General features: G+C 68.7%; 34 protein-coding genes. 19 read left to right on the forward strand and 15 right to left on the reverse strand.

Annotated features, from left to right (window positions below):
- Positions 1-85: 85 nt before the first annotated feature.
- The 4 genes from AC1RSK_RS22470 to AC1RSK_RS22485 all read right to left on the reverse strand — a co-directional run bounded on the left by AC1RSK_RS22470 (position 86) and on the right by AC1RSK_RS22485 (position 3,904).
- Positions 86-460: an endonuclease domain-containing protein gene (locus AC1RSK_RS22470; RefSeq protein ID WP_492909916.1), complete on the reverse strand. Its 375-nt coding sequence runs from the start codon at positions 458-460 to the stop codon at positions 86-88.
- A gap of 86 nt (positions 461-546) precedes the next feature.
- On the reverse strand, positions 547-1,518 hold the full coding sequence (locus AC1RSK_RS22475) for a transglutaminase family protein (protein ID WP_492909917.1): 972 nt from the start codon (positions 1,516-1,518) through the stop codon (positions 547-549).
- Positions 1,518-2,459 (reverse strand): alpha-E domain-containing protein, encoded by a 942-nt coding sequence (locus AC1RSK_RS22480; RefSeq protein WP_492909918.1) that lies wholly within the window; start codon positions 2,457-2,459, stop codon positions 1,518-1,520. The genes AC1RSK_RS22475 and AC1RSK_RS22480 overlap by 1 nt, the downstream gene beginning before the upstream one ends.
- Positions 2,456-3,904 (reverse strand): circularly permuted type 2 ATP-grasp protein, encoded by a 1,449-nt coding sequence (locus AC1RSK_RS22485; protein ID WP_492909919.1) that lies wholly within the window; start codon positions 3,902-3,904, stop codon positions 2,456-2,458. The genes AC1RSK_RS22480 and AC1RSK_RS22485 overlap by 4 nt, the downstream gene beginning before the upstream one ends.
- A gap of 333 nt (positions 3,905-4,237) precedes the next feature.
- Between AC1RSK_RS22485 and AC1RSK_RS22490 the strand changes: the two genes are divergently transcribed.
- From AC1RSK_RS22490 to AC1RSK_RS22530, 9 genes are all read left to right on the forward strand, one after another.
- Complete coding sequence (locus AC1RSK_RS22490; RefSeq protein ID WP_492909920.1) at positions 4,238-6,757, forward strand: hypothetical protein; 2,520 nt, start codon at positions 4,238-4,240, stop codon at positions 6,755-6,757.
- A 137-nt stretch (positions 6,758-6,894) separates the two neighbouring features.
- A complete protein-coding gene (locus tag AC1RSK_RS22495; RefSeq protein ID WP_492909921.1) occupies positions 6,895-9,423 on the forward strand; it encodes a beta strand repeat-containing protein in 2,529 nt (842 codons plus the stop codon).
- 136 nt (positions 9,424-9,559) lie between these two features.
- The gene (locus AC1RSK_RS22500; protein ID WP_492909922.1) at positions 9,560-12,067 is read left to right on the forward strand and encodes a beta strand repeat-containing protein; all 2,508 of its coding nucleotides are present in this window, start codon (positions 9,560-9,562) and stop codon (positions 12,065-12,067) included.
- A 139-nt stretch (positions 12,068-12,206) separates the two neighbouring features.
- Positions 12,207-14,711 (forward strand): beta strand repeat-containing protein, encoded by a 2,505-nt coding sequence (locus AC1RSK_RS22505; RefSeq protein ID WP_492909923.1) that lies wholly within the window; start codon positions 12,207-12,209, stop codon positions 14,709-14,711.
- 136 nt (positions 14,712-14,847) lie between these two features.
- Positions 14,848-18,159, forward strand: a complete 3,312-nt coding sequence (locus tag AC1RSK_RS22510) for a beta strand repeat-containing protein (protein WP_492909924.1) — start codon at positions 14,848-14,850, stop codon at positions 18,157-18,159.
- Between the two features lie 140 nt (positions 18,160-18,299).
- The gene (locus tag AC1RSK_RS22515; RefSeq protein ID WP_492909925.1) at positions 18,300-20,858 is read left to right on the forward strand and encodes a hypothetical protein; all 2,559 of its coding nucleotides are present in this window, start codon (positions 18,300-18,302) and stop codon (positions 20,856-20,858) included.
- Between the two features lie 89 nt (positions 20,859-20,947).
- Positions 20,948-23,293: a calcium-binding protein gene (locus AC1RSK_RS22520; protein WP_492909926.1), complete on the forward strand. Its 2,346-nt coding sequence runs from the start codon at positions 20,948-20,950 to the stop codon at positions 23,291-23,293.
- Between the two features lie 88 nt (positions 23,294-23,381).
- On the forward strand, positions 23,382-25,754 hold the full coding sequence (locus AC1RSK_RS22525; RefSeq protein ID WP_492909927.1) for a calcium-binding protein: 2,373 nt from the start codon (positions 23,382-23,384) through the stop codon (positions 25,752-25,754).
- A 78-nt stretch (positions 25,755-25,832) separates the two neighbouring features.
- Entirely contained in the window at positions 25,833-27,377 is a 1,545-nt protein-coding gene (locus tag AC1RSK_RS22530) for an alpha-N-arabinofuranosidase (RefSeq protein ID WP_492909928.1), read from the forward strand.
- A 166-nt stretch (positions 27,378-27,543) separates the two neighbouring features.
- On the opposite strand, the gene AC1RSK_RS22535 is transcribed toward AC1RSK_RS22530, so the two are convergent.
- Positions 27,544-28,623, reverse strand: a complete 1,080-nt coding sequence (locus tag AC1RSK_RS22535) for a mechanosensitive ion channel family protein (RefSeq protein ID WP_492909929.1) — start codon at positions 28,621-28,623, stop codon at positions 27,544-27,546.
- A 148-nt stretch (positions 28,624-28,771) separates the two neighbouring features.
- Between AC1RSK_RS22535 and AC1RSK_RS22540 the strand changes: the two genes are divergently transcribed.
- From AC1RSK_RS22540 to AC1RSK_RS22555, 4 genes are all read left to right on the forward strand, one after another.
- Positions 28,772-31,384, forward strand: coding sequence for a hypothetical protein (locus tag AC1RSK_RS22540; protein WP_492909930.1), 2,613 nt, complete (start codon positions 28,772-28,774; stop codon positions 31,382-31,384).
- 23 nt (positions 31,385-31,407) lie between these two features.
- Entirely contained in the window at positions 31,408-32,397 is a 990-nt protein-coding gene (locus tag AC1RSK_RS22545; RefSeq protein ID WP_492909931.1) for an isopenicillin N synthase family dioxygenase, read from the forward strand.
- A gap of 91 nt (positions 32,398-32,488) precedes the next feature.
- Complete coding sequence (locus AC1RSK_RS22550) at positions 32,489-34,300, forward strand: autotransporter assembly complex protein TamA (protein ID WP_492909932.1); 1,812 nt, start codon at positions 32,489-32,491, stop codon at positions 34,298-34,300.
- A complete protein-coding gene (locus AC1RSK_RS22555; protein WP_492909933.1) occupies positions 34,297-38,532 on the forward strand; it encodes a translocation/assembly module TamB domain-containing protein in 4,236 nt (1,411 codons plus the stop codon). The genes AC1RSK_RS22550 and AC1RSK_RS22555 overlap by 4 nt, the downstream gene beginning before the upstream one ends.
- On the opposite strand, the gene AC1RSK_RS22560 is transcribed toward AC1RSK_RS22555, so the two are convergent.
- The 6 genes from AC1RSK_RS22560 to AC1RSK_RS22585 all read right to left on the reverse strand — a co-directional run bounded on the left by AC1RSK_RS22560 (position 38,529) and on the right by AC1RSK_RS22585 (position 43,591).
- Positions 38,529-38,879, reverse strand: coding sequence for a DUF1428 domain-containing protein (locus tag AC1RSK_RS22560; protein ID WP_492909934.1), 351 nt, complete (start codon positions 38,877-38,879; stop codon positions 38,529-38,531). The genes AC1RSK_RS22555 and AC1RSK_RS22560 overlap by 4 nt on opposite strands.
- Before the next feature lie 2 nt (positions 38,880-38,881).
- Positions 38,882-39,298: an MmcQ/YjbR family DNA-binding protein gene (locus AC1RSK_RS22565; RefSeq protein WP_492909935.1), complete on the reverse strand. Its 417-nt coding sequence runs from the start codon at positions 39,296-39,298 to the stop codon at positions 38,882-38,884.
- A 1-nt stretch (position 39,299) separates the two neighbouring features.
- Complete coding sequence (locus tag AC1RSK_RS22570) at positions 39,300-39,551, reverse strand: hypothetical protein (protein WP_492909936.1); 252 nt, start codon at positions 39,549-39,551, stop codon at positions 39,300-39,302.
- Positions 39,552-39,662 (reverse strand): hypothetical protein, encoded by a 111-nt coding sequence (locus AC1RSK_RS22575; RefSeq protein ID WP_492909937.1) that lies wholly within the window; start codon positions 39,660-39,662, stop codon positions 39,552-39,554.
- A gap of 81 nt (positions 39,663-39,743) precedes the next feature.
- Positions 39,744-41,699: a S9 family peptidase gene (locus tag AC1RSK_RS22580; protein WP_492909938.1), complete on the reverse strand. Its 1,956-nt coding sequence runs from the start codon at positions 41,697-41,699 to the stop codon at positions 39,744-39,746.
- A 131-nt stretch (positions 41,700-41,830) separates the two neighbouring features.
- Complete coding sequence (locus AC1RSK_RS22585; RefSeq protein WP_492909939.1) at positions 41,831-43,591, reverse strand: ATP-binding protein; 1,761 nt, start codon at positions 43,589-43,591, stop codon at positions 41,831-41,833.
- A gap of 540 nt (positions 43,592-44,131) precedes the next feature.
- Here AC1RSK_RS22585 and AC1RSK_RS22590 point away from each other — a divergent pair.
- Complete coding sequence (locus AC1RSK_RS22590) at positions 44,132-44,404, forward strand: hypothetical protein (protein WP_492909940.1); 273 nt, start codon at positions 44,132-44,134, stop codon at positions 44,402-44,404.
- Positions 44,405-44,437: 33 nt separating this feature from the next.
- Here AC1RSK_RS22590 and AC1RSK_RS22595 read toward each other — a convergent pair whose 3' ends face one another.
- Both AC1RSK_RS22595 and AC1RSK_RS22600 read right to left on the reverse strand, forming a co-directional pair.
- Complete coding sequence (locus tag AC1RSK_RS22595; RefSeq protein ID WP_492909941.1) at positions 44,438-46,741, reverse strand: hypothetical protein; 2,304 nt, start codon at positions 46,739-46,741, stop codon at positions 44,438-44,440.
- Positions 46,723-48,192 carry an ATP-binding protein gene (locus tag AC1RSK_RS22600; RefSeq protein ID WP_492909942.1) on the reverse strand — a complete coding sequence of 490 codons (1,470 nt, stop codon included), beginning with the start codon at positions 48,190-48,192 and terminating at the stop codon, positions 46,723-46,725. Before AC1RSK_RS22600 ends, AC1RSK_RS22595 begins: the two co-directional genes overlap by 19 nt.
- Before the next feature lie 253 nt (positions 48,193-48,445).
- Between AC1RSK_RS22600 and AC1RSK_RS22605 the strand changes: the two genes are divergently transcribed.
- From AC1RSK_RS22605 to AC1RSK_RS22620, 4 genes are all read left to right on the forward strand, one after another.
- Positions 48,446-49,720: a hydrolase gene (locus AC1RSK_RS22605; protein ID WP_492909943.1), complete on the forward strand. Its 1,275-nt coding sequence runs from the start codon at positions 48,446-48,448 to the stop codon at positions 49,718-49,720.
- Between the two features lie 199 nt (positions 49,721-49,919).
- A complete protein-coding gene (locus tag AC1RSK_RS22610; protein ID WP_492909944.1) occupies positions 49,920-50,930 on the forward strand; it encodes an arginine N-succinyltransferase in 1,011 nt (336 codons plus the stop codon).
- The gene (gene astD, locus AC1RSK_RS22615; RefSeq protein WP_492909945.1) at positions 50,927-52,378 is read left to right on the forward strand and encodes a succinylglutamate-semialdehyde dehydrogenase; all 1,452 of its coding nucleotides are present in this window, start codon (positions 50,927-50,929) and stop codon (positions 52,376-52,378) included. Before AC1RSK_RS22610 ends, astD begins: the two co-directional genes overlap by 4 nt.
- Before the next feature lie 151 nt (positions 52,379-52,529).
- A complete protein-coding gene (locus tag AC1RSK_RS22620) occupies positions 52,530-53,858 on the forward strand; it encodes an N-succinylarginine dihydrolase (RefSeq protein ID WP_492909946.1) in 1,329 nt (442 codons plus the stop codon).
- Here AC1RSK_RS22620 and AC1RSK_RS22625 read toward each other — a convergent pair.
- The gene (locus AC1RSK_RS22625) at positions 53,855-54,700 is read right to left on the reverse strand and encodes a LytTR family DNA-binding domain-containing protein (RefSeq protein ID WP_492909947.1); all 846 of its coding nucleotides are present in this window, start codon (positions 54,698-54,700) and stop codon (positions 53,855-53,857) included. The genes AC1RSK_RS22620 and AC1RSK_RS22625 overlap by 4 nt on opposite strands.
- Before the next feature lie 113 nt (positions 54,701-54,813).
- On the opposite strand from AC1RSK_RS22625, the gene AC1RSK_RS22630 reads away from it, so the two are divergent.
- Positions 54,814-56,004, forward strand: coding sequence for an acyltransferase family protein (locus tag AC1RSK_RS22630; RefSeq protein ID WP_492909948.1), 1,191 nt, complete (start codon positions 54,814-54,816; stop codon positions 56,002-56,004).
- Here AC1RSK_RS22630 and phhA read toward each other — a convergent pair.
- Complete coding sequence (phhA, locus tag AC1RSK_RS22635) at positions 55,965-56,843, reverse strand: phenylalanine 4-monooxygenase (RefSeq protein WP_492909949.1); 879 nt, start codon at positions 56,841-56,843, stop codon at positions 55,965-55,967. The genes AC1RSK_RS22630 and phhA overlap by 40 nt on opposite strands.
- Positions 56,844-57,112 lie beyond the last annotated feature (269 nt).

Below are 57,112 nucleotides of genomic sequence, written 5' to 3' on the forward strand. Positions count from 1 at the left end.
GTCGCGGGCGGTCGCTGCTACGACCGCCCGCAATCGGCACAATGACAGATCGCAAACACACAAGGGCAGCGCCGGCTGTAGACGATTAGCGGCCCGCCGCTATCCGGATGGTCTCCAGGACCTTTTCGGTATCGTTGCCGATCTCCGAGTTCCTGAACCGGAGGACGCGATATCCGGCGATCCGCAGGCGGGCATCACGCTCCCGGTCATAGGCGCTGTCTTCGTGTGTCGGGCCGTCTGCCTCGACGATCAGCCGCGCGTCGACGCACAGGAAGTCGGCGATGTAACCGGCGATCGGAACCTGTCGCCGAAACTTCAGGCCCGCGAGCTTGCGACCTCGCAGGTGCTTCCACAGCCATGCCTCGTTGGAGGTCGGCTCTTGCCGCATCACCTTGGCGTGGATCTGGTTCCGCATCGTGAACATATGTAGAACACTGTATTGCGGAACGCTGATCGTCAAGAGCTGGCGCTGCCCTCATCCGACCCCCTTCGGGGGCCACCTTCTCCCGACAAGCGGGAGAAGGGACGCAGCTTTTGCTGCGGCTCTCACTGCTGCTGCTGTTGCTGCTGTTCCTCGCGGAAGGCGTCGACGCTGCGGCGTCTCCCGCCGCGGAAGGTCGGCCTGGGGAGGTGGAAGAATTCTGGTTCGCTGACGGCCGACCTGGCCTTGGTGACGGCCACGTCGACGGCCAGCTCGCTTTCGCTATTGCCCTTGTAGACGCCGCGGGAGGGGGGGAGGTCGCCGTAGTCCCGGCCGATGGCGACGCCGACATGGCGTTCGCCGGTCAGGATGTTGTTGGTCGGGTCGAAGCCGACCCAGCGGTGGCTGGGCAGGAAGACCTCGACCCAGGCGTGGGTGGCGTCGGGGTCGGAGCGGTCGCCCTTCTTGCGGTCGGTGAACAGATAGCCGGAGACGTAGCGGGCCGGCAGGCCCCAGTCGCGGGCAATGGTGATCATGATGTGGGCGAAGTCCTGGCAGACCCCGGCCCCGCGCTTCAAGGCCTCGTCGATGACGCTGTCGGCGCGGGTGACGCCGGGCTCATAGGCGAAGCAGGCGTAGATGGTCTGGTTCAGGTAGCGCAGGCGGCTCAACGGGTCGCGGATCTGGCTGGCCTCCAGGGCCTTGGCCTGCATGAATTCGCGCAGGGCCGGAGTCACCTGGGTAAAACCATGCGGGTGCAGGAAGTCGAAACATTCCGCCTGGGTAAAACTGCTGCGCAGCCGGTCCCATTCGCCGAGGTCGAGGTGCTCGGGCAGTTCCGGCGGCTCCTGGGTCTCGACGCAGGCGCGGGCGACGATGGTCAGCTCGTCGTGCGGCTGGGGCACGTCGAAATGGTGCACGGCGTTGCCGAAGGGGTCGATGTAGCTGAACAGCTGGGCGCGGGGTTCGAGCTCGAGGTCGAAGCTGATCAGTCGCTGGCGGATCGACTTCTGGGGCTGCATGCGCAGCTCCATGATGCTCTCGCGGATCGGCTTCTCGTAGTGGTAGCGGGTGACGTGGCGGATATCGAGCAGCATCAGGCCGGCAACCTCATCTCGAGGGGATAGGCGACGAAGGTCTGGTAGAGGGCCTCGTGGATGCGGCTGCAGTCGGCCACCACGGATGCCAGCAGGGCGGCGGCGCCGTTGGCCTCCAGTTCCTCCAGGTCGGTGAACTCCAGGCGCGAGCTGAGCCGCCCGGCCAGCCGCTCGGGCCGGCCGCGGCCGCCGAAGGCGACGTGGCTGGCGATGTCGGCCATGCTTTCCTCGATACGGGCGGTGGCGAAGCGGATCGAGCGGGGGAAGTCCTCGTCGAACAACAGGAAGTCGAGGATGTGCTTGGGCTCGATCTCGGCGGTGTAGGTGCGCAGGTAGGGCTCCAGGGCGCAGCCCATGCGCAGGACGTTCATCAGCGTGACGTGGTCCCCGGTCGGCACCGCCCCATCCCCAAACGCCGCGCGCAGCAGGCGGGCGATCAGCTGCGCCCGCTCGATGTGGACGCCCAGCATCAGGAAGCGCCAGCCCTCGCCATGGCTCATGGTGGCGTCGGCGGCCCCCTTGAACAGGTGCAGGTCGGCGATGACCTCGTGCAGGAAGGCCGAGTGGGCGCGGTCGAAGGTGCGTTCGGCGCTGCCCTCGGTGACCCGCAGGTAGAGGATGTTGAGCCGCTCCCACATCTCGGTGGTGATCTGGTCGCGCACCTGGCGGGCGTTTTCGCGGGCCCGGGCCAGGGACATGCGCACCGAGTTGGCGTCGTCATGGCCGAGGGTCAGGTTGCGGGCGGTCTCGAACAGGTTGCTGTCGGCGGCGGTGACGTCGTCGCCCAGCGCCGCCAGGGCGATGCGGGCGGTCTCGTTGGCGGCCATCGAGCGGTCGAGGGTGGCGTTGAGGGTGACGTCGGCCAGGCGGCTGACGTGCTCGGCCCGCTCCACATAGCGGCCCACCCAGTAGAGGCTGTCGGCGACGCGGGCGAGCATCATGGGTGGCTGTCTCCATTCGCCAGGACCCAGGTGTCCTTCGACCCCCCACCCTGGCTGGAGTTGACCACCAGGCTGCCCTTGCGCAGGGCGACGCGGGTCAGGGCGCCCGGCGTCACCACGATCTTCTCGCCCGACAGGATGAAGGGCCGCAGGTCGACGTGGCGGCTCTCGACCCGGCCGTCGATCAGGCAGGGGGCGGTCGACAGCTGGATGGTCGGCTGGGCGATGTAGTTGCAGGGGTCGGCCTTGATGGCGACGGCGAAGTCCTCGCGCTCCTGTTTGGAGGCGTGGGGGCCGACCAGCATGCCGTAGCCGCCGGAAGCGCCTACGGCCTTGACGACGAACTTGTCGAGGTTGGCCAGCACATGGCTCAGCTGGGCCGGCTCTCGGCAGAGGTAGGTCTCGATGTTGGGCAGGATGGCGTCTTCGCCCAGGTAGTACTGGATGATCTGCGGCACGTAGGCATAGACGGCCTTGTCGTCGGCGACGCCGGTGCCGGGGGCGTTGCAGATCACCACATTGCCGGCCCGATAGGCGTTGAACAGGCCGCCGACCCCGAGGCTGGAATCGCGGCGGAAGGTCAGGGGATCGATGTAGTCGTCATCGACCCGGCGGTAGATGACGTCGACCCGCTGCAGGCCGGTGGTCATCCGCATGTAGACCATGTTCTCGTGGATCACGAGGTCGCGGCCCTCGACCAGCGGCACGCCCATCAGCCGGGCCAGGTAGGCGTGTTCGTAGTAGGCGGAATTATAGACCCCGGGGGTCAGGACGACGACCTGGGGGTCGGCCCGCCAGTCCTGGGCCATCGACTTGAGGGTGGTCAGCAACAGGTCGGGATAGCGCTCGACCGGCCGCACGCTGGCGGCGCGGAAGGCGCCGGGGAAGGTGCGGCGGGCCGCATCCCGGTTGGCCAGCATGTAGGAGACGCCGCTGGGGACGCGCAGGTTGTCCTCCAGCACATAGAAGGCGCCGTCCTGGCCGCGGATCAGGTCGCTGCCGCAGACGTTGGCGTAGGCTTTGTGCGGCACATAGAGGTGCTGCATCTCGCGGCGGTAGCTGGGGGCGCCGAGCACCAGGTCGCGCGGCACGATGCCGTCCATCAGGATCTGCTGCTCGCCGTAGATATCGGCCAGGAACATGTTGAGGGCGCGCAGGCGCTGGGTCAGGCCGGCCTCGATGACGTCCCACTCGGCCGAGGGGATGATGCGCGGGATCAGGTCGGTGGGGATGATCCGCTCGGTGGCGGCCTCGGCGCCATAGACGGTGAAGGTGATGCCCTGCAGCAGGAACGACCGCTCCAGGGTCGACTGGCGGGCGGAAAGGTCCTCGGTCGACAGGCTGCTCAGCCGCTCGTGCATCACCGCGTAGTGGTCACGCACGCCGCTGTCGGCGTCGTACATCTCATCGAAGGCGGCGCCCGGGGTGTAGAAGGGCTGGGCCATGGGGAGGCTCTGGGTCTGCCCCTGATCTTTGGTGCGGCTATCGGCCAATTGAACTTCAGTCCCCCAGGTCACGCGGGCCGCTGACGGCCTCTCATCCAACGCATCACTAACCGGTCCGGCGCCATCGCGCGCGCGAACGGAGCGAGTCAGCGGCCGCAAAACGCCGCTGCCTGACATTTGTGCAGGCTTTGCGCGCGGTGGGAAGCGGAACGCGAGCGGTCCCCCGACGGCCCAGTTTGGGTTATCGCGGCAATAAGGAAGTCTGGTGTCTCGGCGATAACGAATTCTGGATACCGCGGTCCCGGGGGCAGCGAGCCCTCTTTGGAGAGCGCCATGACTGACTTCGCCGCAACGATCGAACTCTCGGCCCTGGACGGGACGGACGGCTTCCGGATGGAGGGCGTGGTCGCCGGAGACGTGGCCGGCTTCTCGGTCGCCTCGGCCGGGGACGTCAACGGCGATGGTATCGATGACCTGATCGTCGGCGCCCGGGGCGCCAGCCCGAACGGCGGCCAGTCCGGCTCGACCTATGTGGTGTTTGGCGCCAACGCCGGGTTCGCCGCCACGTTCAACCTGTCGGTCCTGGACGGAACCAACGGCTTCCGGATCGACGGCGAGGTCGCCGGAGACAACGCCGGCCATTCCGTCGCCTCGGCGGGGGACGTCAACGGCGACGGGATCGATGACCTGATCATCGGGGCCCGGGCCGCCGATCCCAACGGCACCTTGTCCGGCGCCGCCTATGTGGTGTTCGGCACGGCCGCCGGCTTCGCCGCCACCGTCGCGCTCTCCGCGCTTGACGGGACCGATGGCTTTCAGATCAGCGGTGAGACGCTGGGAGACGGGGCAGGCTGGTCGGTCGCCTCGGCGGGGGACATCAACGATGACGGGATCGACGACCTGCTGGTTGGGGCCCGGGGTGTCGATACGAACGGCAGCAACGCCGGCGCCAGCTATGTGGTGTTCGGAAAGGACACCGCGGTCGCCGGCGACTTCCTGGCCGAGCTCGACGTCACCGCCCTCGACGGGACCAACGGTTTCAAGATCAACGGCGTCGCCGCGCTCGACACCAGCGGCTTTTCGGTGGCCTCGGTGGGGGACGTCAACGGCGACGGCGTCGACGACCTGATCATCGGGGCTCATTTCGCCGATCCGAACGCCGCCGACACCGGCGCGAGCTATGTGGTGTTCGGGACGGCCGCGGGCTTTGCCGCCACCTTCGAACTCTCGGCCCTGGACGGCACCAACGGCTTCCGGATCGATGGCGAGGCGGCCAGCGACCAGAGCGGCTATTCGGTCGCCTCGGCCGGGGACGTCAACGGCGACGGCATCGGCGACCTGATCATCGGCGCCATCGGGGCTGATCCGATCGGCGCCTACGCGGGCGCCAGCTATGTGGTGTTCGGCACGGACGCCGGCTTCGGGGCCAGCCTGCAGCTCTCCGCCCTGAACGGAACCAATGGCTTCCGGATCAATGGCCTGGTGGCGGCCAGCGCCACCCACAACGGCTCTTCGGTCGCCTCGGCGGGGGACGTCAACGGCGATGGCTACGACGACCTGATCATCGGGGCCTACAACACCGACGCGAACGGCGTCGACTCCGGCGCGGCCTATGTGGTGTTCGGCGCCGCGGCGGGCTTCGCGGCCACCTTCGAACTCTCCAGCCTGGATGGAACCAACGGATTCCACATCAACGGCGCCCTGGCCGGGGACGTGACGGGCTGGTCGGTCGCCTCGGCCGGGGACATCAACGGCGATGGGATCGACGACCTGATCGTCGGAGCCAAGTTCGCCGACCCGAACGGCGCCAGCTCCGGCGCCAGCTATGTGGTGTACGGGATCCAGGCGGACCTGACCCGGACCGGCACGCCCCTGGCCGATATCCTGGACGGCGCCAGCGCCAACGACATCCTGTCGGGTCTCGCCGACAAGGACATCCTGCGCGGCTTCGCCGGGGTGGACCTGCTGGACGGCGGGGCCGGCAACGACCTGCTCTACGGCGGGGCCGGGATCGACGACCTGATCGGTGGCTCGGGCAACGACTGGCTGCAGGGCGATGACGGCAACGACGACCTGGCCGGCGGGACCGACAGCGACAAGCTGTTCGGCGGCCTGGGGGCGGATGCCCTGGATGGCGGCGACGACAACGACCGGCTGGACGGCGGCGACGGCATCGACACGCTGACCGGCGGCGGCGGCAATGACTACATGGATGGCGGGGCCGGGGCCGACGTGATGAGCGGCGGCCTGCTGAACGACGTCTACATCGTCGACGACGCCGGCGACCAGACGATCGAGGCGCTGAACGAGGGCTACGACATTGTCCGCACCGCCCTGGACGGCTGGGTGCTGGGCGCCAATATCGAGGCGCTGGAGCTGCAGGGCGGCGGCGACATCGACGGAACCGGCAACAGCCTGGCCAACATCATGGTCGGGAACGCCGGCGCCAACACCCTGTCAGGCGCGGTCGGCAACGACACGCTCCACGGCGGCGACGGCGACGACATCATCATCGGCGGCCTGGGCGGCGACCTGCTGCACGGTGGCGCGGGGGCGGATGCGTTTGTCGTCGCCCACGCCTTCGGGGCCGGGCTGGAGACCGATCAGATCTTTGACTTCAGCGCCGCCGAGAACGACTGGATCGACCTCTCGGCCATCGACGCCATCGCCGGCGGAGCGGACGACGCCTTCACCCTGGTCGGCGCCTTCGGCAAGCATGCGGGCGAGATGACCCTGAGCTTCGCCGGCGGGATCACCACCCTGAAGCTCGACGTCGGCGGCGACGGCAAGGCCGACTACCAGCTGAAGATCAACGGCGACGTCACCGGCGATACCGCCGGCTGGCTGTTCTAGCGGCCGTCGGCCCCGCCCGGCTCGCCCGGGCGGGGAAAGTCGTTCCAATTTATTCCACTGCCGGCCCCCGCCGATACGTGGTCTGACGGAGCTCAAATCGGGGAGCCAACGGGGCCAGATCCGACAGGAGCTCCCCCATGCCCTTTGCCGCCACGATCGAACTCAGCGCCCTGGATGGGACCACCGGCTTCAAGATCAGCGGCGCGGTGGCGGGCGATAGCAGCGGCTGGGCGGTCGCTTCGGCCGGGGACGTCAACGGCGACGGCATCGACGACCTGATCATCGGGGCCAGGTACGCCGACCCGAACGGGGGCAACTCCGGCGCCAGCTATGTGGTGTTCGGCAGCGCCGCAGGCTTCGCGGCCAACCTCGACTTGAGCGCCCTCAACGGGACCAACGGCTTCCGGATCAGCGGCGTGGCGGCGGGCGACCAGAGCGGCGTCTCGGTGGCCTCGGCCGGGGACGTCAACGGCGACGGCATCGACGACCTGATCGTCGGGGCCCGGTACGCCGATCCGAACGCGGTGAACGACGCCGGCGCCAGCTACGTGGTGTTCGGCAGCGCCGCGGGCTTCGCGGCCAACCTCGATCCGGCCACCCTGAATGGTGTTGGCGGCTTCAAGATCAGCGGCGTGGCCGTGGAAGGTCAGAGCGGCTTCTCGGTGGCCTCGGCGGGGGACGTCAACGGCGACGGGGTGGGCGACCTGATCATCGGGGCCAGGTACGCCGACCCGAACGCCGTGCCCAATTCCGGCGCCAGCTATGTGGTGTTCGGCAACGCGGCGGGCTTTGCGGCCAACCTCGACTTGAGCGCCCTCAACGGGACCAACGGCTTCCGGATCAGCGGCGTGGGGCCGGGCGAGCGCAGCGGCGAATCGGTGGCCTCGGCCGGCGACGTCAACGGCGATGGCTTCGGCGATCTGATCATCGGGGCCGCCAACGCCGACCCGAACGGGGTGAACAATGCCGGCGCCAGCTATGTGGTGTTCGGCGCCGCCGCCGGCTTCGCGGCCAATCTCGACCTGAGCGCCCTGAATGGATCGAACGGCTTCCGGATCGAGGGCGCGGTGGCGAACGACTACAGCGGCATCTCCGTGGCCGCGGCGGGAGACGTCAACGGCGACGGCCTGGGCGACGTGATCGTCGGCGCCTGGTTCGCCGATCCGAACGCGCGGAACGGCGCCGGCGCCAGCTATGTGGTGTTCGGCGCCGCCTCGGGCTTCGCGGCCAGTCTCAACCTGGGCGCTCTGGACGGAACCAATGGCTTCCGGATCAGCGGCGCGGTCGCGGGCGACCTGAGCGGCGTTTCCGTGGCCTCGGCCGGGGACGTCAACGGCGATGGCGTCGACGACCTGATCGTCGGGGCCAGGGGCGCCGACCCGAACGCGCAGTCCAGCGCCGGGGCCAGCTATGTGGTGTTCGGCCGGGACACGGGCACCGAGGGCGGCTTCGCGGCCAACCTCGACCTGAATACCCTGGACGGGACCAACGGCTTCCGGATCAACGGCGTGACGGACGGTGACCAGAGCGGCGTCTCGGTGGCCTCGGCCGGGGACGTCAACGGCGACGGCGTCGACGACCTGATCATCGGGGCCGTGAACGCCGACCCCGGGGGGTTACCCAACGCCGGCGCCAGCTATGTGCTCTTCGGCATCGCCGACCCGGTCAGCTTCACCGGCACGGCGGCGAACGACACCCGGCGCGGCAGCGTGGTGGCCGACAGCCTGCAGGGCCAGGACGGCAACGACGTGCTGCGCGGCCTGGCCGGCGACGACATCCTGGACGGCGGCGCGATGGGCGATGTCCTGTACGGCGGCGATGGGGCGGACGACCTGATCGGCGGCGACGGCGGCGATGTGCTGAACGGCGACGACGGGGATGACCAGATCGACGGCGGCACGGGTCATGACAAGCTGAACGGCGGCCTTGGCGCGGATGTCCTGATCGGCGGCCTGGGCAACGACCGCTTTGACGGCGGCGTCGGCATCGACAGCCTGACCGGCGGGGCCGGCAATGACTACCTCGACGGCGGCGTGGGCGCCGACATGATGACCGGCGGGACCGAGAACGACATCTACATCGTCGACGCCGCCGGCGACCAGACGGTCGAGGCCCTGAACGAAGGCTACGACATCGTCCGCACCGCGCTGGACGGCTGGGTGCTGGGCGCCAACCTGGAGGGGCTGGAGCTGCAGGGCTCGGGCGACCTCTCCGGGTCCGGCAACGGCGGGGCCAACAACATCCAGGGCAACAGCGGCGCCAACAGCCTGGACGGCGGGGCCGGCAACGACACGCTGAACGGCAACGACGGCGACGACACCATCGTCGGCGGCCTGGGTGGCGACCTCATGCGCGGCGGCATCGGGGCGGATGCTTTCGTCGTCGCCCACGCCTTCGGGGCCGGAATGGAAACCGACCAGATCTTCGATTTCAGCGCCGCCGAGAACGATTGGATCGACCTGTCGGCCATCGACGCCATCGCCGGCGGGGCCGACGACGCCTTCACCCTGGTCGGCGCCTTCGGCAAGCATGCCGGCGAGATGACCCTGAGCTTCGCCGGTGGAATCACCACCCTGAAGCTCGACGTCGGCGGCGACGGCAAGGCCGACTACCAGCTGAAGATCAACGGCGACGTCACCGGCGACAGCGCAGGCTGGCTGTTCTAGCGGCGGCCGATCCCGTCCGGCTCGCCCGGGCGGGGAAACTCGTTCCAATTTATTCCACTGCCGGGCCCGGCCCATCCATGCTTTGAGGGTGCTCAAATCGGGGGGTCGATGGGGCCGCACTCCGATGGGAGCCCCCATGGCCTTTGCCGCAACGATCGACCTTGCCGCCCTCGACGGGACCACCGGCTTCCGCATCACCGGCGCGGCGGCGGGCAACCAAAGCGGCATCTCAGTGGCCTCGGCGGGGGACGTCAACGGCGACGGCATCGATGACCTGATCATCGGGGCGATTACCGCCGATCCGAACGGAGTCGTCGACGCCGGCGCCAGCTATGTGGTGTTCGGCAGCGCCGCCGGCTTCGCAGCCGACCTCAACCTGGCCGCCCTGGATGGGACCAATGGTTTCCGCATCAACGGCGCGGCGACGCTCGACCGCAGCGGCCTCACGGTGGCCTCGGGGGACGTCAACGGCGACGGGATCGGCGACCTGATCATCGGAGCCCAGGGGGCCAACGCCAACGGAACCGACTCCGGCGCCGTCTATGTGGTGTTCGGCAAGGATACGGCCGTCGCCGGAGCCTTCGCGGCCGACCTCAGCCTGAGCGCCCTGAACGGAACCACCGGCTTCCGGATCAGCGGCGCGGGGACCAACCAGCAGATCGGCGATGCGGTCGCCTCGGCCGGGGACATCAACGGCGACGGCTACGACGACGTGATTGTCGGACGCTTCACCTCGGGGGGGACCTATCAGACTGGCGTCAGCTATGTGGTGTTCGGCAAGGACCCGGCGGTCTCCGGGCCCATTGCCAACCTCAGCCTGGCCGCCCTGAACGGAACCAACGGCTTCCGGATCACCGGCGCGGTTTACGACCTCAGCGGCTATTCCGTCGCCGCGGCGGGGGACGTCAACGGCGATGGCCTGGACGACCTGCTCATCGGCGCGATCCACGGCGGCTTTGCGATCAACGGCTTCCAGTCCGGCTCCAGCTATGTGGTATTCGGCAAGGATACGGCCGTCGACGGGGCCTTCGCGACCGACCTCAACCTGGCCGCGCTGAACGGAACGGACGGCTTCCGGATCGACGGCGAGGCGGAGTACGACTTCAGCGGATCCTCGGTCGCTTCGGCGGGGGACGTCAACGGCGACGGCATCGGCGACCTGATCATCGGGGCCAGGGACGCCAGCCCGAACGGCGTCTACTCCGGCGCCAGCTTTGTGGTGTTCGGCAGCGCCGCCGGCTTCGCGGCCAGCCTGGACCTGGGCGACCTGGACGGGACCAACGGCTTCCAGATCAGCGGCGTGGCGACGCTCGACCGCGGCCAGGAGGTGGCCTCGGCGGGAGACGTCAACGGCGACGGCATCGGCGACCTGATCATCGGCGTCCGGAACGCCGACCCGAACGGAGGCGACTCCGGTTCCAGCTATGTGGTGTTCGGCCGCACCACGGGCTTCGCGGCCAACCTCGACTTGAGTTCCCTGAATGGAACGGACGGCTTCCGGATCAACGGCCTGGCGGGGGGCGACCTCAGCGGCTGGAGCGTGTCCTCGGCCGGCGACGTCAACGGCGACGGGGTTGACGACCTGATCATCGGCGCCCCGAGCGCCAACGCGAACGGGGCCGATTCCGGCGCCAGCTATGTGATCTTCGGCATCCCTGACTCCATCAGCTTCACCGGCGGCGCCGGCGACGACACGCGCAACGGCGGGACGCTCGCCGACAGCCTGTCCGGCGGCGGCGGCAAAGACAGGCTGAACGGGCTGGGCGGGGACGACACCCTCGACGGCGGCGACAGCAACGACGTCCTCAGCGGCGGTGACGGGGCGGACGACCTGCTCGGCGGCCTGGGCGGCGATACGCTGTTCGGCGACGCCGGCGCCGATGAGCTGTCGGGCGGCGACGGGGCGGACAAGCTCTACGGCGGCGTCGGGGCCGACCAGCTGAACGGCGGGACCGGCAACGATCGCATGGACGGCGAGAGCGACATCGACACCCTCACCGGCGGGGCGGGCAACGACTACATGGACGGCGGCCTCGGGGCCGACATCATGACCGGCGGGACCGACAACGACGTCTACATCGTCGACGACGCCGGCGACCAGACCATCGAGGTCGCGGGCGAGGGTTACGACATCGTCCGCACCACCCTCTCCTGGGCCCTGGCCGACAACATCGAGGCGCTCGAACTGCAGGGCGCCACGAACGCCGACGGCACGGGCAACGCCGGGGCCAACAACCTGCAGGGCAACAGCGGAAGCAACACCCTCTCGGGTCTGGCCGGTGTCGATACCCTCAACGGCAATGGCGGCGACGACATCATCATCGGCGGCGAGGCCAACGATCTGCTGCGCGGCGGCCTGGGGGCCGACACCTTCCTGGTCGGCCACGCCTTCAGCGGCGCCCTGGAGACCGATCAGGTCTATGACTTCTCGACCCTCGAGGGCGACCGCCTCGACCTCACCGGCGCCTTCGCCGGCGTGATCGCCAAGGTCTCGGCCTTCACCCACACGGCCGGCGAGATGACCCTGACCCATGCCGCCGGCATCACCACCGTGCGCCTCGACATCGACGGCAACGGCGTCGCCGAGTACCAGATGAAGATCAATGGCGACGTCACCGGCGACACCGCCGGCTGGCTGCTCTAGCGGGGTCGCCGGCCCCGCCCGGCTCGTCCGGGCGGGGAAAATCGTTCCAATTTATTCCACTGCCGGGCCCGGCCCATCCATGCTTTGAGGGTGCTCAAATCGGGGAGGCGACGGGGCCGCATCCGACAGGAGCGCTCCGATGGCCTTTGCCGCCACACTCGACATCAGCACCCTCGACGGGACCACCGGCTTCCAGATCACCGGCGAGGTGGGAGGCGACATGGCCGGCTATTCCGTCGCCTCGGCGGGGGACATCAACGGCGATGGCATCGACGACCTGATCGTCGGGGCCAGGAACGCCGACCCCAGTGGCCTCTCCTCCGGCGCCAGCTATGTGGTGTTCGGCAGCGCCGCGGGCTTCCCGGCCAACATCGACCTGAACGCCCTCGACGGAACCAACGGCTTCCAGATCAGCGGCCGGGCGGCGAGCGACCAGAGCGGTTGGGCGGTGGCCTCGGCGGGGGACGTCAACGGCGACGGCATCGGCGACCTGATCATCGGGGCCCTCCGCGGCTATGGGAACGTGCTCTATTCCGGCGCCAGCTACGTGGTGTTCGGCAGGGACACCGCGACCCTCGGCGACTTCGCCGCCGACTTCGACCTCTCCACCCTGGATGGAACCAATGGCTTCCGGATCAGCGGCGTGGCGGCGAACGACTGGAGCGGCTTCTCGGTCGCCTCGGCGGGCGACGTCAACGGCGACGGCGTCGACGACGTGATCGTCGGCGCCCCGCGCGCCACGCCCAACGGCCTCTATAGCGGCGCCAGCTATGTGGTGTTCGGCAGGGACACCGCGACCCTCGGGGCCTTCGCGGCCGACATCGACCTTTCCGCCCTCGACGGAACCAACGGCTTCCAGCTCAATGGCGCGACGGGCGTCCAAAGCGGCTTCTCGGTGGCCTCGGCGGGGGATGTCAACAGCGACGGCGTCGACGACCTGATCATCGGGGCGCACCGCCGCGACAGCTACAGAGGCGCCAGCTATGTGGTGTTCGGCAAGGACACCGCGGTGGCCGGAACGTTCGCGGCCGACATCGAACTCGACGCCCTGAACGGAACGGACGGATTCCGGATCGATGGCGCGGCGACGGGCGATACCAGCGGCATTTCGGTGGCCTCGGCCGGAGACGTCAACGGCGATGGCGTCGATGACCTGATCATCGGCGCCACGTACGCCGCCACCTACGCCGGGTCCAGCTATGTCGTGTTCGGCAAGAACACGGCGGTCGGCGGGGCCTTCACGGCCAGCCTGAACCTGGGCGCCCTGGATGGAAGCAATGGCTTCAAGATCACCGGCGTCTGGGGCGGTGACTACAGCGGCTGGTCGGTGGCCTCGGCCGGTGACGTCAACGGCGACGGCATCGGCGACCTGGTCGTCGGGGCCCCCTTCGCCGACCCGAACGGGGTGTCCATGGCCGGCTCCAGCTATGTGGTGTTCGGCAAGAACACGGCCACCGACGGGGCCTTCGCGGCCAACCTGAACCCCGGCGACCTGAACGGGACCAACGGCTTCCGGATCGATGGCGTGACGCTCAACGACCGGATCGGTGTCAGGGTGGCCTCGGCGGGAGACGTCAATGACGACGGCGTCGACGACCTGATCATCGGCTCCTCGGCCCCCGGCGCCGGCGCCGGCTATGTGGTCTTCGGCATCTCCGGCGTGGTCAGCTTCACGGGCTCGGCGGCGAACGATACCCGCGACGGCGGCGCCCTGAATGACAGCCTGTCCGGCGGCGGCGGCAACGATGTGCTCAACGGCCTGGCCGGCGACGACCTGCTGGACGGCGGCGATCTGAGCGACATCCTGCACGGCGGGGCGGGGGCGGACGACCTGCTGGGCGGCCTGGGCGGCGATATTCTCTACGGCGACGACGGCGCGGATGAACTCAACGGCGGCGATGGGGCCGACAAGCTCTATGGCGGCATCGGAGCCGACCAGCTGAACGGCGGGACCGGCAACGACCGCATGGACGGCGAGAGCGACATCGACACCCTGACCGGCGGTGCGGGCAACGACTACATGGACGGCGGCCTCGGGGCCGACATCATGACAGGCGGGACCGACAACGACGTCTACATCGTCGATAACGCCGCCGATCAGACCATCGAGGTGGCCGGCGAGGGCTATGACATCGTCCGCACCACCCTCTCCTGGACCCTGGCCGACAACATCGAGGCGCTCGAACTGCAGGGCGCCACGAACGCCGACGGCACGGGCAACGCCGGGGCCAACAACCTGCAGGGCAACAGCGGAAGCAACACCCTCTCGGGTCTGGCCGGTGTCGATACCCTCAACGGCAATGGCGGCGACGACATCATCATCGGCGGCGAGGCCAACGATCTGCTGCGCGGCGGCGCGGGGGCCGACACCTTCCTGGTCGGCCACGCCTTCAGCGGCGCCCTGGAGACCGATCAGGTCTATGACTTCTCGACCCTCGAGGGCGACCGCCTCGACCTCACCGGCGCCTTCGCCGGCGTGATCGCCAAGGTCTCGGCCTTCACCCACACGGCTGGCGAGATGACCCTGACCTATGCTGCCGGCATCACCACCGTGCGCCTCGACATCGACGGCAACGGCGTCGCCGAGTACCAGATGAAGATCAACGGCGACGTCACCGGCGACACCGCCGGCTGGCTGCTCTAGCGGGGTCGCCGGCCCCGCCCGGCTCGCTCAACCGGGAAGATCGTTCCAATTTATTCCACTGCCGGGCCCTGCCTGTCCGTGCTCAGAGTGGGGTCAAATCGGCGGCCGACGGGGCCAGGACCGACAGGAGCTCCCCATGGCCTTCGCCGCCACGATCAGTCTCGCCGCCCTCGACGGGACCAACGGCTTCCGCATCAGCGGCGCGGAGCCGGGCGATGTGAGCGGCTGGTCGGTCGCCTCGGCGGGGGACGTCAACGGCGACGGCATAGACGACGTGATTGTCGCGACCCGGTTCGGCGACAGCTATGTGGTGTTCGGTAGCAGCGCGGGCTTCGCGGCCAACCTCGACCTTGGCGCCCTGAACGGAACCAACGGCTTCAAGATCAGCGGCCTGGCCGGCCAGTCGGTCGCTTCGGCGGGAGACGTCAACGGCGACGGCGTCGACGACATCATCATCGGGGCTGCCGGCAGTGGGAGTTGGTCCGTCTTTGTGGTGTTCGGGAAGGATACGGCCACCGACGGAGCCTTCCTGGCCAACCAGGCCGTTGGCGCCTGGACAACCCCGGGCTTCTACATCAACGGTGCAGCGCCGGGCCACACCTTGGGCAGCTCGGTGGCCTCGGCGGGCGACGTCAACGGCGATGGCCTGGACGATCTGATCATCGGGGCTCCGTACGCCGATCCGAGCGGCTACGGCGCCAGCTATGTCGTGTTCGGCAACGTGTGGGGCTTCGGGTCCTACCTCGAGCTTGGCGACCTCGACGGAACCAATGGCTTCAAGATCGTCGGCGCGGCGGGGCAACACCTCAGCGGCTGGTCAGTGGCTTCGGCGGGCGACGTCAACGGCGATGGCCTGGGCGACCTCATCATCGCCGCGCCCGGCGCCGGCGACAGCGGCGCCAGCTATGTGGTGTTCGGCAAGGATACGGTCGCCGACGGGGCTTTCGCCGCCGAGCTGAGCTTGAGCGCCCTGGACGGAACCAACGGCTTCCGTATCCTCGGCGAGGCGACGAACTGGAGGGGCTACTCGGTCGCTTCGGCCGGTGACGTCAACGGTGACGGCTTGGGCGACCTGATCGTCGGCGCCCCCCGCGCCAGCCCGAATGGCGCTTCGTCCGGCGCCAGCTATGTGGTGTTCGGCAGCGCCGCGGGCTTCTCGGCCGACCTGTACCTGAGCGCCCTTGACGGAACCAACGGCTTCCGGATCAACGGCGGCGCGGGGCACGGCTACAGCGGCTGGTCAGTCGCCTCGGCGGGTGACGTCAACGGCGACGGCGTCGGCGACCTGATCGTCGGCGCTCCGGAGACCTCCCCGAACGGCGGCTTCTCCGGCGCCAGCTACGTGGTGTTCGGCAAGGATACGGCCACCGACGGGGCCTTCCTGGCCAACCTCGACCTGAGCGCCCTGGACGGAAGCGACGGTTTCCGGATCGATGGCGCGGCGGCCCTCGACCAGAGCGGTTCGTCGGTCGCCGCGGCGGGAGACGTCAACGGCGACGGCATCGACGACCTGATCGTCGGGGCCTTTCTTGCCGATCCGAACGGCGCCAGTTCCGGCGCCAGCTATGTGATCTTCGGACGCGCCGATGCGGTCAGCTTCGTCGGCACGGCCGGGAACGACACCCGGCGCGGCAGCGTGCTGGCCGACAGCCTGCAGGGCCTGGGCGGCAACGACCTGCTTCGCGGCCTGGCCGGCGACGACCTGCTGGACGGCGGGACCGGCGCGGACACCCTCGACGGCGGCCTGGGGGCCGACGTGATGAGCGGCGGGACCGAGAACGACATCTATATCGTCGACAGCCTGGGAGACCAGACCATCGAGAACGCCGGCCAGGGCAGCGACACCGTCCGCACCGCCCTCGACGGCTGGGTGCTGGCCGCCAATCTCGAGAAGCTGGAGCTGCAGGGCTCGGCCGCCCTCTCCGGAACCGGCAACAGCCTGGCCAACACCCTGCTGGGCAACAGCGGGGACAACACCCTGTCCGGCCTGGCTGGCGTCGACACCCTCGACGGCGGCCTGGGGGCCGACGTGATGAGTGGCGGGACCGAGAACGACACCTATTTCGTCGACAACCTGGGCGACCAGACCATCGAGCTCGCCGGCCAGGGCATCGACACCGTCCGCGCCACGATCGACTGGGTGCTCGGCGCCGACTTCGAGGTGCTCTACCTGCTGGGCTCGGCGGGCCTCTCCGGAACCGGTAGCAACCTGGACAACCTTCTGTACGGCAACAGCGGCGCCAACACCCTGTACGGCCTGGGCGGCGTCGACATCCTCGACGGCGGCCTGGGGGCCGACGTGATGAGCGGCGGGACCGGCAACGACACCTATATCGTCGAGAACCTCGGCGACCAGACCATCGAGAGCGCCAACCAAGGCCACGACACCGTCCGCACGGCCCTCGACGGCTGGGTGCTCAGCGCCAACCTCGAGGTGCTCTATATGGAGGGCTCGGCGGGCCTCTCCGGGACCGGCAACAGCGGCGCCAACCTGTTGCGGGGCAACAGCGGGGCGAACACCCTGTACGGCCTGGCCGGCGGCGACACCCTCGACGGCGGCCTGGGGGCCGACGTGATGATCGGCGGGACCGAGAACGACATCTATATCGCCGACAACCTGGGCGATCAGACCCTCGAGAACGCCGGCGAAGGCGTCGACATCGTCCGCACCGCCCTCGAGGGCTGGGCGCTCGGCGCCAACATCGAGACGCTGGAACTGCAGGGCTCGGCCAACCTCTCCGGAAGCGGCAACAGCCTGAACAACACTCTGAAGGGCAACAGCGGCGCCAACACCCTGTACGGCCAGGCCGGCGGCGACGTCCTCGACGGCGGCCTGGGGGCCGACGTGATGGTCGGCGGGACCGAGGACGACACCTACCTCGTCGACAACCTGGGCGACCAGACCATCGAGAACATCGGGGAAGGCTCCGACAGGGTTCAGACCGCCCTCGACGGCTGGGTGCTCGGCGCCAACATCGAGGTGCTCCTGCTGACGGGCTCGGCGGGCCTCTCCGGAAGCGGCAACGGCCTGGCCAACACCCTGTACGGCAACAGCGGCGCCAACACCCTGTACGGTCTGGCCGGCGTCGACGCGATCTTCGGCTACAACGGCAACGACATCATCGTTGGCGGCCTGGGCGACGACGTCATGGCTGGCGGCGCCGGGGCGGATGTGTTCGTCGTCGACCACGCCTTCGCCGCCGGACTGGAGACCGACACCATCTCCGACTTCAGCACCGCCCAGGGCGACATCCTCGACCTGTCCGGGGCCTACGGCGGCACGCTCGCCATCGTCTCGGCCTTCACGGGCGCCGCCGGCCAGATGACCCTGGCCTACGCCAGCGGCCAGACCACCGTCAGGCTGGACGTCGACGGCAACGGGGTGGCGGAGTACCAGCTCAAGATCAACGGCGACGTCACCGGCCAGACCGCCGGCTGGCTGCTCTAGCGGCGTAGCCGGCCCCGCCCGGCTCGCCCGGGCGGGGAAAATCGTTCCAATTTATTCCACTGCCGGAGCCGGCGTATCCGTGTTCTGAGGATGCTCAAATCGGGGGGCCAACGGGGGCCGGCTCCGACAGGAGCTCTCCCATGCCCTTTGCCGCCACGATCAACCTCGGCGCCCTCGACGAGGCCACCGGCTTCAAGATCAACGGGGAGGCCATGACCGACCTGAGCGGTTGGATCACCGCCTCGGCGGGGGACGTCAACGGCGACGGCATCGATGATCTGATGATCTCGACCTGGTGGGCCGACCCGAACGGGAGCAAATCGGGCGCCAGCTATGTGGTGTTCGGCAGGGATACGGCGGTCGTCGGAAATTTCGCGGCGAACCTGAACCTGAACGCCCTGGACGGCAGCAACGGCTTCAAGCTCAGCGGCGTGACCACAAACGAGTATAGCGGCTACTCATCCGCCTCGGCGGGCGACGTCAACGGCGACGGCATCGACGACCTGATCATCGGAGCCATGGGCGTCGGTGCGAACGGAGCCAGCTATGTTGTGTTCGGCAAGGATACGGCCGCCACCGGGCCGTTCGCGGCGAACCTGACCCTGAGCGCGCTGAACGGAACCAACGGCTTCCGGATCATCGGCGCGTCGGCGGGCGAAACCAGCGGCCGCGCGGTCGCCTCGGCGGGGGACATCAACGGTGACGGCGTCGACGACCTGATCATTGGGGCCATCACCGCAGCCCCGAACGGACGGTCCGCCGCGGGCGCCAGCTATGTGGTGTTCGGCAAGGAGACGGCCGTGGCCGGGGCTTTCGCGAGCGATCTTGATCTGAGCGCGCTGGACGGAACCAATGGCTTCCGGATCGACGGCGCGACGTCGGGCGATTTCAGCGGCAATTCGGTCGCCTCGGCGGGCGACATCAACGGCGACGGCGTCGACGATCTGATCATCGGGGCCTCGGCCGCCGACCCGAACGGCGTCAGCTTCGCCGGCGCCAGCTATGTGGTGTTCGGCAAGGACACGGCCACGGCTGGGGCCTTCGCCGCCAACCTGGACCTTGCCGCCCTGGACGGGACCAATGGCTTCCGGATCAGCGGCGCGGCGACAGACGACCAGCTTGGCCGCTCGGTGGCCTCGGCGGGTGACGTCAACGGCGACGGGATCGATGACCTGATCGTCGGGGCGTACACCGTCGCTGTGAACGGAGCAAACGCCGGCGCCAGCTATGTGGTGTTCGGCAAGAACACCGCCATCGCCGGAGCCTTCGCCGCCGACTTGAACCCGGTCGCCCTGGACGGAACCAACGGCTTCCGCATCCTTGGCCTGTCGGCGAATGACGGGGCCGGCCGACGGGTGGCCTCGGCGGGAGATGTCAACGGAGACGGCATCGACGACCTGATCATCGGGGCCGCGGGCGTCGACCCGAACGGCGTCAACGGCGCCGGCGCCAGCTATGTGGTCTTCGGCAAGGCGACCGGCTTCACCGCCGACCTCGACCTGAGCGCCCTGGACGGAACGGACGGCTTCCGGATCGATGGCGCCCTTGAGCTCGATTCGGCCGGTTTCTCGGTGGCTTCGGCCGGGGATGTCAACGGCGACGGCGTCGACGACCTGATCATCGGGGCCGTCGGCGCCGACCCGAACGCGATCAGCTCCGCCGGCGCCAGCTACGTGATCTACGGCCGTGTCGGCTTCACTGGCACGGCGGCGAACGAGGCCCGCACCGGCGGGGCATCGCATGACAGCTTGAGCGGGCTGGACGGCAACGACGTGCTCAGCGGCATGGCCGGCGACGACGTCCTGGATGGCGGGGCGATGAGCGATGTCCTGTCCGGCGGCGACGGGGCGGACGACCTGCTGGGCGGATCGGGCGGCGATGTGCTGAACGGCGATGACGGCGATGACCAGATCGACGGCGGCGTCGGGGCCGACAAGCTGTACGGCGGAACCGGGGCCGACAGCCTGACCGGAGGCCTGGGCAACGACCGCATGGAAGGCGGCGACGACAACGACAGCCTGACCGGCGGCGACGGCAACGACACCCTCGACGGCGGCGACGGCGAAGACACCCTCACCGGCGGCCTGGGCAACGACGTCTACATCCTCCACCCGAACGACTACGACGTCATCGTCGAAGCGGCCGGCGAGGGCTACGACATCATCCGCACCGACCGCGAACTGACCATGTTCGACAACGTCGAGGGCGCCGAGCTGACCGGAAGCGACCACGTCGGCGTCTACGGCAACAGCCTGTCGAACAATATCCAGGGCAACAGCGGCGAGAACCTGCTGCAGGGCAATGCCGGCGTCGATACCCTCAACGGCAACGACGGCGATGACCGCATCGTCGGCGGCGTCGGCAACGACCTGCTGCGCGGCGGGATCGGCCGGGACGAGTTCTTCATCTTCCAGGAAAGCCTCGGCCGCCCGACCCTGGAGACCGACCAGATCTACGACTTCTCGACCGCCGAGGGCGACCTCATCTACCTGTCCGCCATCGACGCTATCGCCGGCGGAAGCGACGACGCCTTCACCTATGTCGGGACCACCTTCACCAAGCACGCCGGCGAGATGACCCTGACCTTCGCGGGCGGGATCACCACCCTGCGGCTCGATCAGAACGGCGACGGCAAGGCCGACTATCAGCTGAAGATCAACGGCGATGTCACCGGCGAGAGCGGGGATTGGGTGCTCTGAACCGGCAATAGTGCAAACTATGTACACTGCCGGGCGCGCGTGTCGGTGAGTATCAGAAGGGTCCTGCAACACGGCAAGGACCTGAAGCCATGGCCTTCGGCGCGACATTCGATCTGGCGACCCTCAACAGCCTGACGGGCTATCGTATCGACGGGACCTTCGGGTTCGGACACAGCCTCGCAGGCGCCGGCGACGTGGATGGCGACGGCTTCGAGGACGGCTTGGTCGGCGGCTTTCAGGAGGCCAACGTCCTGTCGGGCGGCGGGTCCATTGGACCCTTCAACGGTTTCTACGCCTTACAGAGCCTGCATCTGTCCGGCGCCCTGGGCGATGTGAATGGCGACGGCTTCGCCGACTTCGGCGTCATCTCCACCCTGGACACCGGGCGGGGCCCCGGCGCCGTGGTGTATTTCGGCGCGGCGAACCTGGCGGCGGTGAACAGCTACGGCCTCAACGGCGCCGATGGTTTCATCGTCAACTGGAGCGCCGATCTGCGCTTCACCCCGATGATCGAGGGGATCGGCGACATCAATGGCGACGGTTTCGACGACCTGTTCTTCGGGGCTTACGGCGGCATCACGAGCGGCGGCGGCAGCCTGATCGGCGGCGAGGGCTATGTCGTCTTCGGCCGTGACGGGTCCGGGGGCGCGGCGTTTCCGGCGGTCATGAACATCGCCGATCTCGATGGGACCAACGGCTTTCGGCTGGCCGGCGCCTATATCGGCAAGAGCGTCGCCTCCATGGACGTGAACGGCGATGGCGTCACCGATCTGATCCTCGGAACCGCCTACGGCGGCACGGTGGTGATGTTCGGACGGGACACCGCGACGCAGGGCGACTTCCAGGCCGACTACGCGGCCGATGCGCTGGGTCCGGCGGACGGGCTTGTGATCACCAGCAACCGGCTCAGGAGCCAGGAGGTCGAGGCGATCGGCGACATCAACGGCGACGGGTTCGACGACCTGGCGCTCAGCGCCGGACGGACGGGGTCCAACTGGGTCGACATCCTGTTCGGGGGGGCGGCCGGCTGGACCGGAAACGTCACCGTCGGCACGCCCAACGGCGTCAACGGTTTCCGGGTGAGGACGACCCAGCAGGAACAGGGCTTCGGCTATTCGATCAGCCGCGCCGGGGACGTCAACGGCGACGGCCGTGATGACCTGATCATCGGCTCGTCCAAGGAAGGCGGCGCCGACGGCGCCGCCTATGTGGTCTACGGCCGCGACGGCGCGACCAATCCCTTCTCCGCCAGTTTCAACGTCCAGACCATGACCGCGGCGGACGGGTTCAGGATCTTCGGCGGCGGCGCCTACACCGGCTACTCGGTCTCGGCCGCCGGCGATATCAACCGGGACGGAGTCGACGACCTGATGGTCAGCACGATCGGCACGAACAACGACCCGTCCGTCTACATCATCTATGGCCAGGTCAGCCGGATAGCCGGCGCGGCCGGCGGAACCATGACCGGCGGCGCCTCCCACGACTGGATGCTTGGCGGCGTCGGCAACGACGTGCTGAACGGACTGGCTGGCGACGATGAGCTCGATGGCGACGACAAGGGCGACATCCTGAATGGCGGCGACGGTAGCGACCGGCTGTACGGCGGGGCCGGCGGCGATGTGCTGAACGGCGATGCGGGCGACGATCAGCTGGTCGGCGGGCTGGACGGCGACAAGCTGTTCGGCGGCGACGGTGACGACGTCCTGCGCGGCGGGACGGGTAACGACCGCATGGAGGGCGGCGTCGGGGCCGATGTGCTGGAAGGACACCAGGGCAACGACTACATCGACGGCGGGACCGGCGACGACAGGCTCTATGGCGACGCCGGCAACGACATCTTCCTGTTCCAGGCCGGCGAGAACGACGTCGCCATCGAGTTCGCGAACGACGGCTTCGACATCGTCCGCTCGTACCGGACCGTGAGCGACCTGTACTACCATATCGAAGGCCTTGAGCTGCAGGGGAGCGCCGACCTCGACGGGACCGGCGGCGATCTGGCCAACAACCTGCAGGGCAACAGCGGGACCAACCGGCTATCGGGCCGGGGCGGGGTGGATACGATCAACGGCAATGATGGGGACGATGTCATCATCGGCGGGGTGGGCAACGACCTGCTGCGCGGCGGTCTCGGACAGGACCGCTTCGTGGTGCTGCAGGAGAGCATCACGGCCACGCTGGAGACCGATCAGGTCTACGATTTCTCGGCCGCCGAGAGTGATTTCATCGACCTGTCGGGCATCGACGCCAAGGCCGGGGGCGGCGACGACGCCTTCATCCTGGTCGGCGCTTTCACCAAGCACGCCGGCGAAATGACCCTGAGCTTCGCCAGCGGCATCACCACCCTGCGGCTCGATGTGAACGGCGACGGCAAGGTCGACTACCAAATGAAGCTCAACGGCGATGTCACCGGCGAGAGCGGCGACTGGATGCTGTGAGCGGGCGATTAGGGCAGACTATGTACACTGCCGCGGAAGGCGAACGGTGACTATTGAACTCCCCTGATCTGCACAGGGGCTCACCGCCATGCCATTCGCCGCGACAATCGATCCGTCCACCCTCGGCGGCAACCATGGTCTGACCATCTCGACCAGTCTGCTCGGCGGGTTCGCCCTGGACATGCGGGGCGATGTGAACGGCGACGGGATCGACGATCTGCTCATCGGATCCCGCTACAGCGTCCAGGTCTTTCTCGGCGGGGTGGGCGGGCCGGGCCTGGCGCAGGCCATGACCCTCGCGGCGTTCAACTCCGTCTACAAGAACCAGTTCGCGGGCGTGACCGGCGATGTGAACGGTGATGGCTTCGACGATGTCGTGATCGGGGTTTCCCCCGTTCTCGATCAGGGGATGGTCTATGTCGTCTTCGGCGGTCCGGCGGCGGCGTCGATCTTCATCAACGTTCCGAGCCTGAACGGATCGAACGGCTTCAAGCTGGACACACCGCCCTATGATCCCGACGACGGCGATTCTTCCGTCGAGGTCGGATCGGCGGGGGATATCAACGGCGACGGGATCGACGATTTCTATCTCGGGATGCCCTATGCGGACCAGGACAACGGCGACCTCTATGTGGTGTTCGGCCGGAACACGGCCACGGACGGCGCCTTTCCGGCGCAAAGGCCGCTGTCGACGCTGGACGGGACCGACGGCTTCGTCATCCACGGCGTCAGCACAGGCCGTTTCGGGGGCGCTGTCGACGCCAGCTTCGACATCAATGGCGATGGTCTGAACGACCTGATCATCACGGCTGGCGGCGCTGCGCCGCCCTACGTTCTCTATGGGCGCGATGTGGCGACGGCGGGGGCGTTTGCAGCGGCCTATTCGGCCGATGATCTTCAGGGCGCCGTGGGCGGCGTGCTCGGAGGCGATATGGCCGGGCTGAGCCTGGACAACGTCGGCGACGTCAACGGCGACGGACTGGACGACCTGATGGTCAACTTCGGGGTGGGGGTCTCGGTCTTCTTCAACCCCGGCGTGGCCGGCTGGGCCAGTTTGCCGACGGTCGGCCAGTTGAACGGGGCCAATGGCTTCACCTTCTACGCGACCGATCCGAACGGGTTCACGCAGGACGCGGGGCCGGCCGGCGACATCAACGGTGACGGGCTGGCCGACATCATCGTCGGCAGCCGATCCGCGAACGGCGACTGGGGCGAGGCCTATGTGATCTTCGGGCGCAACGCCGCGATCAACCCCTTCGCCGCCACCGTTCTGGACACCGACCTCGACGGAGCGAACGGCTTCAGGATCAGCGGACCGGCCCAGGGCATCGGCTGGTCGGTGGACGGCGCGGGTGACCTCAACGGCGACGGGATCGATGACCTGGTGGTCAGCGGAACCGTACCGCCGCCGGGCTCGCCGCTCGTCGGCGCGGTCTACGTCATCTATGGCCAGGTCGACCGGACGGCCAGCGCCGCCGGCGGGGTGCTGAACGGCGGCTTCGGGGACGACCGGCTGATGGGCGGGATCGGCAACGACACCTTCAACGGCCTGGCCGGCGACGACCAGATGAGCGGCGGCGACAGGGGCGATGTGCTGAACGGCGGCGGCGGGATCGATGTGCTGCAGGGCGACGCCGGCGGCGACGTCCTGAACGGCGACGCGGGCGAGGATCAGCTGTTCGGCGGGGCGGACGGCGACAAGCTGTTTGGCGGCCTGGGCGAGGACTACCTGGCCGGCGGGACCGGCGCGGACCGGATGGACGGCGGCGCGGACGCCGATGCGCTGGAGGGCAATGACGGCAACGACCTGCTCGATGGCGGGGCAGGCGACGACGCGCTGTACGGCGGCACAGGGAACGACATCTACATCTTCCAGGCCGGGGAGAGCGACACGGCCATCGAGTTCACGGGCGAGGGGTACGACATCATCCGGTCGTACCGGACGGTGAGTGACCTGTGGTTCCACGTCGAGGGGCTGGAGCTGCAAGGGAGCGACGACCTCGACGGGACCGGCAACGCCAATGCCAACAACCTGCAGGGCAACGGCGGGGCCAATGTGCTGTCGGGGCTGGCCGGGGTGGACACCATCAACGGCAATGACGGGAACGACGCCATTCGGGGCGGGGCGGGCAACGACCTGCTGCGCGGCGGGCTGGGGCTGGACCGGTTCGTGGTCGGACAGGACAGCATCGCCGCCACCCTGGAGACCGATCAGGTCTATGACTTCTCGACGGCCGAGGGCGACTGGATCGACCTGTCGGGCATCGACGCCATCGCCGGCGGGAGCGACAACGCCTTTACCCTGGTCGGGGCGTTCGGCAAGCACGCCGGCGAGATGACCCTGACCTTCGCCGGCGGGATCACGACCTTGCGGCTCGACATCACCGGCGACGGCAAGGTCGACTACCAGATGAAGCTTAACGGCGACGTGACGGGTGAGAGCGCCGACTGGCTGCTCTGAGACAATCCCTATTGTCAGAGTAATCCGTTCTTGTTAGCGCTACCATAACAATGACGCGGATGATCCGGCGAGGAAACCATGGGCTATCGATCTTGGGCTATCGGGCTGACGCTGGCCTTGGCGGCGGCGCCGGCATTGGCGGCCCCCGTGACTGGCGTGCTGCGTGCCGACCGGCCGGGGGCGGTGATGGCGCCGGAGCTGCAGGGACAGTTCGCCGAACATCTGGGGGCGGGCATCTACGGCGGGATCTGGGTCGGGGAGGACTCGGCCATTCCCAACATCCGCGGCTATCGCAACGACGTCGTGGCGGCGCTGAAGGCCATCAAGGTGCCGGTGGTGCGCTGGCCGGGCGGCTGCTTCGCCGACGAGTACCACTGGCGCGACGGCATCGGCCCGCGCGGACAGCGTCCGGTGCGGCTGAACATGAGCTGGGGCGGCGTCGAGGAGCCCAACAGCTTCGGGACCCATGAGTTCATGGAATTCGCTGAACTGATCGGCGCCAAGACCTATGTCAGCGCCAATCTCGGTTCCGGCACGCCGCAGGAGATGAACCAGTGGATCGAATACCTGACCTCCGACAGCGGCGGGACGCTGGCCAAGGAGCGCCGCGCCAACGGTCGGGAGAAGGGCTGGAAGGTCGACTACCTGGGCATCGGTAACGAGACCTGGGGCTGCGGTGGGAACATGCGGGCCGAGTACTACGCCGATGTCTATAAGCAGTTCGCGACCTTCGTGAAGTCGCCCTGGGACAAGCCGATCGTCAAGGTCGGGGTCGGTCCGCCCGGGGGCGACGTCGGGTGGACCGAGACGATGATGTCCAAGGCGCGCGACCAGCTCGACGCCCTGGCGCTGCACGCCTACACCATCCCGACCGGCGACTGGACCGTCAAGGGCCCGTCCACGGGCTTTGGCGAGGCCGGTTGGGTCGGGGCGCTCAAGGGCGCGGTGCAGATGGACGAGTTCGTCACGGCGCACAGCGCGGTGATGGATCGCTTCGATCCGAAGAAGCGGGTCGCCCTGTTTGTCGACGAGTGGGGCATCTGGCTGGACAGTGAGCCGGGGACCAACGGGGCCTTCCTGTACCAACAGAACAGCATGCGCGACGCCCTGGTGGCCGCCATCCACCTGGACATCTTCCAAAACCACGCCGACCGGGTGCGGATGGCCAACGTCGCCCAGATGGTCAACGTCCTGCAGGCGATGATCCTGACCGACGGGGAGAAGATGGTGCTGACCCCGACCTACCATGTGTTCGACATGTACAAGGTCTTCCAGGGGGCGACGGCCCTGCCGGTCGAGATCGCTGCGCCCGAGTACCGGTTCGGCGACGTGCGGCTGCCCGGCGTCCACGCCTCGGCGGGGCGCGACGCCTCGGGACGCGTGTACCTGGCGCTGGTCAACCTCGACCCGGCCAAGCCGGTGAGCCTGGACCTGGCGCTGCCGGGCGTGAAGGCCAAGCGGGTTGAAGGGCGGCTGCTGACGGCGCCGGCCATCGACACGGTCAACACCTTCGCCAAGCCGGGCGCGGTTGTTCCCGTGGCCTTCAAGGGCGCGAAGCTGAAGGGTGGAAACCTGGCGGTCGAGCTGCCGGCGCGGTCGGTGGTGGTCTTGAGCCTCGACTAGGATCAACCACACATTCAGTGAATGCCCCAGATCCGCTCATCCCGGCGAATGCCGGGACCCAGCCGCCTGAGCGCCGGCTGTTCAGGAATGAGATTCTAACGCTGGTGGCCGAATCTGGGTCCCGGCGTTCGCCGGGATGAGCGGATCGAGGGGAAACCGCTGAACTTTAGGTCGCCGGCTTTTCGCCATCCGGCAGGGCCATCCCAGGCACGGCGTTTTCGGCGTCTTCCTCGGCCCCGCGGGCCAGATCCTCGGCCGCGTCGTTGGGGGTGACGGCGGCGGCGCCGTCGCCGGTCGGGGCGGCCTTGCGGGGAACCTTCAGACGCAGGGCGTCGCGGGCGGCGTCGCCCTCCTGGCCGAACAGGCCGCGCAGGCGCAGCTCCTGCTGCGGGAAGGGAATCTCGAAGCCGCCGGCGCGCAGGGCGTCCTCGACCGCCCAGGTGTAGGCGGCATGGGCGGCGTTGGGGCGTTTCACCGCCTCCAGGGTCGGCCAGACCACCAGTTCGAACGACATGGCGCTTTCACCGAAGCCGACCAGCCAGACCTGGGTGCGGCGCCGGGCGGTGTCCTCCATCGTAAAGGGTACGTCGTGGGCGGCCTTCAGCACCGCGTCGCGCACGGCGGCCTTGTCCGAGCCATAGGCCACCCGGAAGGGGATGTGCATGCGGCGCAGGCTGTTCTGATGGGTCCAGTTGGTCACCGGCTGCTCGATCAGCCGGCTGTTGGGGACCAGCACGTCGAGGTCGTCGTTGTTGCGCAGCCGCACCGCGCGTGGACCGATCTCGGCGACGACGCCGCGCTCGCCGGTCTGCAGTTCCAGGTAGTCGCCGATGCGGATCAGCCGGTCGAAGATCAGCACCAGGCCGGAGATGAACTCCTTGACCACCCCCTGCAGGCCAAAGCCCAGGCCGACGCCGAGGGCCCCGGCGAACAGGCTGAGGCTGGAGAGGTCGACGCCCAGGGCCGAGACGCCCATGTAGATGCCGACCACCACCGTGCCGTAGGTGGTCAGCTTCTCGGCGATGTAGATGGACGGCGCAGAACTCGGGGCCCGGTCGCGCACCCTCCGGAACAGCCGGCCGGCGATGCGCGACACCCCCAGGGCCAGCAGGATGAACAGCAGGCAGGCGACGACGCCGCCGGGCGTCAGGTAGGATTTGCCGACCATCAACAGCTTGAAGTCGGCGACGTTGGTCAGATCGCGCGCCAGTTCGTGGATTTCGCGCGGAATGAAGTCGAGAGCCATGGCGGGGACTGTGCAAGCCCCGGCCTTCCGACACAAGGGCGACGGGGCGGCGTTTGCACGCAGGCGAAAGCCCTTGGGCGGGTTGGGCCGACACCGTTATATTGCGCCGGACAGAGGTTGGGCCCCTTGAGCCCGACCCGGGGGGCAGATGGCGTTCGCGGCGGTATTCAATCTCGACACGCTGAACGGGACGACCGGCGTCCAGTTCAACGGCCTGCTGGGCGGCGACCAGTCGGGGATTTCGGTGGCCCGGGCCGGCGACGTCAACGGCGACGGCTTCGCCGACCTGATCATCGGGGCGCACTACAATGACGCCGGCGGGGTCTATTCAGGCTCGGCCTATGTGGTGTTCGGCCATGCCGGCGGCTGGAGCGCCAATGTGGCGCTGGCCGACCTGACCGGGACCAGCGGCTTCATCATCGAGGGGCGGACGCTCAACGAGGAGGCCGGCTTTTCGGTGTCGGCGGCCGGCGACCTCAACAACGACGGTTTTGGGGACGTGGTGGTCGGGGCGCGCAAGGGCGACCTGGGGGGACTGGATTCCGGCGCGGCCTACGTGGTCTTCGGCCATGCCGGCGGCTGGAACACCGTCGATCTCGCGGCGCTGAACGGGAGCAACGGCTTCCGCGTCCCCGGCGAGGCGGCCGGCGACCAGGCCGGGGCGGCGGTGACGACGCTGGCCGACTTCAACGGCGACGGACTGAACGATCTGGTGGTCGCCGCCCGAATCCATGACGGGGCCGGGCTGGAGTCTTCCGGCTCGATCTATGTGCTGTTCGGCAAGGCTGATGCCTTCGCCACCACCCAGGCGCTGGGCGGCCTGACCGGGACCAATGGCGTTCGCATCAACGGCGAGATCGCCAACGAGCTGGCCGGCGCCTCGATCGCCTCGGCCGGCGACGTCAATGGCGACGGCCTGACCGACCTGATCATCGGCACCAAATACGCCGACCCGAATGGCGCCAACTCGGGCGCCGCCTATGTGGTGTTCGGCAAGGTGGGCGGCTGGGCGGGCGACATCAGTCTGGCCAGCCTGGACGGAACCAACGGCTTCCAGCTGAACGGCGCGGCGGCCGGCGATGGCGCCGGGGCTTCGGTGGCGGGCGCCGGCGACGTCAACGGCGACGGCTATGCCGACCTGGTGATCGGGGCGGAGACGCTTGACCCCGTTGGCCAGAGCAACGCCGGCGGGGCCTATGTGGTGTTTGGCAAGGCCGACGGCTGGAGCGCCAACATGACGCTCGCGGCGCTCGATGGGACCAATGGTTTCCGCATCAACGGTGAGTTGGCCAATGACAGGGCCGGCGGCAGCGTGGCCGGGGCGGGCGATGTCAACGGCGACGGCTGGGACGACATCCTCATCGGCGCCTACGTCGCCGACCCGAACGGGCGCAGCGCCAGCGGGGCCAGCTATGTCGTCTATGGCCGCGGCGCCTTCGGGGCGACGCTGGAGCTCTCCAGCCTCAACGGGACCACGGGCTTCGAGATCGACGGGGAGCTGGCCAATGACCAGTCGGGGCGGGCCGTGGCCGCGGCGGGCGACATCAACGGCGACGGCCTGGCCGATTTCCTGATCGGTTCGCGCGGATCCGACGTCGGCTACAGCGGCTCGGGCTCGACCTTCCTGGTCTTCGGCCAGCTGAGCGGCATCGTCTTCAACGGCACGGCCTTGGCCGAGACGCGGACGGGCGGCGCCTCGGGCGATCGGCTGAACGGCGCGGCCGGCATCGACAAGCTGTACGGCCTGGGCGCCTACGATGTGCTCGATGGCGGCGACGGCAATGACTACCTGTTCGGCGGCGACGACAATGACTGGCTGATCGGCGGGGCGGGCAATGATGTCCTGCAGGGCGACAACGGCGCCGACCGGCTGGAAGGCGGCCTCGGCAACGACACGCTCAGCGGCAACGCCGGCCTTGACCGGCTGAGCGGCGGCGACGGCAACGACACCCTGCGCGGCGACGAGGGCGACGACCAGCTGGCCGGGGAGGTCGGCAGCGACACCCTGAACGGCGGCGACGGCGTTGATCGCCTGCTGGGCGGCATTGGCAACGACATTCTGAACGGCGACGCCGGGGCCGACCGGCTGGAGGGCGGCGAGGGGACCGACACCCTGAACGGCGGGGCGGGGGCCGACACGGTGATCGGCGGCCTGGGCAACGACATCTACATTCTGAACGACCTCGACGACGTCATCGTCGAACTGGCCGGCGAGGGGACCGACACGGCCAAGGTCGGCGTCGACGGCTGGACCATGATCGCCGAGATCGAGGCCCTGCAGCTGACCGGGGTCGACAACATCGGCGCCACCGGCAACGGCGCCGGCAACAACATGAAGGGCAACACCGGCGACAACCGGCTGGACGGCGGGGCCGGAGTCGACACGATCGATGGCGGGGCCGGGAACGACGTCATCATCGGCGGGCTGAACAACGACCTGCTGCGCGGCGGGTCGGGGGCCGACACCTTCGTTCTCGCCCACGCCTTCGGCCCGACGCTGGAGACCGACACGATCTACGATTTCGTCCACGCCCACGGCGACCGGCTGGACCTCAGCGGCGTCGACGCCAACACCCTGGCGGACGGCGACCAGGCCTTCACCCTGGTTGCGAATTTCACCAAGCATGCCGGCGAGATGACCCTGCTGCTGGCCGGGAGCACCACCCTGCTGCGGCTGGACGTCAACGGTGACGGCAAGGCCGACTACCAGATGAAGGTCAACGGCAACGTCACGGGGGCCAGCGGCGACTGGGCGCTGTAGCGCGGGCAGGCTAGGCTGTCGGCATGGACCAGAGCCTGCCGATCATCGACGTGGCGCCGCTGTTTGGGAGCGATCCTGACACTCGCGCCGAGACCGCCCGTCGGATCGGCACGGCCTGCCGGTCGCTGGGGTTCTTCTACATCGTCGGCCATGGGGTGTCGGGCGCCGTGCTGGCCGAACTGGACCGCCAGTCGCGCGCCTTCTTCGCCCTGCCCGGGGCCGACAAGGAGGCCATCGCCATGAGCCGGGGTGGGCGGGCTTGGCGGGGCTGGTTTCCGCTCGGCGGCGAGCTGACCTCCGGCCAGCCTGACCGCAAGGAGGGGCTGTATCTGGGCCAGGAGCTGGGGGCCGATGATCCGCGCGTGCGGGCCGGGCTGCCGATGCATGGGGCCAACCTCTGGCCCGCCGCCCTGCCGGGGCTGCGGCCGGCGGTGGAGGCCTTCGTGGCCGGAACGGAGCGGGCGGCGCACGCGGTGATGCAGGGGGTGGCGCTGAGCCTGGACCTGCCGGCCGACTATTTCGCCCGGACCTATACGGCCGACCCGACCGTGCTGTTCCGCATCTTCCACTATCCGGCCGCGCCGGAGGGCGACGCCGGCTGGGGGGTCGGCGAGCACACCGACTACGGCCTGCTGACCCTGTTGGCCCAGGACGACCTTGGCGGGCTGAAGGTGAAGACGCCGTCGGGCTGGATCGAGGCGCCGCCCGTGCCCGGCGCCTTCGTCTGTAACATCGGCGACATGCTGGACCGGCTGACCGGCGGCGAGTTCCGCTCGACGCCGCACCGGGTGCGCAACACCAGCGGCAAGGACCGATTGTCATTCCCCCTGTTCTTCGATCCGGCCTTCGACGCGGTGATCCGGCCGCTGCCCGGCCGCGAGAACGCACCCCCCGGCGAGCGCTGGGACGGGGTCGATCCGGCCGGCTTCCAGGGGACCTACGGCGACTACCTGCTGGGCAAGGTCGGCAAGGTGTTTCCAGACCTCGGGGCCGCCGTGATTTCGCCCGACTAGCGCGCAAGTCCTTTTGACGCTTGGGCCGGGGTGACATCCCGGACGAGCGTCGCTAGGACTGACCATGGGGCGCTTCGCAAGGATGGACGGATTGGCGACCCACCGCCTTTTGCTCTTTGTCGTTCTTGCCGCGGGCCTCACGGTCCCGGCGCTCGCCGCGCGAGCCGAAGAGCCCAAGGCCAATGTGCAGGGCGTCACCGACGAGGACCTGCGCGCCCTGATCCAGACCGCCATCGGCACGGCCGACAAGCCGGCGACCTCGCGGTTCGAGGCCCGCCGGCGCGGCCGCGAGGCCGCCGAGTCCGCCACCGCCGTGCTGCGCTCGGAAGGCTATTACGCCAGCGAGGTGGCCACCGACCTGGCCGACAGCGAGGACGAGGGGGCCAGCGAGGCCGCCCCCCGGGCCGTGGTGGCGGTGACGCTTGGCCCGCAGTTCCGCATCAAGCGGCCGTCGATCAACTGGGAGAACATCCCGCCGGCCCCCGAGGTGCAGAGCGCCGGGACCCTGGCCATGGCCCTGCGCCGCGGCGCGCCGGGCCGGGCCCAGGACGTGCTGTCGGCCGAGGGCCGCATCCTGTCGGCCATCCAGCAGCGCGGCCATGCCGATGCCCTGGCGCTGCCGCGGGAAGTCATTGTCGACCACGCCGACCAGAGCGTCATGCCGACGTATCGGATCGACGCCGGGCCGCTGGTCAAGCTGGACGGGCTGGTCATCGACTATCGGGGCCGGACCGACCGCGACTGGATCCGGAAGCTGGTCCCCTGGAAGCCGGGCTCAGTCTACGTCCCCGACGAGATGGGCGAGCTGGAGCGGCGACTGCGCGAGACCGGCGCCTTCGACACCGTCTCGGTCGCCCTGCAGCCGGCCGACCAGGTGACGCCGGAAGGCTGGCGGCCCGTGCTGCTGACCCTCAAGGACCGGCCGCGCCGCTCGCTGGAGATCGGGGCCGGCTATTCGACCGCCGAGGGCGCCGGCCTCGACATCACCACCACCCGCTACAACGGCTGGAAGCGGGCCGACACCCGGGTCATCGCCCTGCGGCTAGCCGAGCTGCAGCAGCGGCTCGACTACCGGGTCTCGCTGCCGCACTGGCGCGAGCCGCGCCAGACGCTGACCATGACCGCCAGCGTCTACAATGAGGTCACCGACGCCTACGACCAGACCGGCGCCTCGCTGACCGCCGACGTCACCCGGCGGACGGGGATCAACGCCTATTTGACCTACGGCGCCTCGGTGGATGGCGGCCGGGTGGCCGAGATTCTGACCATCGGCAATGTCGTGCTGCGCGGCATCGACCGCGACCTGTTCAACGTCTCCCTGCTGGGGGCCTTCGCTCTGGACCGCTCAAGCGATCCGCTGGACCCCAAGAGCGGCTGGCGGTTCGAGGCGCGGGCCGAGCCGATCGTCACCTTCGGCGACGCGCAGCTGACCTATCTGAAGGTCACCGGCCAGGGCAGCCTCTACCTGCCGCTCGACAAGGAGGAGAAGTTCGTCATCGCCAGCCGCGTGAAGGCCGGGATGATCACCGGCGCCGACTCGACGGACGTGCCGGCGGCGCGGCGGTTCTATTCGGGCGGCGGCGGGTCTGTGCGCGGCTACGGCTACCAGGCCATCGGGCCGCGGATCAGCTCGACGCCGCTGGGTGGGATTTCCCTGGCCGAGGCCTCGGTCGAGCTGCGCTACCAGATCACCGACCGCTGGGGCGCGGTGGCCTTCATCGACGGCGGCGCGGTGGGGACCGAGAGTTTCCCGGGCGGCGACGACTTCAGCGCCGGGGTTGGCTTCGGGGTGCGCTACAACCTGGGCTTCGGGCCGATCCGCGCCGACATCGCCTTCCCGCTGGACCCGCGCGACGATGACGCCGCCTTCCAGATCTACATCAGCATAGGCCAGGCGTTTTGAGCGCGCCGACTGACAGCACGCCTGAAGAAGGCCTGCCGGTCCGGGCGCCGGATCATCGCCGCCGCCTGTTCCCCAGCAGCCCGCAAGGCTGGATCATCCTGATCTCGACGATCGCGGTGATCATCGTGGCGACCGTGGCGGTCGGGGTGCGCTTCGGGCTCAACACCGTGCCGGGGCTGGCGTTTGTCGAGGCGCAGGCCAACGGGCTGAAGATCGGCCGCTATGGACGGCTGAAGATCGAGGGGGTCAGCGGCGACATCTGGCGCAACGTCACCATCCGCCGACTGATCATCTACGACGAGAAGGGGACCTGGCTGGAGGGCCGGAACCTCAACATGAAGTGGCGCTACCACGAGCTGTTCGTGCGCCGCTTCCACGCCGACGCCATCCACGCCGAACAGGTCACCCTGATCCGCCGGCCGACCCTGACGCCGAAGGAGAAGTCCGGCTCGCTGCCGGTCACCATCCTGATCGACGCCCTGCAGGCCAAGGTCGAGTCCAGGCCGGCCTTCAGCCAGGTCGAGGGCCGGTTCGATCTCTCCGGGCGGCTGGCGCTGCAGCGGGGCGGCGGCGGCACGGCCGGGCGGTTCGTGGCCCGCAGCCTGATGCACCAGGGCGACTTCGCCGACGTCGCCTTCGACCTGGGCCGTTCCAACGCCCTGCTGGTCAACGCCCGGGCCTCGGAGGCCAAGGGCGGGGCGCTGGCCGGGGCGTTGGGGCTGGACGCGGCCCAGCCCTTCGCGCTGGACGCCCAGGCGCGGGGCACCACCAAGGTCGGGCAGTTCAAGCTGCTGGTCACCTCCGGCCCCAACCAACCGGCCAAGGCCGACGGGGCCTGGGACGCCAAGGGCGGGGCCGCCAACGGCTATGTGCGCCTCGACGCCTCGCGACTGACCGGCCTCTACGCCAGGCTGTTCGGGCCGCAGGTCAAGTTCGACATCGTCGGCGCCAAGGGCGCAGGGGCTTTCTACAACCTCAACGCCCGGCTGGACTCCGAGACCCTGTCGGCGACCGCCGTCGGGCCGGCGGACCTTGGCAAGCGGCTGGCCGGGCCGGGCGGGCTGGCGGTGACCGGCAACACGCCCGCGCTGGAGCGGCTGAGCCTCGGCTCGGTCAAGGGTCAGGCCAACTTCGTCGGCCGGTTCAACGGCGATATCAACGGGTTCACGCTGAGGGGCGACGCACGCGGCGCCAACGTCAGCCTGGCGGGCTACACCCTGGGTTCGGTCGCCGGCCCGGTGACCCTGGCCCGGACCAAGGGCGAGATCGGTATCGTGACGAACCTGACCGGGGCCGGCGGGCGCGGGCAGGGGTATCTGGCCGCCCTGCTGGGATCGCGGCCGACCGCGGACGGCGACATCGCCATCCTCAAGGACGGCCGGGTGCTGCTGAAGCGGGTGCGGGCCAACGGCGCGGGGCTGAAGGTCGACGCCAGTGGCTCGCGCGGCCTGCTCGGCGGGTTGTCGTTCAAGGGCAAGGCAGAGCTGTGGAATTTCGGGGCCGCCAAGCTGGGCGGCAAGGGGCGGCTGGCGGGCAGCTGGTCGGCCGACCAGGGCGGCGCCGGCAAGCCCTGGGTGTTCACCGTCGACGCCAAGGGAACTGGGCTGGCGCTGGGGGTCAGCGAGCTGGACCGGTTGCTCGGCCCCGCGCCTCGGCTGCGCGGCAAGGCCAGCCTGCTGAACGGCGCGGTCGATGTCGCCGAGGCGCGGCTGGACGGCGACAAGGCCTTTGCCAAAGGCGCCGGGCGGCTGGGGGCCAAGGGCGAGCTGGCCTTCAAGCTGGACTGGAACGCCGAGGGGCCGTTCCGGGTCGGGCCCGTCGAGGTGGCCGGCAAGGCCAAGGGGACCGGCGCGATCAGCGGCGCCCTGTCGGCCCCGCGCGCCGACCTGACCGCCCAGGTCGACCAGATCGACGTGCCGCGCCTGCCGCTGCGCAACGCCGCCCTGACCCTGACCTTCATGCAGCGGCCGGGCGGCGGCGACGGGGCCTTCGCCCTCAACGCCGAGAGCCCGTACGGCCCGGCCCGGCTGCGCACCGATTTCGCCTTCACGCAGGGCGGGGTGAACCTGTCGGGCCTCGACGCCGACGCCGGCGGGGTGAAGGCGCAAGGGTCGGTGGCGCTGCGGCGCGGCCGGCCGTCCTCGGCCGACCTGGTGTTGGCCATCGGGCCCGGGGTGCTGCTGACCGAGGGCTCGATCGCCGGCACGGCCAAGGTGGTCGACGCCGCTGGCGGGGCGCGGGCCACCCTGAACCTGACCGCCAAGGACGCGGTGCTGCGCGACGCCGCCGGCCTGACCCTGGATGCGGCGACCATCACCGCCGACGGGCCGCTCGACCGCCTGCCGCTGCGCATCCAGGCCAGCGGGGCGGCGCCCAACGGAGCGTACACGCTGGATGCCAACGGCGTGCTCACCGAACGGCCGCAGGCCCAGGGCTGGCAGCTGACCCTCGACGGGTCGGGCAAGCTGGGGCGGACGCAGATCCGCACCACCGAGACCGCCCTGCTGGTCTTCGGCGGGCCGGTGACCGAGGCCCACCTGAAGCTCGCCGCCGCCAGCGGCCAGCGCGGCGACAACACCGGCACCGCCGCTATCGACGCCCGTATCGCCAAGGGCAGCGCCGACATCGTCGCCGACATCACCGGCCTGCCGCTGGCCGCCTTCAACCAGGACCTCGCGGGGCGGGCCGACGCCAAGCTGACCCTGCGCGGCCAGGGCGACACCCTGACCGGGGCGCTCGACGCCACCCTGAAGAACGTCCGCGCCCGGGGCTCGGGCAAGCTGCTGACGCTCGACGGCACGGTGCAGGCCCGGCTGAACGATCGCGCCATCACCATCGAGGCCAGCGCCAAAAGCGCCCAGGGCCTGACCGCCCAGGGCAACTTCGTGCTGCCGGCCGTCGCCTCGGCGGCGCCGCTGCGGCTGGCCATCGACCGTCGCCGGCCGGCCCAGGGGGCCTTCAGCGCCAACGGCGAGATCAAGCCGCTGTGGGACCTGCTGATGAGCGGCGACCGCTCGCTCAGCGGGCAGATCGCCGTCAACGGCATCCTCGGCGGCACCCTGGCCGACCCGCGCCTGGTGGGCCAGGGCCAGCTGACCGGCGGGGCCTTTGAGGACGGGGCCACGGGCCTGAAGCTGCGCAACCTGTCGCTCACCGCCGCTTTCGCCGACAACGCCATCGACATCAGCCAGGTCAGCGCCAACGACCCCAAGGGCGGCAAGGCCTCGGGCTCCGGCCGGGTCAGCCTGCTGCGCGAGGGGGCCAGCAGCTTCCGGCTCGACCTGACCCGCTTCCAGGTCATCGACAACGACATCGCCGAGGCCATGGCCACCGGCCAGGTGACGATCAACCGGGGCGCCGCCGGCAATCCCCGGGTGGAGGGCTCCCTGCGCATCGACCGGGCCGAGATCGCCGCTGAGCCGCTGAGCCCAAGCGGCGTGACGCCGATGGACGTCGTCGAGATCAACAAGCCCAAGACCCCGGCCTCCCGCCGCGCCGAGGCCGCGGCGGCCGCCGAGACCCGGGGCGCGGCCATCGACCTGGCCATCGACCTGCGGGCGCCGAGGGGCATCTTCGTCCGTGGCCGCGGCCTGGACGTCGAGATGAGCCTCGACGCCAACGTCGGCGGCACCACCGCCAAGCCGCTCTTGACCGGCACGGCGCGGGTGGTGCGCGGCGAGTACGACTTCGCCGGCAAGCGGTTCGAGTTCGACGAACGCGGCAGCGTCACCCTGTCGACCGACCCTTCCAAGATCCGCCTCAACCTGACCGCCACCCGCGAGGACCCCAGCGTCACCGCCGTGATCCACGTCGAGGGCACGGCCGCCAAGCCGGAGATCCGGCTGACCTCCTCGCCGCAGCTGCCGCAGGACGAGGTGCTCAGCCGGGTGCTGTTCGGCTCCTCGGCGGCGCAGCTTTCGCCATACGAGGCGGCCCAGCTGGCTTCAGCCTTGGCGGCCCTCGCGGGCGGCGGCGGCTTCGACGTCATCGGCAATATCCGCCAGCTGGCCGGCCTGGACCGGCTGACCATCGGCGGCACCGACCTGACCGGCGTCACCGTGGCCGGCGGCAAGTACCTGACCAACGACGTCTATCTCGAACTGATCGGCGGCGGCCGCGAGGGCGAGGCCGTGCAGGTCGAGTGGCGGATCCGCAAGAACCTGTCGCTGGTCAGCCGCATCGCCGGCGGCGGCGAGAGCAAGCTCTCGGTGCGCTGGCGGCGCGACTACTAGAAGCGGGTCAGCTCCTTGAAGCCGCCGAAGATCATCCGCTTGGGGTCGAAGGGGCAATCGGGGGCGTCCGCCATGCGCGGGTCGGCCATGACCTTGGCGTTGACCTCGTCGCGCTTTGCCTTCGACTCGTAGGTGATCCAGGAGAAGACCACGACCTCGTCGTCCGTGGCCTGTACGGCGCGGGGGAAGCTGGTCAGCTCGCCGTAGGGCACATCGTCGGCGACGCATTCGACATAGGAGAGGGCGCCGTACTCCATCCACACCGTGCCGGCGATCTCGGTGATCTTCTTGTAGTCGTCGAGCTTGTCCTTGGTTACCGCGAGCACGAATCCATCGACGTAGGCCATAGTCAGCTCCTCTGATTGTCTCCCAAGGACGCGGCGGCGGCGCCGGTTCCGACACCGGCCGTGGTTTTCTTCAGCCTGGCCGGGGCCTGGATGGCCCAGGCCTCGGCCAGCAGGCCGGCCAGTTCGTCGGCTTCGACCATATCGAGGCGGACCAGCACGGCGGGATAGCCGCGGTAGTGGTCGGTGGAGAAGAAGATCTCCGGCGCCGCCTCGATCAGAATCTCCTTGCGGGCGATGTCGCAGCGCACGGCCAGGACGCCGAGCACCGGGGCGCGGGGTTTCCGGGGCGCGTCGCGCTCCATCAGGCTCCAGGCGAAGCCCTTGCCGGCGACGGCGAAGGCCAGGGCGCGGTCGCTGGACGTATCCTCGACCAGCGGCAGGGCGCCGGCCAGGGCGCGGGCCTGGTCCGGCGTCACCATGCTACAGCTCGTCGAAGGGCGGCGGCAGCTCTCCGGACTTGAACAGCAGCACCGGGTTCTCGTCGTAGTCGCCCATCTCGGTGTCGGCCGAGATGCTGTAGGCGACCACGCCCAGCCGCAACGGGCCCAGCCGCTCGGCCTTGCGGCGGGCTTCCTCGGCGGTCTTGCAGCCCACGGCCTGTTCGGCCCGGAACTTCGCCCGACCCTTGCCGGCGACGTAGGACTGGACGAGGTGAACCGTCTCGACAGCCACCTACTTCTTGCCGGGCGGCGTCAGGAAGGGCGACGGGCCGGCGGCCGGCGGGGCCTTGGCCTGCTTGGGTTTGCGGACTTCCTTGTTGGACTTTTTCTGGCCCTTGGCCATGGCCGGGCTCCTTTCGGGGCGCGCCGGCGGAATGCGGAGCGCCCGTTGCTATGCACCCGACCGTTGGCGACGCCAAGGCAATCATTCCACCCCCAGCACCTTCTTGAGGAAGACGATCTCGGTGGCCCGCACCTGTTCCTGGTTGGACTTGCGGGCGATGCCGTGGCCCTCGTCCTTGGCCAGGACGTACCAGACCTGCGTGCCCTGCTTGCGCAGCTGGGCGACCATGGCCTCGCTCTCGCTCATCGGCACGCGGGGGTCGTTGGCGCCCTGGTAGACCATCATCGGCTTCTTCATGGCGGCGACGTAGCCGCGGGGGGCGATGCGGCCGAAGACCTCGCGCATCTTCGGGTCGCGCTCGTCCCCATACTCGGCCCGGCGCAGGTCCCGGCGGTAGCCCTCGGTGTTCTCCAGGAAGGTGACGAAGTCGCTGATGCCGTAGAGGTCGATGGCCCCGGCGATGCGGTCGTTGTAGCGGCCAGCGACGGCGAGGCTCATGTAGCCGCCGTAGGATTGGCCGACGACGGCGACGCGGTTGGCGTCGAGGTCGGGCTGGGTGGCGATCCAATCGAGCAGGGCGCCGATGTCCTTGACGCTGTCCTCGCGCTTCTCGGCGTTGTCGAGGGAGAGGTAGGTCTTGCCGTAGCCGGAGGAGCCGCGGACGTTGGGGACGATGACCACGGCGCCGATCTCGTTGACCCAGCTCTGGCGGCGGGGACTGAACAGCGGCAGTTCCTGGGCCTCGGGGCCGCCGTGGATCTGGATGATCACCGGGCGTTTGCCGGACGCGGGCGTGGTCGGGCGGTAGACGAAGGCCGGGATTCGGCGCTTGTCGAAGCTGGAGTAGTGGATCAGCGACGGCTCGACCAGCTTGGCGGGCTGCAGGCCGCCCAGTTCGCTGTGGGTCCAGCGGGTCAGCCCCTTGGTCGCCAGGTCGTAGGTCCAGACGTCGTCGGCGCCGACGGAGGTCGACAGGCTGATGGCCAGCTGTTTGCCGTCGTCGGAGAAGCCCATGCCGGTCCCGACGCCCTTGGGCAGCGGCACGGCGACCTTGGCGACGCCGTCGGCGCGGGTCAGGTCGTACAGCTCCAGCCGGGTGTAGCCTTCCTCGTTCGTAGCCACGGCGGCGGTGCGGCGGTCGGGGCTCAGGGTCAGGGCCTCGGCGCCCCAGATCGGCGGCCGGGTGCGGCCCGGGCCGTCGACGAAGGACAGCTGCCGCGCCTTGCCAGAGGCGATGTCGAGGACCACCGGCAGGGCGACCTCCTGGCCGTCGTCGGACAGCACCACCACGCCCTGGCCATCGGCGGTGAACTTCGGGCTGGCGTAGGCCACCTTGCGGTCGGTCGCGCCGAGCGGGGTGGCCGCGCCGGTCTTCAGGTCGAGCACGAACAGCCGGCTCTCGGCCGCGCTGACGTAGCGGCTCAGCAGCACGCGGCTCCCGTCCGGGCTGATGTCCTCAGGGCTGATCGCGCCGGTCCCCTTGTGGACCAGGCGGCGACCGGCCGGATTGGCGACCTCCGCCAGCATGATGTCGTAGTCTCCCTTGCCGGGCGTGACCTGGGACCAGACGACGGTTTTGCCGTCCTTGCTGAAGACGAAACTCTCGTTGCGGGTGCCGGGGGCGGTCAGGGCCACCTCGGCGCCGTCGAGGTCGCGCAGGAAGGCCTGGTAGTATTCCGCCCCGCCGACATCGCGCGGGTAGAGGAAGCGGCCGGCGTCGCCAGGCACGGCCTGGGCGCTGTTCACCGGCTCGGCGAAGAAGGTCAGCTGGGTCCTGGCGCCGCCAGGCTTTTCCACGCGGTGGATCTGTTGCGTATCGCCAAAGCGGGTGGCGATCAGGATGGAGCCGTCGGCGAGCCAGTCCTCGAAGGTCGCCCAGCGGGCGGCGTAGTAGGGGGCGATGGCTTCGCGCAGGGCGGGCGGCGTCTCGGGGGCGCCGTCATAGACCAGGTTGCCAACCTCGCGCTTGCCGGTCTGGGCGGTAGCGGGGAGGGCGATCAGGGAGAGGGCGAGGAGGGGGATGAGGGCTTTGCGCATGGCGCAAAGTTATCCGGTATTCCCGCCGCCTCAAGCGGTCAGACGGGGGCAGAGGGGACACATTGAATTGCCGCCCACCGTCGGAGCGGGCGCCGACGCCGGCGCTGGCGGCACTTCAATGTGTCCCCGTTTCAGGCGGTCAGGGTTTCCTTCTCTCTGGCCTCAGCGATGACAGGGACGGCCACGGCGGCGGCCACATGGTCGAGCAGCACCTGCATCTCGACCGGCTTGGTGATGAAGACCTCGACCCCGACGCCGGCCCATTCGGCCCGGTGCTCGGCCAGGGCGTTGGCGGTCAGGGCGAGGATGGGGGTGGCGGCATTGGGCCCGCCGGCGCGGATGCGCATCGCGGCCTCGACCCCGCCCATGACCGGCATCTGCATGTCCATCAGGATGACGTCGAAGGGGCGCTCCGCGGCCAGCTCGACCGCCTCGGCCCCGTTGGCGGCGATGGTGACGGCGGCGCCGAAGGGTTCCAGCATCAGCCGGACGATGCGCTGGTTGACCAGATGGTCCTCGGCCAGCAGCACCGACACCCCGGTCCCGCCCCAGCCCTCCTCGGCGTCCTCCGCCGGCGCGGCGACGGCCTCGGCCAGCATCAGCGGGATCTCGAAGCGGAACACCGAGCCCTGGCCCAGCTGGCTGCGCACGGTCAGCGAGCCGCCCATCAGCTGCGCCAGGCGGCGGCTGATGGCCAGGCCCAGGCCCGTGCCGCCGTGCACGCGGGTGACGCCGCTGCTGCCCTGTTCGAAGCTGGAGAAGATGCGGCCGGTGGTTTCGGCGTCCATGCCGCTGCCGCTGTCCTCGACCTCGATCCACAGCAGGGGATCGTCCAGCCCGATCAGCTGGCCGGCGCGGACGACGATCTGGCCATGGCGGGTGAACTTGGTGGCGTTCGACAGCAGGTTGGAGACGATCTGCTGGAAGCGCAGCGGGTCGGTCATGATGCGGGCCGGCGCCCCGGCCGGCTCGAAGCGCAACTCCACGCCGTCGGCCGCCTTGGCGCGCCACAGCTGGGTGGCGGCCGCCAGCTTGTCGGTCAGGTCGAAGGGGGCCAGCTCGACCTCCAGCTTGCCGCTCTCGATGCGCGACAGGTCGAGCACGTCGTTGAGCAGGCCCAGCAGCACCTCCGAGGCGTTGCCCAGCATGGCGACATGTTCGGCCTGAACCTGCGTCAGCTCGGAGCGGCGCAAGAGGTCGCCGGCCGCGACCACGGCGTTCATCGGGGTGCGGATCTCGTGGCTGATCGTGGCCAGGAAGTCGCTCTTGGCGGCATTGGCCTTCTGGGCGGTCTCGATGGCCGTCTCCATCTGGCGGGTCGAGGTCCAGATGCGTTTGACCGCCATCAGGGCGTGCAGGATGAAGACCGCCGCCCCGATCGAGATCAGCGCCATCTGCAGGCCGTCGTGGGCCGGGCTGGTCAGGCCGGAGATCAGCGGCAGGGCGACGATGTACAGCCCCGGCGGGCCGATCACGGACGGCAGCGCGCGCGGCGTGCGGGCCATCTGCAGGGCGTTGTTGATCAGCGAGCCGCACAGCGACAACAGGGCGAAGGCCATGCCGACCGGCGTGCCCTCCAGCCACAGCCAGACCGCCAGGCCCGAATAGAGGAAGGCGTTGAGGGTCATGCTGGTCAGGAAGGCCCAGCGGAAGGCGGCGGGCAGCGGCCGGCCCTCGGCGGTGGGGGCGCGCAGGGGGGCGGAGATGATGTGGTCCAGCCCCTGGCCGATCAACACCAGGGCCAGCCAGGTCGGCGCCGCCAGGCCGGGGACCAGGGACCAGCCGATGGCGCCGATGAAGACGGCAAAGCCGATCCGGGCCATGAGGTCCTTGCCCCGCAGGGCGGCGATGGCGCGGAGGGCGGCGTCACGCGCCGCGCGGTCGGTGGTCATGGTCGGTGGAGCCCCCATCCGGCGGCTGTGTACCCTGTCGGGCTTAAGGACCGGTTGAGCGGGGGCGCGGCGGCCGGGGTTTCGCGGCGCGGGCGGGCGGGGCGGCTATCGAAGCGGGACCATTATAGCACGGGGGCGCCGGCCAACGGAAAAAGGCGTCGTCGTCCGGAAGGGGCGGGGCGGCGGGCGAAAGGCCCGCAAATGTGGGGTTTGGGGTGGGTTCGAGCGCTGCGGACGTGGCCCCGGGCGTTGGTCGGTGTGTTGGTCGAGCGGCGGGGTTTGTTGGCCGGCGCGTGCCCGCGGCGACCTACGCCGACGGGTCGGCGGCCGGGCAGGGGCCGCGGAAGGGCCTTTGGAGGGGTGAATATGTCTAGACATATTCGCTAAGCTATTGGCGGGGTTTGTCTTTTCGGCCAGCGTTGGCGGCCTTGGGGCATGGCGGCGGCGGTCCCGGCCAGGGCGGCCATCCACAGGAACCTGAGCGCCGGGCTCTTGACTCAGGCGGGAACAAATGAGGAACATCGGCCCAAGGAGCCCGCCATGCCCAGCCTCGCCGACCTCGACCCCGAAACCCGCGCCCAGGTCCGCCGCGCCGCCGTCGCCGAGATCCACCTCTTCGGCGCCGCCGACGACCCCCGCCGCATCGAGACCCTGGCCCGCGCCGGCCGCGAGGGCTGCGCCGAGGGCGACGTCGGAACCTGGGTCAGCCAGGCGCAGGAGGAGATGGCGGCGGACCTGCGGGCAAGACAGCGGGAGCTGGCGGCGGCGTGCGGGGCGTTGGGGAGTGTGGTGCGGATGATGGTGCGGGGGTAGGGGGCTGGATGAGGACTTTCGATTGGAACAGCTTTATTCGAAGCGCTCACCGGCTCCTCTCTCTCGGCGTTCGGTGGAGTCAATCCATTCCTTCAAGTGCACAATTGCAGCCGTTGCCCAATCGCGAACAACTGCATTGGGGGATTGGGTTAGGCCGCTCGCAAGGGCCATTCTCCGGTAAAAGCGACTAGATGCGCTACCTGTCCAAGAGCCGACGGCAAAACGGCTTTCGAAAGCGCGAAGCGCGGAGAGCTCACAGCCGGGTATTTCCATGAGTTCTCTCGCAATCGGCGACCAGTCCATTTGCCCATCTGCCACTTGGAAGTAGGAAATATGAGAAGCGACGAAGCTCGTGCGGCGCTTCGGATCGACTAAAACCCACTCCAGCAGGGTCTTGTCCTCGACTAAAGCTATAGGTCGGACTTCCGGCCCATCGTCGCTGTCAACTCCGCCTAGGAGCCAGCCCAAATTCGAACGGTGGATATTGCGCCTGGCACGGAAAATCTGATCAAGCGCTGGTTTGGGGTGAAGTGACAGAATGACGCCAACCATTTCCTGACATTCGGGCACCGCGAAGCCGTCTCGAATTTCCTTCAACAGCGCGTCTAGCAGTCTCTTGCTGCAGTCCCACCCCGCCGGACCGGCGAGGCAACGGCGTGCAATCTCGGCAACAGTATGATCGCGCCCCTTTGCTTGGCTGAAGTCTTGATTCAGGAGCAGGTAACGCCCTGTCTCAAAAAGAGGGGAGCCGTCTGAAATCTCAGAACCGTGGAAACGCATATAGAGAACATCTATCGCGATTCGCGACCCACGAGAGCGATCTCCATCGGACAGAGACTTCAATATATTAGAAAGTACGTCATCTGGGATCGTTTCGGACAGTCGTCCGAACTGAAGTTCTGATAAATACTCAAACGAATTCGTAAAATCTCTTTCAAGGGCAGAAAGGAGTCGTTCTCCGCCTCTTCCGTCAATCGGTCTGAGGGCAAGCTGTATCGGGGCCAACAGAGTGATTAGGAGGGGATCGGCCTCTATCTCATCGATCCACGCGTTCACCAGCTTGGGGTTTCGCACGAAGACCGCGGAGAAATAGCCTCGCAGCAGTGCGGCTATGCGAGCCGGGTTGCCCGATAGGTTGATTGCTTCCTTGAATTCCGTCCAAACGGCGCTGGGATCTGATGCGCGCTCCCCAATGCCGACACCGAGGTTGTAGGCGCGGGCCTGGGAGTTCTCCTGAGCAAGTTTGGTAACCAGTCGCCGCGCGAATGGGGCATTCGAAACCTGGTGGCCCAGGGCCAGCGAATTCTCAAAAAAGCCGTCCCAAGATTCTCGTCGGCTTCCATCAGGACTCTGCCACTTGTTTGGTTCGCCCAGGACCCACGCTTCGAATAGGTCTTCGACTGATTTTGGTCGCATGCAGTATTCTAGATCACGGATTCGACTATCGACCGTTTCCCCGTTCCGCAGCAGTGTAGAAATCGCTCTACAGACCGCGAACCAACCGTCTCGCCAAAAGGCGGTCGCGGATTGATCGCGAAGGGTGCTGATCGCCAAATCAACCAAAGGAGCAACGGCCAGCATCTGGCCCAAGCTCGCCGAAACTAGTGGACGAATATCTTGACTCTTCCCTGATGCGTCCAATGCAAGCCTGAGGGCTTCTCTAAACCAACTGGTTATTTCGTCATCTGTGGCAGGGCTCCAGCCGCCATTCATGGCCCGAGCACCGAAGGAGCTTGCTGAACCAATTGCCGATGTCTTTACGCGGAGTGATGCCTCCACTGCATCCAACCCGAGAGCAACATCCAGTTCGTTGGGAGATCTGAGTAGCCTTCCGATTAGTTCAAATCTCGTGGCAGGCGGGGCCTCGGTTCCCGAGCGGGCGATCTGAAACAGACTCTGGAAAGCCATTCGATTGGCAGTGCCGTGATCCTTCGAGCGCTCGGCATTGGCAAGGCGTCCGAGCAACGTTGCCGCTTGCTCGAAGTTGTCTGCATCATGTGCGAGGGCGAGCAAGAGCCGATGGTCTCTGCTCCTGGCCCACCACGAGAGGTCCGGGCTTCGCCGATCAAACTTACGCGCGACAAACTCAAGTGCTGCCTTTGGCGCGACCGGGGCTAGATGTTCGACGACATACCATGCGTCAGGATTGTCGTCGGGGCCGTCGTCTATACGTTCGGCATCAGCTATCAGGCGTTCAGCGATCCTTATGGCCTGAGCGTTGGTGTGGAGCAGTCCTAGGCGACGTGAGAACGAACGCTTTAGTCGCGCGGGGGCCTCCACAACGAGGTACTTCCAGATGGCGTCTTCCCGCGTTCTGTCTAAGCCCTCGTCGGCCAATCTGCCGCTAGACCTTGAGGCAGAATTGCACGCTGAGAGCCGCGTTGTTGTGCGAGGCCTCGTTCCAGCAATTCCGCGAACTTGTCTTGAAAGACAGCGTCTGAAACCTCGGCCAACACGGCAAGGTAAGGAGCTTCGTCTGGCACTTCTTGGGGCGCCATTTCGAAGGCGTAGACAAGTGAACTCACTCGAGCCACCCGTCTTAGAGCCTCGTCTGGAGCTCGTCTGTCTGTGAGGAAAAGTCTGTCCATGATCTGACGATCACGGAGCTTAGCCAAACCGCTTACGTCGCTGCTGGTCGCGAGGGCCAAAGCTATTCGGGTATTCCCTCCGGAGAACTCGGTAATTCTTGAGCGGTCTTTATGGCTGAGCGTCGGAGCGCGTTGGCGGAGCAACTGCTCTATCAAATCGTCGCCGGCCGGAAGAAGATGAAGTGTCTCGGTGTGCTCGGGAAAATCGTCCCCTATGTCAAAGTCAATAGTTAACAGGCTTACATTGCTTCCGATTTCTCGAACTATTGGGACAAGACGTCTGTGGAGCGCGGCGGGGCAATTGTCGACGACGAGTACCGCTTTTCCCCGGCGGGCCACAAGTTGGTTGGCAATGGCGTCGGGAGTAACCTCGGGAGCGGCACCGGCGTCTCCGTAAACGGCCAAGTCTGGGTTTAGAGGAGGGGTCCCTTCTACTTCCTTCTCTTCAAACAAGGCCTGCGCAAATCGAGTTTTTCCCATGCCGGAGAGGCCAACAAGTCTGACGATTTTGTTGGGCTTGGCTAAGATGGAGCGTACCGTGCCCAACGCGTCACCGATTGAAATCACTTCGCTTGAGCGCTCAAACGATGCCCTCGGGATGTCATCGACCAAGTATTCGTCTGAAATGTCTCTGTCCTGCGTTGCCCAACGGCTATGCCCGGTCCAACCCTTCGATGATCGACCGGACGAGCCGGTCAGCCACAGGGCAACGGAAGCATGACTCGCGGCCCACCTTGCGAGGCGATCGGCGTCGTAAAAGTCTAGGACAAGCTGGTCCTCATCGAACTCGTCGGCCGCTGCGCGCATCGCGGACCTTCGCTCTTTGATCATCTCGTGAGTGCAGTCATCAGCTCCGCAGGCGATGATGTAAGAACCTCCGGAGTTTCCAATGTCGGCTATTGAGGCGCGAAGGGTCCCGTGCGGGCGCATCTCTCGGCGAATAGCCGACGCTGCCATCTTTTCGGATTTTACTTGAATGCCCAGCGGAAGGCGTGGAATCCACGGCGTCACTGATGCGGTACTGTCAATGTTAAGATCAATGCCGCCGTCTCGGGCGTTTTGATCGCCGCCAGCCAGGATCGATGCTACGGATTGTCCCTGACTTCGCAACTCGGCTTCGCATAGTCGTATCACCAGCGAGCGAAGTTGCTTATCCCCCAGCTCCATGACGTCGGCTGCGCAGGGGTCGAGGACAGACAAAATTATGCTCAGTCAGGGCGCGATTGGATTCTGGATGCAATCATGGCAGGCGGCTGAGCGCAACGGAGGGCATTCCGGCGCCCGCCTATATGGGCTTCACCCCGCGTCATCCCTCCGCTAACACTGCTCCCCAATCCGCGACTCCCGTCTTGCGCCATTCCGGGGGCCGCCTTCGTAGTTCCTCCGCGTCGACGCCCCTCTTGGGGATTGGGTCCGCGGGCAATGGCGTAACGTCAGGTCCAGAGGGGCTCGCATGCTGGTTGACCCGCGGGAGCGGTCGGTTCTGGAGTCCATCGCCGGGCGTGGGGACGACCTCGTCTCGCGGGCCGTGGGGTGGTGCGCCGTCAATAGCGGCAGTCGCAATCTGGACGGGCTGGAGACGACCAAGGGGCTGCTGAGTGGGGCCATCGCGGCCGGGCTGCCGGCGGCGGCGCTGGAGGAGGTGGCTCTGGCGCCGACCATCGAGGTGACGGCCGACGGGCGCGAGCGCAAGGTGGCCAATGCGCCGGCGCTGCTGGCGACGATGCGCCCCGACGCGCCTGTGCAGGTGGTGCTGACCGGGCATTACGACACGGTGTTTCCGGCTGGCAGTCCGTTCCAGAGCGTGGGGACGCGGGCCGACGGGGCGCTGCACGGGCCGGGGATCGCCGACATGAAGGGCGGCATCTCGGTGATGCTGGCGGCGCTGGAGGCTTTTGAAGGAAGAGGGGGCTCAGGGTTCGCCGGGCGCGAGCGGGTCGGCTGGCGGCTATTGTTGTCGCCGGACGAGGAGGTCGGGTCGCTGGCCTCGGGGCCGGTGCTGGCCAGGATCGGGCGCCTCGGGCATGTGGGGATGACCTATGAGCCGGCGCTGGCCGACGGCACGCTGGCCGCCGGGCGCAAGGGCAGCGGCAACTTCCACGTCAAGGTGACCGGGCGCTCGGCCCATGCCGGCCGGGCCTTCGACGAGGGGCGCAACGCCATCACGGCGGCGGCGCGGATCGCCGGGGCGCTGGACGGGCTGAACGGCGGGCGCGACGGGGTGACGGTCAATGTCGCCCGGATCGACGGCGGCTCGGCGCTGAACGTGGTGCCCGACGTGGCGGTGGTGCGGTTCAATGTGCGGTTCCCGGACGCCGACGCGGCGCGCTGGCTCGAGGGCGGGATCGAGCGGGCCTGTGGCTGTGGGCGCGGTGAGGGGTTGGCGGTGAAGATGTTCGGCGGGGTGACGCGTGCGGCCAAGCCGTTCAACGGCGCGCAGGCGGCGCTGTTTGGGGCGGTGCGCGAGGTCGGGGCGGCGCTGGGGCAGGAGATCGCCTGGAAGCCGTCGGGCGGGGTGTGCGAGGGGAATAATCTGTTCGCCGTGGGGCTGCCCAATGTCGATACGCTGGGCGTGCGCGGCGGGGACATCCACAGCGAGGACGAGTTCGCCTGGCCGGACAGTTTTGTCGAGCGGGCGCAGCTGTCGGCGCTGATGCTGATGAAGATGGCGAGCGGGGAGGTGGATGCCTTGGCGCTGCGTCGGATGATGGATGAGGTTTCGGCGTGAGGACGGCAGGCGGCGGGGGGGACCCCCTCGGTTTGGCTCGCTTGCAGCGCTCGCCAAAGCCACTCCCCCATTACATGGGGGAGAGCGAAGCGGTTTCGCTCTCCGCCCGCTTGCGGGCGGAGGACGGTTCGGAGCGTGAGCGACGGACCAGGAGGCGGGCCCACCAGCGGTCGTGCGCCACGATGTTTGGAGAGTTTTGATGTTCGTCGTGCGGCCCGCGGGGCCTTCGGATTTCGACACCCTGATGGAGCTGGCCGTGCTGTCGGGGCGGGGGTTTACCAGCCTGCCCGAGGACGAGCCGACCCTGCGTGAGCGGCTGGCGCTGTCGGCGGCCAGTTTCGAGGGGACGGTGGCGCCGCCGGAGGCCTGGTACACCCTGATGCTGGAGGATGCGTCCGACGGGACGATCGCCGGCGTGGCCGGGGTGAAGGCCGGGGTGGGGCTGAAGCGGCCGCACTTTTCGCTTCGCGTCGTCACCTTGGCGCAGTCGTCGCCGACCCTGGAGCTGCGGTTCGATCACCAGGCGCTGGTGATGGTCAATGAATGCGCCGGCTGGTCGGAGGTGGGCTCGCTGTTCCTGCGGCCGGAGAAGCGCAAGGGCGGGGCCGGGCGGTTGCTCGCGCAATCGCGCTACATGCTGATCGGCATCGAGCCGGCGCGGTTCGCCGAGATGGTGCTGGCCGAGCTGCGCGGCTGGTTCGACGAGGACGGGTCGTGCCCGTTCTGGGACCATGTGGCCGGGCGGTTCTTCCCGCTGGCCTTCGATGAGGCCGACCGGATGAGCGCCTCGACCAACGGGCAGTTCATTCTGGACCTGGCGCCAAGGCATCCGATCTATGTCGGCCTGTTGCCGATGGAGGCGCGGGCGGTGATCGGCAAATGCCACCGCGAGGGCGAGGCGGCGCGGGCCATGCTGGAGCGGGAGGGCTTCCGCTTCCACGGGTTGGTCGACCTGTTCGACGCCGGGCCGACGGTGAGCTGCCACCGGGACGACATCAAGACGGTCAAGGAGGCGCGGCGGCTGACCGTGGCCATCGGCACGGACGAAGAGGCCTATGGCGAGGAGGCGCTGGTCTCGACCACGGCCATCGGGAGCTTCCGGGCGGTGCGGACGCCGGTGCTGGTCGACGGGGTCAAGGCGATCATGAGCCGGGAGGCGGCCGAGGCGCTGCAGCTTGGCGAAGGCGAAGCGGTGAGTGTGAAATCGTGAGCAAGGGCAACTACATCGACGGCGCCTGGCGGCCGGGGCATGGCGTGGAGTTCGTCTCGGTCGATCCGGCGACGGAGGAAGTGGTCTGGGCCGGGGCGGCTGCGAGCGCGGCGGATGTCGAGCGGGCCGTGGCGGCGGCGCGGGCGGCCTTCCATCCCTGGGCCGACCTGCCGCGCGAGGAGCGGGTGGCGGCCTTGCGGCGCTATCAGGCGGGGCTGAAGGCCATGCAGCCGGCCTTCGCCGAGGCCATCGCGCGGGAGACCGGCAAGGCGCTGTGGGAGACCACGGCCGAGGTCGGCTCGATGATCGCCAAGGTCGACGCCTCGATCGCCGCCTATGACGAGCGGACCGGGGTGCGGGAGAGCGCCACGGGGTTCGGGCGGGCGGTGTTGCGGCACCGGGCCCATGGGGTGATGGCGGTGTTGGGGCCGTACAATTTCCCGGTCCATCTGCCCAACGGCCATGTCGTGCCGGCGCTGCTGGCCGGGGACACGGTGGTGTTCAAGCCGTCGGAGGAGACGCCGTGGTCGGGCGAGATCATGGCTCAGGTCCTGGAGACCGCCGACCTGCCGCCGGGGGTGTTCAACCTGGTCCAGGGCGGGCGGGAGACCGGGGCGGCGCTGATCGACCAGGACATCGACGGCCTGTTGTTCACCGGCAGCGGGGCGGCGGGGGCGCACTTCAGGCGCCATTTCGCCGAGCGGCCGCATGTGATCCTGGCGCTGGAGCTGGGGGGGAACAATCCGCTGGTGGTGTGGGACGCGGTGGACGCGGAGGCGGCGGCGGCGCTGGTCGTGCAGTCGGCCTTCATCACCACCGGGCAGCGGTGTTCGTGCGCGCGGCGGCTGGTGCTGCCGGAGGGGCGTGAGGGCGACGCGGTGCTGGAGGCGCTGCTGGCGCTGACCGACCGACTTAGGATCGGGCCGTGGAATGGCGAGGAGCCGTTCATGGGGCCGCTGATCCACGCCCGCGGGGCCAATGCGGCACGTGAGGCGGCGGGCAAGCTCGGCGGCGTGGCGTTGCGGGCGCCGGGGAAGATCGCCGGTTTGAGCGAGGCCTTCATCACCCCGGGCATCTATGACGTCGGCCATCACGAGACGCCGGACGAGGAGATCTTCGCGCCGATCCTGCAGGTGCGGCGGGCGGCGACCTTCGACGGGGCGATGAGTTTGGCCAACCATACGCGCTATGGGCTGTCGGCGGGGTTGATCAGCGATGACGCGGCGCTGTGGACGCGGTTCCAGCAGCGGATCCGGGCCGGGGTGGCCAACTGGAACCGGCCGACCACCGGGGCGGCGGGGACGGCGCCGTTCGGGGGCCTCGGCGACAGCGGCAACCACCGGCCGAGCGCCTACTACGCGGCCGACTACTGCGCCTATCCGGTGGCCAGCTTCGAGGCCGACCGGGTGGTCTCGACGCTGGGTGAGATCAGGGGGCTGAAGTCGTGACGGCGATCCCTCCTGCTGTCATCCTCCGGCCGCGCAGCGGACCGGGGGACCCAAGGCGGCTCTGGACAGACTCTCGGCAGTTTTCACGCGGACATTTGGGTCCCCCGGTCGCCCTGCGGGCGCCGGAGGATGACAGGGTAGGGGGGCGCGCATGACCGCCGCCGTCGAAGCCAACTGCGACGGCCTCGTCGGCCCGACCCACAGCTTCGCGGGGCTGGCGCCGGGGAACCTGGCCAGCGAGATCCACAAGGGCGAGCCGTCGAACCCGCGCGGGGCGGTGGTCGAGGGACTGTCGAAGATGCGCCTTCTCCACGACCTGGGCCTGCCCCAGTTCGTGCTGCCGCCGCATGAGCGGCCGGATGTGGCGTTCCTGCGGTCGCTGGGGTTTGGCGGGACCGACGCCGCCGTCGTCGAGGCGGCGGGGCGGACGGCGCCGGAACTGCTCAACACCGCCTGCTCGGCCAGTCCGATGTGGGCCGCCAACGCCGCCACGGTGACGCCGAGCGCCGACGCCGCCGATGGGCGTGTGCATTTCACCCCGGCCAACCTGCTGACCAACCTGCACCGCAGCCTGGAGGGGGAGCAGACCACGCGGTCCCTGCGCCGGCTGTTCCCGGACGAGGCCCGTTTCGCTGTCCACGACCCGCTGCCGGCCCAACCGCACTTCGCCGACGAGGGCGCCGCCAACCATGTGCGGCTCTGCGCCGACCACGGCGAGGCGGGGGTCAACCTGTTCGTCTGGGGGCGCGACGCCTGGGAGGCCTGGAGCGGGCGGTTCCCGGCTCGGCAGACGCGGCAGGCTTTCGAGGCGGTGCGGCGCCGGCACGGGGCCGGCGGGGCGGTGTTCGCGCGGCAGGCGCGGCGGGCCATCGAGGCGGGGGTGTTCCACAACGACGTGGTCTGCGTGGGCGCCAAGCAGTGCCTGTTCTTCCATGAGGCCGCCTTCGAGGACCGCGCCGCCGTCGAGGCCGACATCCGCGGCGTTGCGGGCTTCGAGCCGGTGTTCGTCGAGGTCGCCGAGGCTGACCTGCCGCTGAGCGAGGCGGTGAAGAGCTACCTGTTCAACTCCATGCTGATCAGCCTGCCCGGCGATGACCGGCTGACCCTGATCGCGCCGACGGAGGTCGCCGAGACGCCGCGCGCCCATGCGGTGGCGCAGGGGCTGGTCAGCGGCAACGGCCCGATTGGCCGGGTGGAGTACGTCGACGTCCGCCAGTCGATGCGCAACGGCGGCGGACCGGCCTGCCTGCGGCTGCGGGTGGTGTTGACGCAAGGCGAGCTGGCCGCGGCCAATCCCGGCCAGCGCTTCGACCCGGCCCTGCAGCAGCGCCTCGAGGCCTGGGCCGGGGCGCGGTATCGCGACCGGCTGCTGCCGGCCGACCTGGCCGATCCGTCGCTATTGGTGGAGAGCCGGACGGCGCTGGACGAACTGACCCAGATCCTGGACCTGGGCTCGGACTTCTATCCGTTCCAGCGCTAGCCGCCGCGCAGGCGGGCCAGGGCCTCGGGAAACCGCCGTGACAGCGGCGCGACCACCCCGCCGATGGTGACCGCGTAGTCGCCGCTGCCTTCCGGCGAGAGCTCGGTCACCCGGGCGGCGTTGACCAGCCAGGAGCGGTGGGTGCGGACGAAGCCCTGTTCGGCGAGCTTCGCCTCCAGGCTGGCCAGGGAGGCGCGCATCAGCGGTTTGCGGCCGTCGGCCAGGTGGAACTCGGCGTAGTTGCCGGCCGAGGAGACGGCCAGGATGTCGGCGACATTGGCGCGGACCAGCTTGGCCCCGTCGCGGATGTCGAAGGTGGCGGGTTCGCACACGGGCGGCGGCATGGCGGCGGCGACGATGCGCTCGCGAACCAGCCAGAAGGCCAACATGATGATGCTGTAGGAGACGGCGTCCTTGCGGAATTCGTAGGGGAACCGCTCCAGCCAGTTTCCGAAATCGTAGGTCTCGCCGAGAGCGCCCCAGATCAGGTGGCGCAGCAGGACGAAGCCGGCGACGTGGACCAGGGAGAACAGCAACAGCACGGCCGCGTGGATGGCCAATGTCCGCCACCAGGGCAGGCTGTTGAGCGGCACGCGGCGCACAGTCAGCCAGGGCAGCCAGATCATCGCCAGGCCGGCAATGGCGCTGGTGACTTCGCCGACGACCACGCCCCGAGTCGGGTCGCCGGGATTGTCGGCCATGAAGGTCAGGACGTTGACGCTGTTCAGCGCCACCACGAACAGGGTCACGCCGGCCAGGCACAGCCAGAAGGCGCGGCGGTCGGCGAGCTTGGCGGCGACTTGCGCGGCGCTGTTCGTCCCGGATGCGTCGCCGTTCGTCACAGGCCGCTCCCGCTGGTCACCGGTGCGGCGCCGGACAGCCCGACGGTCTTGGCGGCGGGGCAGGGCCCGCGCCATCCCTGCTGGCCATCGTTCGCCACTAGCGGAGCCATCCCGTGAATTCCGACCTCTCCCTCGACCGCCGCCATGACCTCGACTGGATCCGAGTCGGGGCATTCGGCCTGCTCATCCTCTACCATGTCGGCATGTTCTACGTGCCCTGGGACTGGCACGTGAAGAGCCCGCATCCGGTGGCGTGGCTGGAGCCGGTCATGCAGCTGACCAATCCCTGGCGGCTGACCCTGCTGTTCCTGGTCTCGGGGGCGGCGACGCGGTTCATGGCCGACAAGATGAAGCCGGGGGCTCTGGCCGGGTTGCGGACGGCGCGGCTGCTGCCGCCGTTGCTGCTGGCCATGGTGCTGATCGTGCCGCCGCAGTCCTACTATGAGCTCATCGAGAAGGCGCCGCAGTTCACCGACAGCTACCTGACCTTCTGGGGCAGGTATCTGACCGCCTCGGGGAACTGGTGCAAGGACGGTGAGTGCCTGATCACCCCGACCTGGAACCACATGTGGTTCGTCGCCTACCTGTTCCTCTACACCCTGCTGCTGGCCCTGCTGCTGTGGCTGGCGCCGAAGGCGTTCAAGGTGGCTGAGGCCGCGCTCGACCGCCTGCCGGCCTGGGCGCTGATCGTCGTTCCCGTGGTCGTGCTGGCGGTGATGCGGCTGGTGCTGTTTCCGATGTTCGAGGTCACCCACGCCCTGGTCGACGACTGGTACAACCACGCCGTCTCGCTGAGCGCCTTCTTCTTCGGCTTCCTGACCGCCAAGTCGCCGTCCGTGAAGGCCGGGTTCGAGAAGGCCCGCTGGCCGGCCTTGGCCCTTTGGTTGGCCAGCTGGGCGGTCTGGGCGACCTACGCCTGGATCTGGCGAGGCGACGACGTCGTGCCGCCGGAAGCGCTGCGCCAGGTGATGCGCTGTGTCTGGGCGCTGAACAGCTGGGTGGCCATCGCGGCGGTGCTGGGCTTCGGCGCGCGCCATCTGATGCGGGGCGGGCCGGTCCTGACCTGGCTGACCCTGGCGGTCTTCCCCTTCTACATCATCCATCAGACGGTGATCGTCGTGGCCGGCTACCACCTGGCCAAGCTGGGGCTGTGGCAGCCGCTGGAGGCGGTGATCCTGATCGCCATCACCGTGGCCGGCTGCCTGGTCACCAACGAGGTGGCGCGGCGGATTCCGTTCCTGCGGCCGCTGTTCGGGCTGAAGCTTCAGCCCGCCTTGGCCAAGCGCCCGCCAGCGTTCGCGTAAGCCTGGGTCCCGGTCGTGAAGACGCGGTCCGTCGGCAGGACCGCGTCGATCGGGATGTCGGACGCGGTCGCCAGCTCGGCGTAGATCGGGGCGAAGTCCTGCAGGGTGGCGTCGAGCAGGGCCTGCAGGCCGGGAATGACGAAGTAGACCTGCTGGAAGTCGTCGATGCGGTAGGGGGTGCGCATGGTGCGGACGAGGTCGAAGCCCAGCCGGTTGGGGGAGGGATCGTCGAGGGCGAAGATCGACTCCGTCCGCGAAGAGACGATGCCGGCCCCGTAGATGCGCAGGCCTTTTGGGGTTTCGAGCAGGCCGAACTCGACGGTGTACCAGTAGAGGCGGGCCAGGTTGTGCAGCTGGCCCAGGCCCAGGGCTCGCTGGCCGCCCTTGCCGTAGGCTTCCATGTAGTCGGCGAACACCGGGTCGGTCAGCATCGGCACATGGCCGAAGACATCGTGGAAGATGTCCGGCTCCTGCAGGTAGTCGAGCTGGTCGCGGCGGCGGATGAACTGGCCGGCCGGGAAGCGGCGGTTGGCCAGGTGGTCGAAGAAGACACTGTCGGGGACCAGGCCGGGCACGGCGACGACGCTCCAGCCGGTCAGGCGCTGGAGTTCGACATTGATCTCGTCGAAGTTGGGGATGCCGCCGCGGTGCAGGTTCAGGGCCTGCAGGCCGTGCAGGAACTCATCGCAGGCGTAGCCGGGCAGCAGGGCGGCCTGGCGTTCGTAGAGGATGTCCCAGGTGGCGTGTTCCTGCGCCGTGTAGTCGGCCCAGCCCTGATCGATCGTCCAGTCTTCGCGCGCCCCGGGGGGCGGCGCGGCGGTAAAGCCATCGGCGCTCATGGGGTGAGAGTACGTCGTGTTGTGGGGAATGTTCCGCCGGATTTTGCTGGGAAAGCCAATTTTGGCGGAAGGAAGTTGCTTGTCCGGGCCACCCCCTCGCTGCCGTCATCCTAGGGCTTGTCCCTAGGATCCCGCTGTCCGCTATCCCTCACTGTGGGGTGGAGGCGCGGCCGCGCCTCCAAGGCTTGGGCTTGTCGCGGCTGAACCCGGGATCCTAGGCACAAGTGTTCAGCCCGGGGACATGCCTGACAGGTGTTCGGGGACATAGC

Source organism: Caulobacter sp. GW821-FHT11A05, from assembly GCF_058809015.1.

Coding starts and splice junctions, on each gene's coding strand:
- AC1RSK_RS22475 (WP_492909917.1), bottom strand. CDS start 1,518: ATGCTGCTCGATATCCGCCACGTCACCCGCTACCACTACGAGAAGCCG.
- AC1RSK_RS22480 (WP_492909918.1), bottom strand. CDS start 2,459: ATGATGCTCGCCCGCGTCGCCGACAGCCTCTACTGGGTGGGCCGCTAT.
- AC1RSK_RS22485 (WP_492909919.1), bottom strand. CDS start 3,904: ATGGCCCAGCCCTTCTACACCCCGGGCGCCGCCTTCGATGAGATGTAC.
- AC1RSK_RS22490 (WP_492909920.1), top strand. CDS start 4,238: ATGACTGACTTCGCCGCAACGATCGAACTCTCGGCCCTGGACGGGACG.
- AC1RSK_RS22495 (WP_492909921.1), top strand. CDS start 6,895: ATGCCCTTTGCCGCCACGATCGAACTCAGCGCCCTGGATGGGACCACC.
- AC1RSK_RS22500 (WP_492909922.1), top strand. CDS start 9,560: ATGGCCTTTGCCGCAACGATCGACCTTGCCGCCCTCGACGGGACCACC.
- AC1RSK_RS22505 (WP_492909923.1), top strand. CDS start 12,207: ATGGCCTTTGCCGCCACACTCGACATCAGCACCCTCGACGGGACCACC.
- AC1RSK_RS22510 (WP_492909924.1), top strand. CDS start 14,848: ATGGCCTTCGCCGCCACGATCAGTCTCGCCGCCCTCGACGGGACCAAC.
- AC1RSK_RS22515 (WP_492909925.1), top strand. CDS start 18,300: ATGCCCTTTGCCGCCACGATCAACCTCGGCGCCCTCGACGAGGCCACC.
- AC1RSK_RS22520 (WP_492909926.1), top strand. CDS start 20,948: ATGGCCTTCGGCGCGACATTCGATCTGGCGACCCTCAACAGCCTGACG.
- AC1RSK_RS22525 (WP_492909927.1), top strand. CDS start 23,382: ATGCCATTCGCCGCGACAATCGATCCGTCCACCCTCGGCGGCAACCAT.
- AC1RSK_RS22530 (WP_492909928.1), top strand. CDS start 25,833: ATGGGCTATCGATCTTGGGCTATCGGGCTGACGCTGGCCTTGGCGGCG.
- AC1RSK_RS22535 (WP_492909929.1), bottom strand. CDS start 28,623: ATGGCTCTCGACTTCATTCCGCGCGAAATCCACGAACTGGCGCGCGAT.
- AC1RSK_RS22540 (WP_492909930.1), top strand. CDS start 28,772: ATGGCGTTCGCGGCGGTATTCAATCTCGACACGCTGAACGGGACGACC.
- AC1RSK_RS22545 (WP_492909931.1), top strand. CDS start 31,408: ATGGACCAGAGCCTGCCGATCATCGACGTGGCGCCGCTGTTTGGGAGC.
- AC1RSK_RS22560 (WP_492909934.1), bottom strand. CDS start 38,879: ATGGCCTACGTCGATGGATTCGTGCTCGCGGTAACCAAGGACAAGCTC.
- AC1RSK_RS22565 (WP_492909935.1), bottom strand. CDS start 39,298: ATGGTGACGCCGGACCAGGCCCGCGCCCTGGCCGGCGCCCTGCCGCTG.
- AC1RSK_RS22575 (WP_492909937.1), bottom strand. CDS start 39,662: ATGGCCAAGGGCCAGAAAAAGTCCAACAAGGAAGTCCGCAAACCCAAG.
- AC1RSK_RS22580 (WP_492909938.1), bottom strand. CDS start 41,699: ATGCGCAAAGCCCTCATCCCCCTCCTCGCCCTCTCCCTGATCGCCCTC.
- AC1RSK_RS22585 (WP_492909939.1), bottom strand. CDS start 43,591: ATGACCACCGACCGCGCGGCGCGTGACGCCGCCCTCCGCGCCATCGCC.
- AC1RSK_RS22590 (WP_492909940.1), top strand. CDS start 44,132: ATGCCCAGCCTCGCCGACCTCGACCCCGAAACCCGCGCCCAGGTCCGC.
- AC1RSK_RS22605 (WP_492909943.1), top strand. CDS start 48,446: ATGCTGGTTGACCCGCGGGAGCGGTCGGTTCTGGAGTCCATCGCCGGG.
- AC1RSK_RS22610 (WP_492909944.1), top strand. CDS start 49,920: ATGTTCGTCGTGCGGCCCGCGGGGCCTTCGGATTTCGACACCCTGATG.
- AC1RSK_RS22620 (WP_492909946.1), top strand. CDS start 52,530: ATGACCGCCGCCGTCGAAGCCAACTGCGACGGCCTCGTCGGCCCGACC.
- phhA (WP_492909949.1), bottom strand. CDS start 56,843: ATGAGCGCCGATGGCTTTACCGCCGCGCCGCCCCCCGGGGCGCGCGAA.